Origin of the sequence: Algibacter amylolyticus (genome assembly GCF_014202225.1) — a bacterium.
GTDB classification, from domain to species: domain Bacteria; phylum Bacteroidota; class Bacteroidia; order Flavobacteriales; family Flavobacteriaceae; genus Algibacter_B; species Algibacter_B amylolyticus.
Genome location: NZ_JACHGE010000009.1, coordinates 1 through 57671, shown reverse-complemented (window position 1 = coordinate 57671; position 57671 = coordinate 1). Strand labels below are relative to the sequence as shown.

At 33.6% G+C, this 57671-nt stretch carries 53 protein-coding genes and 2 tRNA genes (1 of these 55 running past the window's edge); 23 read left to right on the top strand and 32 right to left on the bottom strand.

The window, feature by feature from the left end:
- The 6 genes from HNQ90_RS14830 to HNQ90_RS14805 form a co-directional block, all read right to left on the bottom strand.
- Nucleotides 1–1625, bottom strand: the 5' portion of a protein-coding gene (locus tag HNQ90_RS14830) for a T9SS type A sorting domain-containing protein (RefSeq protein WP_144116550.1). The gene continues 523 nt to the left of window position 1, outside the view; 1625 of the gene's 2148 nt are visible here — the first part of the coding sequence; the start codon lies at nt 1623–1625; its stop codon lies off the left edge, out of view.
- A 131-nt stretch (nt 1626–1756) separates the two neighbouring features.
- Nucleotides 1757–2506: a triose-phosphate isomerase gene (gene tpiA, locus HNQ90_RS14825; RefSeq protein WP_144116551.1), complete on the bottom strand. Its 750-nt coding sequence runs from the start codon at nt 2504–2506 to the stop codon at nt 1757–1759.
- Between the two features lie 69 nt (nt 2507–2575).
- Entirely contained in the window at nt 2576–3067 is a 492-nt protein-coding gene (locus HNQ90_RS14820) for a TlpA family protein disulfide reductase (protein ID WP_144116552.1), read from the bottom strand.
- Between the two features lie 37 nt (nt 3068–3104).
- Entirely contained in the window at nt 3105–4181 is a 1077-nt protein-coding gene (locus tag HNQ90_RS14815; protein WP_144116553.1) for an ABC transporter permease, read from the bottom strand.
- Nucleotides 4182–4212: 31 nt separating this feature from the next.
- A complete protein-coding gene (locus tag HNQ90_RS14810) occupies nt 4213–5520 on the bottom strand; it encodes a BT_3928 family protein (RefSeq protein ID WP_144116554.1) in 1308 nt (435 codons plus the stop codon).
- Nucleotides 5521–5697: 177 nt separating this feature from the next.
- Nucleotides 5698–6237, bottom strand: coding sequence for a DUF1599 domain-containing protein (locus HNQ90_RS14805; protein WP_144116603.1), 540 nt, complete (start codon nt 6235–6237; stop codon nt 5698–5700).
- 146 nt (nt 6238–6383) lie between these two features.
- Between HNQ90_RS14805 and folP the strand changes: the two genes are divergently transcribed.
- Genes folP through HNQ90_RS14785 form a run of 4 tightly spaced genes read left to right on the top strand, consistent with a single transcriptional unit; the run spans nt 6384 to nt 9485 of the window.
- Nucleotides 6384–7208, top strand: a complete 825-nt coding sequence (gene folP / locus HNQ90_RS14800) for a dihydropteroate synthase (RefSeq protein WP_144116555.1) — start codon at nt 6384–6386, stop codon at nt 7206–7208.
- Between the two features lie 3 nt (nt 7209–7211).
- Nucleotides 7212–7874: a hypothetical protein gene (locus tag HNQ90_RS14795; protein WP_144116556.1), complete on the top strand. Its 663-nt coding sequence runs from the start codon at nt 7212–7214 to the stop codon at nt 7872–7874.
- Between the two features lie 35 nt (nt 7875–7909).
- Nucleotides 7910–8695, top strand: coding sequence for a diadenylate cyclase (locus HNQ90_RS14790; protein ID WP_144116557.1), 786 nt, complete (start codon nt 7910–7912; stop codon nt 8693–8695).
- 1 nt (nt 8696) lies between these two features.
- Nucleotides 8697–9485: a DUF3667 domain-containing protein gene (locus tag HNQ90_RS14785; protein WP_260847851.1), complete on the top strand. Its 789-nt coding sequence runs from the start codon at nt 8697–8699 to the stop codon at nt 9483–9485.
- Between the two features lie 42 nt (nt 9486–9527).
- On the opposite strand, the gene HNQ90_RS14780 is transcribed toward HNQ90_RS14785, so the two are convergent.
- From HNQ90_RS14780 to HNQ90_RS14755, 6 genes are all read right to left on the bottom strand, one after another.
- Entirely contained in the window at nt 9528–11297 is a 1770-nt protein-coding gene (locus HNQ90_RS14780; protein WP_144116559.1) for an ABC transporter ATP-binding protein, read from the bottom strand.
- A complete protein-coding gene (truA, locus tag HNQ90_RS14775) occupies nt 11298–12041 on the bottom strand; it encodes a tRNA pseudouridine(38-40) synthase TruA (RefSeq protein WP_144116604.1) in 744 nt (247 codons plus the stop codon).
- A 312-nt stretch (nt 12042–12353) separates the two neighbouring features.
- The gene (locus HNQ90_RS14770) at nt 12354–14849 is read right to left on the bottom strand and encodes a leucine-rich repeat domain-containing protein (protein ID WP_144116560.1); all 2496 of its coding nucleotides are present in this window, start codon (nt 14847–14849) and stop codon (nt 12354–12356) included.
- Between the two features lie 349 nt (nt 14850–15198).
- Nucleotides 15199–15678, bottom strand: coding sequence for a nuclear transport factor 2 family protein (locus tag HNQ90_RS14765; protein ID WP_144116561.1), 480 nt, complete (start codon nt 15676–15678; stop codon nt 15199–15201).
- 175 nt (nt 15679–15853) lie between these two features.
- A complete protein-coding gene (locus HNQ90_RS14760) occupies nt 15854–17725 on the bottom strand; it encodes a hybrid sensor histidine kinase/response regulator transcription factor (RefSeq protein ID WP_144116562.1) in 1872 nt (623 codons plus the stop codon).
- Between the two features lie 152 nt (nt 17726–17877).
- Nucleotides 17878–18630: a tetratricopeptide repeat protein gene (locus HNQ90_RS14755; protein WP_172625876.1), complete on the bottom strand. Its 753-nt coding sequence runs from the start codon at nt 18628–18630 to the stop codon at nt 17878–17880.
- Between the two features lie 135 nt (nt 18631–18765).
- On the opposite strand from HNQ90_RS14755, the gene HNQ90_RS14750 reads away from it, so the two are divergent.
- Nucleotides 18766–19275: a metallophosphoesterase family protein gene (locus tag HNQ90_RS14750; protein WP_144116564.1), complete on the top strand. Its 510-nt coding sequence runs from the start codon at nt 18766–18768 to the stop codon at nt 19273–19275.
- A 5-nt stretch (nt 19276–19280) separates the two neighbouring features.
- Here HNQ90_RS14750 and HNQ90_RS14745 read toward each other — a convergent pair whose 3' ends face one another.
- Nucleotides 19281–20858, bottom strand: a complete 1578-nt coding sequence (locus HNQ90_RS14745) for an FAD-binding protein (protein WP_144116565.1) — start codon at nt 20856–20858, stop codon at nt 19281–19283.
- A gap of 18 nt (nt 20859–20876) precedes the next feature.
- Nucleotides 20877–21227, bottom strand: a complete 351-nt coding sequence (locus tag HNQ90_RS14740) for a hypothetical protein (protein WP_144116566.1) — start codon at nt 21225–21227, stop codon at nt 20877–20879.
- 443 nt (nt 21228–21670) lie between these two features.
- Here HNQ90_RS14740 and HNQ90_RS14735 point away from each other — a divergent pair, with 443 nt between their 5' ends.
- On the top strand, nt 21671–22099 hold the full coding sequence (locus HNQ90_RS14735; protein ID WP_144116567.1) for an FKBP-type peptidyl-prolyl cis-trans isomerase: 429 nt from the start codon (nt 21671–21673) through the stop codon (nt 22097–22099).
- A 223-nt stretch (nt 22100–22322) separates the two neighbouring features.
- Here HNQ90_RS14735 and HNQ90_RS14730 read toward each other — a convergent pair whose 3' ends face one another.
- Nucleotides 22323–22733: a DUF4293 domain-containing protein gene (locus HNQ90_RS14730; RefSeq protein WP_144116568.1), complete on the bottom strand. Its 411-nt coding sequence runs from the start codon at nt 22731–22733 to the stop codon at nt 22323–22325.
- A gap of 184 nt (nt 22734–22917) precedes the next feature.
- On the opposite strand from HNQ90_RS14730, the gene rho reads away from it, so the two are divergent.
- Nucleotides 22918–24561, top strand: a complete 1644-nt coding sequence (gene rho / locus HNQ90_RS14725; RefSeq protein WP_144116569.1) for a transcription termination factor Rho — start codon at nt 22918–22920, stop codon at nt 24559–24561.
- A 528-nt stretch (nt 24562–25089) separates the two neighbouring features.
- On the opposite strand, the gene HNQ90_RS14720 is transcribed toward rho, so the two are convergent.
- From HNQ90_RS14720 to proS, 5 genes are all read right to left on the bottom strand, one after another.
- The gene (locus tag HNQ90_RS14720) at nt 25090–25452 is read right to left on the bottom strand and encodes a hypothetical protein (protein WP_144116570.1); all 363 of its coding nucleotides are present in this window, start codon (nt 25450–25452) and stop codon (nt 25090–25092) included.
- Between the two features lie 89 nt (nt 25453–25541).
- Complete coding sequence (locus tag HNQ90_RS14715; protein WP_144116571.1) at nt 25542–27839, bottom strand: DUF7133 domain-containing protein; 2298 nt, start codon at nt 27837–27839, stop codon at nt 25542–25544.
- Nucleotides 27840–27969: 130 nt separating this feature from the next.
- Nucleotides 27970–28221, bottom strand: coding sequence for a 30S ribosomal protein S20 (rpsT, locus tag HNQ90_RS14710; RefSeq protein WP_144116572.1), 252 nt, complete (start codon nt 28219–28221; stop codon nt 27970–27972).
- 27 nt (nt 28222–28248) lie between these two features.
- A tRNA-Glu gene (locus HNQ90_RS14705) sits at nt 28249–28320 on the bottom strand.
- 173 nt (nt 28321–28493) lie between these two features.
- The gene (gene proS, locus HNQ90_RS14700) at nt 28494–29972 is read right to left on the bottom strand and encodes a proline--tRNA ligase (protein ID WP_144116573.1); all 1479 of its coding nucleotides are present in this window, start codon (nt 29970–29972) and stop codon (nt 28494–28496) included.
- A gap of 99 nt (nt 29973–30071) precedes the next feature.
- On the opposite strand from proS, the gene HNQ90_RS14695 reads away from it, so the two are divergent.
- The 6 genes from HNQ90_RS14695 to HNQ90_RS14670 all read left to right on the top strand — a co-directional run bounded on the left by HNQ90_RS14695 (nt 30072) and on the right by HNQ90_RS14670 (nt 36230).
- A complete protein-coding gene (locus HNQ90_RS14695) occupies nt 30072–31235 on the top strand; it encodes a hypothetical protein (RefSeq protein WP_144116574.1) in 1164 nt (387 codons plus the stop codon).
- Between the two features lie 30 nt (nt 31236–31265).
- Complete coding sequence (locus HNQ90_RS14690) at nt 31266–32801, top strand: OmpP1/FadL family transporter (RefSeq protein ID WP_172625877.1); 1536 nt, start codon at nt 31266–31268, stop codon at nt 32799–32801.
- 168 nt (nt 32802–32969) lie between these two features.
- Nucleotides 32970–33647: a GTP cyclohydrolase I FolE gene (gene folE / locus HNQ90_RS14685; RefSeq protein ID WP_144116575.1), complete on the top strand. Its 678-nt coding sequence runs from the start codon at nt 32970–32972 to the stop codon at nt 33645–33647.
- 119 nt (nt 33648–33766) lie between these two features.
- Complete coding sequence (cysS, locus tag HNQ90_RS14680; RefSeq protein ID WP_144116576.1) at nt 33767–35248, top strand: cysteine--tRNA ligase; 1482 nt, start codon at nt 33767–33769, stop codon at nt 35246–35248.
- An 84-nt stretch (nt 35249–35332) separates the two neighbouring features.
- Nucleotides 35333–35572: a membrane protein insertion efficiency factor YidD gene (yidD, locus tag HNQ90_RS14675; protein ID WP_144116577.1), complete on the top strand. Its 240-nt coding sequence runs from the start codon at nt 35333–35335 to the stop codon at nt 35570–35572.
- 7 nt (nt 35573–35579) lie between these two features.
- Nucleotides 35580–36230, top strand: a complete 651-nt coding sequence (locus HNQ90_RS14670; protein WP_144116578.1) for a peroxiredoxin-like family protein — start codon at nt 35580–35582, stop codon at nt 36228–36230.
- 104 nt (nt 36231–36334) lie between these two features.
- Here HNQ90_RS14670 and HNQ90_RS14665 read toward each other — a convergent pair whose 3' ends face one another.
- The 3 genes from HNQ90_RS14665 to HNQ90_RS14655 all read right to left on the bottom strand — a co-directional run bounded on the left by HNQ90_RS14665 (nt 36335) and on the right by HNQ90_RS14655 (nt 39234).
- Nucleotides 36335–37150 carry an SHOCT domain-containing protein gene (locus HNQ90_RS14665; RefSeq protein ID WP_144116579.1) on the bottom strand — a complete coding sequence of 272 codons (816 nt, stop codon included), beginning with the start codon at nt 37148–37150 and terminating at the stop codon, nt 36335–36337.
- 140 nt (nt 37151–37290) lie between these two features.
- Nucleotides 37291–38751, bottom strand: coding sequence for an aminoacyl-histidine dipeptidase (locus HNQ90_RS14660; protein ID WP_144116580.1), 1461 nt, complete (start codon nt 38749–38751; stop codon nt 37291–37293).
- A gap of 24 nt (nt 38752–38775) precedes the next feature.
- A complete protein-coding gene (locus HNQ90_RS14655; RefSeq protein ID WP_144116581.1) occupies nt 38776–39234 on the bottom strand; it encodes a hypothetical protein in 459 nt (152 codons plus the stop codon).
- Nucleotides 39235–39542: 308 nt separating this feature from the next.
- Here HNQ90_RS14655 and HNQ90_RS14650 point away from each other — a divergent pair, with 308 nt between their 5' ends.
- Both HNQ90_RS14650 and HNQ90_RS14645 read left to right on the top strand, forming a co-directional pair.
- Complete coding sequence (locus tag HNQ90_RS14650; protein WP_144116582.1) at nt 39543–40610, top strand: DUF3810 domain-containing protein; 1068 nt, start codon at nt 39543–39545, stop codon at nt 40608–40610.
- Nucleotides 40611–40735: 125 nt separating this feature from the next.
- Nucleotides 40736–41089, top strand: a complete 354-nt coding sequence (locus tag HNQ90_RS14645; RefSeq protein ID WP_144116583.1) for a hypothetical protein — start codon at nt 40736–40738, stop codon at nt 41087–41089.
- Here the strand turns inward: HNQ90_RS14645 and HNQ90_RS14640 are convergent.
- Nucleotides 41086–41877 (bottom strand): DUF6503 family protein, encoded by a 792-nt coding sequence (locus tag HNQ90_RS14640; RefSeq protein ID WP_144116584.1) that lies wholly within the window; start codon nt 41875–41877, stop codon nt 41086–41088. The two genes, HNQ90_RS14645 and HNQ90_RS14640, sit on opposite strands and share 4 nt — an antisense overlap.
- A gap of 79 nt (nt 41878–41956) precedes the next feature.
- Between HNQ90_RS14640 and HNQ90_RS14635 the strand changes: the two genes are divergently transcribed.
- The 6 genes from HNQ90_RS14635 to HNQ90_RS14610 all read left to right on the top strand — a co-directional run bounded on the left by HNQ90_RS14635 (nt 41957) and on the right by HNQ90_RS14610 (nt 47317).
- Nucleotides 41957–42751: a TrmH family RNA methyltransferase gene (locus tag HNQ90_RS14635; RefSeq protein ID WP_144116585.1), complete on the top strand. Its 795-nt coding sequence runs from the start codon at nt 41957–41959 to the stop codon at nt 42749–42751.
- A 144-nt stretch (nt 42752–42895) separates the two neighbouring features.
- A complete protein-coding gene (locus tag HNQ90_RS14630; RefSeq protein WP_144116586.1) occupies nt 42896–43681 on the top strand; it encodes a T9SS type A sorting domain-containing protein in 786 nt (261 codons plus the stop codon).
- 30 nt (nt 43682–43711) lie between these two features.
- A complete protein-coding gene (locus tag HNQ90_RS14625) occupies nt 43712–44944 on the top strand; it encodes a M48 family metallopeptidase (protein ID WP_144116587.1) in 1233 nt (410 codons plus the stop codon).
- Between the two features lie 180 nt (nt 44945–45124).
- Nucleotides 45125–45397: a hypothetical protein gene (locus tag HNQ90_RS14620; RefSeq protein ID WP_244962225.1), complete on the top strand. Its 273-nt coding sequence runs from the start codon at nt 45125–45127 to the stop codon at nt 45395–45397.
- Complete coding sequence (locus HNQ90_RS14615; RefSeq protein ID WP_144116589.1) at nt 45398–46033, top strand: MOSC domain-containing protein; 636 nt, start codon at nt 45398–45400, stop codon at nt 46031–46033.
- A gap of 42 nt (nt 46034–46075) precedes the next feature.
- Entirely contained in the window at nt 46076–47317 is a 1242-nt protein-coding gene (locus HNQ90_RS14610) for a DEAD/DEAH box helicase (RefSeq protein ID WP_144116590.1), read from the top strand.
- Between the two features lie 18 nt (nt 47318–47335).
- Here HNQ90_RS14610 and HNQ90_RS14605 read toward each other — a convergent pair whose 3' ends face one another.
- Entirely contained in the window at nt 47336–48001 is a 666-nt protein-coding gene (locus tag HNQ90_RS14605) for a M15 family metallopeptidase (protein WP_144116591.1), read from the bottom strand.
- Between the two features lie 39 nt (nt 48002–48040).
- On the opposite strand from HNQ90_RS14605, the gene HNQ90_RS14600 reads away from it, so the two are divergent.
- Nucleotides 48041–48634, top strand: coding sequence for an alpha-ketoglutarate-dependent dioxygenase AlkB family protein (locus HNQ90_RS14600; RefSeq protein ID WP_144116592.1), 594 nt, complete (start codon nt 48041–48043; stop codon nt 48632–48634).
- Between the two features lie 560 nt (nt 48635–49194).
- Nucleotides 49195–49899 carry a DUF4369 domain-containing protein gene (locus HNQ90_RS14595; protein WP_144116593.1) on the top strand — a complete coding sequence of 235 codons (705 nt, stop codon included), beginning with the start codon at nt 49195–49197 and terminating at the stop codon, nt 49897–49899.
- A gap of 61 nt (nt 49900–49960) precedes the next feature.
- Here HNQ90_RS14595 and HNQ90_RS14590 read toward each other — a convergent pair.
- From HNQ90_RS14590 to HNQ90_RS14560, 7 genes are all read right to left on the bottom strand, one after another.
- A tRNA-Thr gene (locus HNQ90_RS14590) sits at nt 49961–50034 on the bottom strand.
- Between the two features lie 60 nt (nt 50035–50094).
- The gene (locus HNQ90_RS14585; RefSeq protein WP_092852774.1) at nt 50095–50364 is read right to left on the bottom strand and encodes a hypothetical protein; all 270 of its coding nucleotides are present in this window, start codon (nt 50362–50364) and stop codon (nt 50095–50097) included.
- Nucleotides 50365–50432: 68 nt separating this feature from the next.
- A complete protein-coding gene (locus HNQ90_RS14580) occupies nt 50433–50843 on the bottom strand; it encodes a 6-pyruvoyl trahydropterin synthase family protein (protein ID WP_144116594.1) in 411 nt (136 codons plus the stop codon).
- The gene (gene idi / locus HNQ90_RS14575) at nt 50844–51368 is read right to left on the bottom strand and encodes an isopentenyl-diphosphate Delta-isomerase (protein ID WP_144116606.1); all 525 of its coding nucleotides are present in this window, start codon (nt 51366–51368) and stop codon (nt 50844–50846) included.
- 103 nt (nt 51369–51471) lie between these two features.
- A complete protein-coding gene (locus HNQ90_RS14570; RefSeq protein WP_144116595.1) occupies nt 51472–53385 on the bottom strand; it encodes an OmpA family protein in 1914 nt (637 codons plus the stop codon).
- A 14-nt stretch (nt 53386–53399) separates the two neighbouring features.
- Entirely contained in the window at nt 53400–54329 is a 930-nt protein-coding gene (locus HNQ90_RS14565) for a PorP/SprF family type IX secretion system membrane protein (RefSeq protein ID WP_144116596.1), read from the bottom strand.
- A gap of 30 nt (nt 54330–54359) precedes the next feature.
- A partial coding sequence (locus HNQ90_RS14560; protein WP_183822370.1) for an Ig-like domain-containing protein occupies nt 54360–57671 on the bottom strand: 3312 nt, incomplete at its 5' end.

Here is a 57671-nt window from a genome sequence, read left to right as displayed (position 1 = left end):
GGTTCGCAAGCCGTAATTATACTATTGGTGGCTGCCCCATTATTGGTTGTAGTTGTTATGTAACCCTCTGTAGGAACTACTATGTTTTGAGGTGAAGAGCATTCGTCATTAAAAATATTTTCAAGGGCTTGTAGTCTAAAATTTCGCGAATTGGAATCGTTCAATTTTTGTGAAACCCGTAACTTATAAGTTGTATTTAATATTAAATTTGAAAAGGTTCCGTTACCTTGAAAGCACCCTATTTCATTACCAGAACAAGCATCGTATAATGTCGACTTTAAATGAAATGTAGTGCCAGAAACTTGTAAATTGCCGGTTACTGGCATTACAAAATCGAACCACAAATCTAAATTAATGTCTGAATCTGTATCGCATGAGCTATTAAGACTTTCGGTCGCTGTTCTAGCATCTACCGTGTATTGCGTAAAATCGTTTGTAGTTATAGAAAGCGTTTCACTAGCACCACATTCATCATTTTCTGCCTTGGCAAACGCCTGAAATCTAGGTTGTATGTTTTTTGGAGAAATGGAAGCAATCCTTACTACATAATTAGTGTTTTCAACTAACCCAGAGATAATTTGCAAACCCGACTGACAAGAAATTTCGGTGCCACCACAACTATCATAAAGTGTTACAGTATCAAGTCCAGACAATTGTTCTATTTTTAAATTTCCTATTACAGGCATTGTAAAATTATACCACAAATCGAAATTAGTATCACTTGTTATTTCACAGGTGGAGTCTAAACTTTCATTGGCTGCTCTTAAATCTGTTTGGTAGGTATTAGAATTAAGTGTCTCAACATTAATAGTTTCAGCGTTTTCACAATCATTATTTAATGCAAATGCATAGGCTTGCAACCTAAAATTCATAGTACCCACTTCAGTCGACCGCTCTGCAACCCTTAAAATATACGTTGAATTTTGACTTAAATTTTCAAATAATCCAATACCAGAAAAACATTGCAACTCATTGCCTGTACAACCATCATAAAGAGTAAAGGTTTGTTTATTATTGGAAAATGTTACTTCAACATTACCATTAACAGGCATAATAAATTCGTACCACACATCTAAATATAGATTATTAGCAGTATCGCAACTAGCCTCGATACTTTTAGACGCATAACTAGAATCGGGATTAGGTTGTGTAAAACTTGATATACTAATGGAAATTGTCTCTCGATTTGTACATTCATCATTAGCTGCAGCAGTTAAAGCTTGAAGCGAAAAAGCTCCACCATTGTCAAATTGATAAGAAGCCCTTAAAAGATAAGTGTTTCCGTTTGTTAAACTATTAAAAGAAGAATCATCTTTACTACACTCAATTTCTGCGCCACCACAGGTATCATAAATAGTAAAATAATTAGTTACCGAAGTACTACTAATACGTAATATACCTTCAATAGGCATAGTGAATGTATACCATAAATCTTTATTATTTACAGACGCTGTGTTACATGAAGCATCAAGAGTTTCGGTTGCTTCGGTAAAGTTTGGTGAAATTACTAGTGCTGAAGCAGTGGGTATCGTAATAGGTTCTGCATTAGTACATTCGTTATTTGCAGGAACTTGGGCAAATAACGAAGAAGAACATATTAATAAAAGTAATTTTAAAGTTTTCATGAGGATTGGTTTTAATTAATAAATAGCTAACTGCAAGCTAACTATAACTAAAACCAAAAACTTAAGGGCATTCTCTAGTTTTTAAAAACTAGGGAATACCCTTAGATAATACTTTTATTATTTTAAATTTACTAGAATGCGTTTACAATAGCAAAAAAGTCGTCTGCATTAAGTGCAGCACCACCAATTAATCCACCATCTACATCTGGCTTAGAGAAAATCTCTTCGGCATTTGCTGGTTTTACGCTACCTCCATAAAGGATTGAAACCTCATCGGCAACATCGCTTCCGTATTTATCGGCTAATGTTTTTCTAATAAACGCATGCATATCTTGCGCTTGCTCTGGACTTGCAGTTTCGCCTGTTCCAATGGCCCAAACAGGCTCATAAGCTAAAACAATGTTTTGAAAATCTGCTGCTCCTAAATGGAATAATGCATTTTTAATTTGAAGTCCTACTACAGTTTCTTCGTTTCCTGCTTTTCTATCGGCTAATTCTTCTCCAAAACAGAAAATTACACGCATACCTTTTGCTAAAGCTGCATCTACTTTTTTGGCAAGAAGCTCGTCGGTTTCGTTAAAGTACTCACGACGCTCGCTGTGGCCTAATATAACCGTTTCAATACCGATACTTTTTAACATAGCTGCGCTAATTTCGCCAGTGTAAGCACCACTTTCTGCAAAGTGCATATTTTGTGCTATAACTTCTATATTAACACCTTTAAGTGAATTATATGCTTGCCATAAGTTAGTTGCTGTTGGTGCTACCATTACTTCGGCATCGGTTGTTTTTGTTTGCTTTTTTAATGCCGCTATTAACGCTTCGGTTTGCGCTAAATCATTATTCATTTTCCAGTTACCGGCTACAATTTGTTTTCTCATAATGTTTTAATATTCTAGATTTTATACTAAACAAGCTAAAATTAATATTTGCTAATAGAACAAAAATAACTATTTTTTTAATGCTTCTATCAACTTATCGTCGTTAGCTTCAATAACATTAAATACAACGATTTCGCTGGCTTTATTAATTAGCATATATCTAGGAATCCAGCTAATATTTACAAAATCTGCAAAATCGCAATCTTTAGCATTTGGTAAATAATAATGATCGCCAGTTACATTATATTTTTTTATGCCTCTTTTCCATGCATCTTGCCCTCTATCTAGTGATAAAAACACATAGGCTACATCTGGAAACTGTTCTTGTAATGCTTTTACTTTGGGCATCCCTTTTATACAATCGCTACACCACGATGCCCAAATATCTATCACAATATTTTTGCCTTTATGCGTTTCTAAAATGCTTTTGAAGGTTGTTTCATTACCGTCTAGGTTTATAAAAGAATCGTTTAAAGCCTTCTCTGAGAATTGCATTGGTTCTTGCGAGTTACAGCTTAATAGGCTTACTAATAAAGTAAGCGTGTATATTATTTTTTTCATGTTGTGCTTTTAAAGCGGTTTTAGCCTGAGTAGGAAATTATTCTAATTTCACTTTTGGATCTAACCACACGTAAATTATGTCGACAAAAATATTAATAATTACAAACATAACGGCTATAATTAACACCGAGCCCATAATTACCGGTAAGTCCAAAGTATTTAATGCATTTACTATCTCTTTACCCAAACCGTTCCAACCAAAAATATACTCTACAAATACGGCTCCTGCCAACATAGAAGCAAACCATCCTGAAATTGCTGTAACTACAGGATTTAAAGCATTTTTAACGGCGTGTCTTTTTATAATTTGAAATTCGCTTAACCCTTTTGCTCTAGCGGTTCTTATATAATCTTGATTAAAAACTTCTAACAACGAGTTTCGCATAAGTTGAATAACCACTGCTAACGGACGAATACCTAGTACAATTGCTGGTAATATTAAATTTTTCCATTTTATATGCATGGCTTCGCCAAAATCGTCTAGTTCGTAAAGGCTACCTGTCATTTCTAAATTAGTATAATCGTGGAGTAAATAGCCAAAGAACCACGCAAATAAAATCGCGCTGAAAAACGACGGAATACTCATTCCAAACGTGCTGAATATTTGAATGGTTTTATCGAGCCAACCGTCCTTATACAATGCAGAAACAATTCCTAATAAAACACCTAAAATAATGGCGATTATAATGGCTGATACTGCTAACACAAAGGTATTTGGTAGTGTTTCTGATAACACCTGACTAACGCGCTTTCCTTGTTTTGCAAAGGATTCTCTTAAATATGGTGCCTTTAAAACCGTTGTAGTGTTTCCTAATGTGAATAATTGGGTTGCGCTATATTTCCCATCGCTTAAGAATGTGTAATCTTCGGAATTATTAGAATGAAACGATATAGGTGACAAATCGTTTAAATAATAAAAATACTGGGTGCTTATTGGCTTATCGAAACCATACTTTTTCTTGACTATAGCTAATTGCTCGCTATCATCATTTTGTCCCATCATCATTTGAGCAGGATCTCCCGGAAGCACACTAAATAAAAAGAAAATAACAGTAACCACCCCAAGTAATGTGAGGAGCGCGTAAAAGATTTTATTTAGTAAGTAGTTTATCAATAAAGTTTATTTGATTAGCAATTAATAATTTTTAAGGTTTTAGCTTAACATCCACTATACCATTAAATGTTGTATTATTTTCGGTATTATATTCTGTTAATGCTATATCATTTTTTATAACATTTATGCTTTCAATTTTTTCTGAATCTATAGCCTCTACTTCTTCTTTTGTTGAAGGTATATCATTTATAAAATAAGCAATTACATCTTCTTGTTGTTTTGGCTCCACTGGCTTTTTAACTTTAGGCAACTTTAAATCTTCAATATCATTCCAGTGTACTTTTTGCTTAACTAGACCTTTGTTTAACTCTAAAACTCCAGGGTTTGAACGCACTACTGTTTTTAAAGCTTTTTCATCGCATAAATACCAAGTAAAATCTATGTTGTAGGCTTCGTTTATACGTTGCTTAGCATCTTCCCCAGAAGCTGTTAAACCAATAATTTGATAATTATTTCGTCTTGCTTCATCTTGCAATGCTTTTAATTTTAAAGCGCCTCCTTGCTCGATACTTTCTAAACTGTAAGACACAACAATTACCAAGTGCTCTTGTTCTAAAAAGTGCGTTGTTAAATCGTCGGTATCTGTTTCAATAGAAAAATCGACCACAGGTGGCGTGTAACCCTCTTGTATCACTTTGGCTTCAACACCTATAAAATCGCCTTCTACAGATGGATAAGAGCCATTGGTTTTAATAACTTTTTCTTCGCCGTTAACTTTAAATTTCCAACTGTATTCTTGAATGGGTTTTGGTGCATCTTCGGGTACAAGCATACCTTCTTGAATATTTTTACCTATAGCATAGGCTCTAAAATCTATTGCTGGTAAATGCATTAATACATGGTAACCAAACCACAAACTTAAAATAAACCCTAACAATGCTATTACAGTGGTTACAAGGTTTCCAAAAATTGGTTTAATGTGCTTAACACCTATAAAAAGGATTACAATTAGCACTAAAAGAGCAACATCCTTCCAGAAGGTTTCCCAAGGTTTTAATTTTATGAAGTCGCCAAAACAGCCGCAATCCTTTACTTTTTCGAAATAAGCCGCGTAAAATGTTAAGAAGGTGAAAAACACAATCATTAATAACAAACTCCAAACGGTAAATTTTGGTTTGTAACCAATAAGAAGAAATACACCTAATACTACCTCAAAAACCACAACAAACACGGAAATTATAAGCGCATAAGGTTCCAAAAACGGAATATTTAAAACATCTGGACTAAAATATTCTTGTAATTTATATGAGAATCCAAGAGGGTCGTTAAGTTTTATAAATCCTGAAAAAATGAATAATACACCTACTAGGATTCTTGATATGTTTACTAATGTTTTCATAAATTTTGTCATTCCTGCGAAGGCAGGAATCTTTTTAATTTAAGTTATATATTTCTTGGTGTTTTCCTATTTGAATAGAAACTACAACAATTTTTAATTCAAGTGAAGATGATAATTGAACACCTCCCTTAATCCCTCCTTTTTAGGAGGGAAACTGTTGTCCAAAACACCTATTAATTATTTTTCATTTAAATGAATCATTGCAAAAATTGAGTAATTAATCATATCCTGATAATTAGCATCAATACCTTCACTCACTAAAGTTTTTCCTTTATTATCTTCAATTTGTTTAACACGCAATAATTTTTGTAAAATTAAATCGGTTAAACTACTAACACGCATTTCTCGCCAAGCCTCGCCATAATCATGGTTTTTATTTTCCATAAGCTGTTTTGTAATGGCTGCTTTTTCGGTGTAAAGTGCTGTAGCTTCTTCGGTAGACATATCCGGCTGCTCAACAACACCTTTATCCAATTGAATTAAAGCCATAATACAATAATTGATTATGCCAATAAACTCACTTTCTTGTCCTTCATCAACTTTCTGAACTTCATTTTGCTGTAGGCCTCTAATACGTTGTGCCTTAATAAAAATTTGATCTGTTAACGATGGCAACCTTAATATTCTCCAGGCGCTTCCGTAATCACTCATTTTTTTAATAAATAAACTTTTACAGGTATCTATTACGGCATCATATTGTTTTGAAGTATCTTGCATATATGGTGAACTAATTTCAATTTTGCGTAAATTTCGCTTAAATTGTTTAAAGTTCAAAAGTTTAAGGTTTAAAGTTTTGAAGACTACCTTTGATGTTTCAAATTTAAAGTTTTAGGTTTGGAATTTGATACTGGAATTTTAAGATTATGACAATTAATTGCAAAGGCAAACTTATTGATTTATCGTCACCAAAAGTGATGGGCATTTTAAATGTTACACCAGATTCGTTTTACGATGGTGGTGGGCATAAAAACGAAGCTGAAATTTTAAAACACGTTGAGCAAATGCTTAACGAAGGCGCTACCTTTATTGATGTTGGCGCGTATAGTTCGCGCCCCAATGCCGACCATGTTAGTGAGACCGATGAGTTAAAGCGTATTATCCCAATTATAAACCTAATTTTAAAAGCGTTTCCAGAAACCTTACTATCCATAGATACTTTTAGAAGTCAAGTAGCAAAAGCTTGTATTGATGCTGGCGCTTGCATGATAAATGATATTTCGGCTGGAAAGTTAGACGACCATATGCTGCAAACTATTGCGAAACTGCGTGTACCGTATATTATGATGCACATGCGAGGCACTCCGCAAACCATGCAACAACAGACCAATTATACTAATTTGGTTAAAGATGTGCTATTTTATTTTTCTGAAAGAATAGCTAAAGCAAAAGATTTAGGTATTGCAGATGTTATTATAGACCCTGGTTTTGGTTTTGCTAAAACTTTAGAGCAAAATTTTGAATTGCTAAATCAATTAGAGCTTTTTAAAATAATTGAAAAGCCTTTACTTGTAGGTATTTCTAGAAAATCTATGATTTATAAAACCCTTGAAACCTCAGCCAAAGAAGCCTTAAACGGCACCTCTGTTTTAAATACAGTTTCGTTGCAAAAAGGCGCTTCTATTTTGAGAGTGCATGATGTTAAGGAAGCTATGGAATGTATAAAATTAACCAGATTATTAGATTGTTAGATTATGAAGAACCTAATATACGTATTGCTTTTAACTGTTTTCTTTTCCTGCGAAAATGATAAAGTTGTGCTACTGACAGAGATTAATCATTCTGAAATTACAGAAATCTTAGATGTTTCTCCTGGTTACTTATTTTATGATGAAACTAAAACCGATAGTGTAGAACTAAACCGAAAAAATCTAATAAGCACTACAAATTGGTTGATTAATATTGACAAACGCTTAACGCTTAAACAAGTTATTCCGCATATAAAATACCTTCAAGATAAAAAGGCCAATTCTAGCCATAAAAAGGAAGGCGTTAAAAACTATTTTACTTGTAATGACACGAGTAAAAAGAATTTAGGATTTATTGATTTTACGGATGTGGCCTATGTTACAGACGAAAAAGGATATATTAAAGACTTAAAAACGGCCCACGCTAATATTGTTATCCTTAACCAAAAGGACATAAAAATAATAACCTCCAACAACAATATTGTACAAACAACAAAAGAAACATTAGCAAAGACTATTAAGGACCTTTTTCAATTAGAAAAAACTCTTTTGTATTTAGAATTTTATGACAGTCTTAGTTTTCAAGATTATATAACAATAAAGGCTTTAATGTCTAAATTAAATCTAGAAAATATTGAAATATCAAATCACGAAATTATTTTTAATTAACCCTTTTTTACTAAATTTACCAAAACCCCTTTCCATTGGATATTTTTAAAGACCTTTTAAAATTTACCCTTGTCGATATTATAGATGTTATTCTAGTAGCACTGCTACTTTACTATGTTTACCGACTTATTAAAGGCACCGTTGCCATTAATATTTTTATTGGAATTATTATAATTTACGGCGCTTGGATGCTAACCGATTTTCTAAACATGGAGCTTCTTACCGGCATATTTGGTGGCTTTATGAAAGTAGGCATTATTGCCTTAATTGTGGTTTTTCAGCCAGAAATACGGAAGTTTTTGCTTATGGTAGGATCTACAAATTTAGGAACTCGTGGTAAATTTTTTCAGCAAATAAACTTTTTAAAAACTGAAACCACTAACGAAACCGATATTGATGCTGTAGTTTCGGCATGTAACAAAATGTCCATGTCTAAAACAGGAGCATTAATTGTTTTTGAGCGTAATAACAACTTAGATTTCTTATCGCAATCTGGAGACGAAATGAATATAAAAGTTACTCAGCCCATAATTGAAAGTATCTTTTTTAAAAACAGCCCTTTACACGATGGTGCTATTGTGGTTAGCAATAATATTGTAAAAGCTACGCGTGTTATTCTTCCAGTAAATAACGAAAAAAACATTCCGCAGCGTTTTGGTTTACGCCATAGAGCCGCTATTGGAGTTACCGAAAAAACCGACGCCTTAGCCTTAGTTGTTAGTGAAGAAACAGGACATATTTCTTATTTTAAAGATGGTGAATTTGTTGTTTTTGAAGACACTACAGAGTTAACCACTATGATTAAAACCGATTTAGCATAATTTGAATTGTAAAAACTGTAATACTAACCTAGACCAATTAAGTATCTATTGCCATAATTGTGGTGGTAAAGTCATTAAAAATCGGTTAACTTTAAAAAATATAGCTCAACATCTGGGTGAAACTTTTTTCAATTACGACAATACTTTAATTATGACCATTATCTGCTTAATTAAAGCACCAGAACAGGTTATTGATAGTTATGTTAAAGGTGTTAGAAAGCGGTATATCAATCCTATCAGTTTTTTCGGAATTTCTTTAACACTTACCGGATTTACTATTTTTATTATTAGAAAATTCTATAAAAATGCTTTAGATGTTTCTAACCTATTTGATAGCACAGCCATGTATTCAGATAAAGCTTCGCAGGATCTTATAGCGTCTTCATCAGATTTTTCGTTGGATTATTCATCGCTTATTTACGCTTCACTGATTCCTTTATTTGCCATTATTTCTTGGATATTATTTAATAAGAAAAAATACAATTTTACCGAGCATTTGGTAATTTACATGTATAGCATGTCTCTATATTCTATTTTTTCAGCAATTCTAGGGCTTTTAATTTTAGTAATAAACGCTAATTACTATCTAGCGTTTAGCACTTATTTTTATATAGCAACCCTACTTTATCATTGCTATCTTCTTAAAAGACTCTTCAACTTAACTTTTAAAGAAATAGTACTAAAAACCCTTCTATTTATAATTCTATTTACAATTGCATTTGTAGTACTAACTATGGGTATAGGCATAATTATGGCGATAGTGATGCAACTAAATGGTGAATTAAAATAAAGGCCTTTAAATCAAGCTTCACTCGCCATAAAAAAGCACATATTAAGCCACTTCCTCTTTTAAAAATTGAACCTCGTATAAATTCCTGTAATAGCCGTTATCTTTTTTTAGTAGCTCGTTATGGGTACCTTGTTCTACAATCTCACCAGCATCCATTACTATAATTTTATCTGCTTTTTTAATAGTTGCTAAACGGTGCGCAATTACAATAGATGTTCTGCCTTTTGTAATTTTATCGGTAGCATTTTGAATAAGTTGTTCCGAATACGAATCTACAGACGATGTAGCCTCATCCAACACCAAAATACTTGGGTTGGTAACATAGGCACGTAAAAACGAAATTAATTGACGCTGCCCCGAAGATAACATAACACCACGTTCCTTAACGTTGTAATTATAACCATTTGGTAAGCTCATAATAAAATCATGAATCCCAATATCTTTTGCAGCTTGGTACACTTGTGCTTCGGTAATTTCTGGATGGTCTAAAGTAATATTATTCATAATGGTATCTGCAAACAAAAACACATCTTGCAAAACCACAGCAATTTGATTTCTTAAAGCGGCTAAAGTCACACTTTTAATATCAATACCATCAACACTAATAACTCCATCGCCAATTTCATAAAAACGATTTAGTAAATTAATAATAGTGGATTTCCCTGCTCCTGTAGCACCAACTATGGCAACCGTTTGGCCTGCCTTCACATCAAAAGAAATACCTTTAAGCACCTCTTCATCTTCAACATAGCTAAAATGCACGCCTTCAAATTTTATATTCCCTTTAAACGATTCTGGAACTTGTGTACCATGATCATCAATTTGCGATGTTGTATCAATTACTTTAAACACACGAGTAGCAGCTACCATGCCCATTTGTAGCGTATTAAACTTGTCTGCAATCTGGCGCAACGGTCTAAACAGTAAAGGCATAAACATAACAAAAGCAACCAAGTCTCCTTGGGTAATGGTGCTATCTGCTAAAACAATCTTTAAACCACCGTACCAAGCTACTAAACCAATTGTTATTGATGCACATAAATCTGGTAAAGGAAAAAATATAGAGTTATACCACACCGTTTTAATCCAACCTTTTTTATGGCGTTCATTAATTTCCTTAAAGTTTTTATACTCGACATCTTCACGCGTAAACAATTGTAAAATTTTCATTCCTGTTAAGCGCTCTTGTACAAAACTATTTAGGTTAGAAACTTCAGTTCTCACTTCCTCGAAGGCCTTTTTCATATACTTCTGAAAAATTCTTGTGGCATAAACCAACAATGGCATCATTATAAAAACAATTAAGCTAAGCTTAAAGTTTATATAAATCATAACTCCAAAAACCACGACCATAGTCAATAAATCTTTAAAAATCATGAATAGACCCTGTCCAAAAATATCGGCAATACGTTCCATATCGGTTACCGCACGAGTAATAAGTAGGCCAACCGAAGAGTTGTCATAATATTTCATTTTAAAACGCAGTAAATGGTCAAAGAGTTTAACACGCACATCCTTTACCAAATTTTGCCCCAACCAAGCCGCATAATAAATAAATAGCAACTGAAAAACAGTTTGCACAATCAAAACCACAAGCATTAAAATAATATAAAACAAAAAGTCTTTTTCCACTCTGTTCCCAATACTATCATCTATGGCGTATTTAGTAATATATGGCGTTGCTGCACTAAAAATAGCCAACAAAACCACCAATATATTAAGCCCTAAAAACACGGCTTTATAAGGTTTTATATACTCAAAAAGGCGCTTAAAAAGCTTAAAATCAAATATATTTTCTTTCGTTTTACTCATTTATAATTTTATATCTTTTGGGTACTCAATATCTGTTAAATACAAACCATGTGCAGGCACCGAAAACCCAGCTTCACTCCTATTTTTAGAGGCTATAATGGTATGTAAACTTTCAACCTCAACTTTACCAAGTCCAATATTAATCATGGTTCCTACAATGGCCCGTACCATGTTTCTTAAAAATCTATTAGCTTTAATTACAAAATGCAATTCGCCATTTTTAACCAACCATTCAGCTTGCATAATGTCGCAATTATACGTTTTAACATCGGTATGTGTCTTAGAAAAACATTGAAAATCTTTATACTCAAATAAAATTTTCGCAGCGGCATTCATTTTATCCACATCCAAAGCATGTTTTACATAAAAACAATGGTCCACATTAAACACATTCTTCTCAATTGCTACGCGGTACACATACGCTCTACTCAAGGCATGAAATCGAGCATGAACATCGGCTTTTACCTTAAAAATATCGCGAATGGCAATATCGGTAGGTAAAAAAGAATTTAACTTATAAATTAACTTAGGCGTATTAAAAACAATATCGGTATCAAAATGTGCAAATAGCTGTGTTGCATGCACACCAGCATCCGTTCGTCCTGCACCCATAATGGAAATAGGCACGCCCAACAAGGTGCTTAAAGCCTTCTCAACAACCTCTTGTACTGTTATTGCATTAGGTTGAATTTGCCAACCATGGTACGCCTTACCATTATAAGAAAGTTCTACAAAATACCGCAACACTTTTGTTTTTATCAAGACACAAAGATAACTAGATTTACGCTTCCTATAAAGCGTGGCTTCTTAATTAAATATTAAAAGATTACTAGTGTTACTTCCTGTAATAGAACAAAGTTGTTTTGTATAGAGAAGTTGGGCGTTACCCGAAAAGGGTCGGGCTTTTTGTTGCTAGTCCTCGCACCTCCTACGTCGGGCTGTGGGCTATTCACGTCAATCGCTAACGCGGGAGGGTTTGCTAGGGTTGGTGTTAAATTTACAGATATTCTATGTGTAGTAGGTTTACTTTAAAGTCTTTTCAATATTGCTCTTTTATTATTCACTGCAATCAACATCTCCATCTCCTTTTATCAATGTATCAGATGTATGAATTGATATTTTATTAGCTTCTCTCTCATGTAAATCCCATATAGCTTGGGGGAGACATTTTAAATTTGGATTATAGCCAAAATAAAAAGCTTGAATATTGTCAATATTAGCTAAAGAAGCCGGAACACTTAATATGTTATTATAGAAAACATTAATTTCTGTTAATTTATTGAGATTCCCCATAGTATCAGGTAAACTGGTCAGTTCATTTTCCATTAAACTAATTCTTAATAATTCCGATAGATTTCCTATGGTTGATGGAATAGAGGTTAGCTTGTTAGCGCCTAAACCTAAATCTGTCAATTGAGATAAGTTTCCTATTGATGCTGGAATGGAAGTAAGGTTATTATTTACTAAACCAAGAGCTCTTAACTCCGTAATGTCACATATAGAAGTTGGAATTGAAGTCAAATTATTATTATCAAGTTTAAGTTTAGAAATTTGAGTTAATTTTCCAAATTCATCAGGGAGGCTCGATAAATTATTATTATTCATATTAACAATACCACTTAAGTTGGTATTTACTATTAATTCTGGCAGTGAAGTTAATTTATTGTTATTTAGAATAAGAGTTCTCAGAACAGTTAAGTCTCCAATTGAGTTTGGCAGACTAGTTAGATTATTATATTCTAAGTCAAGAGTAATTAGTTTTGTTAAGTTACCTAAAGATTCTGGCAAACTTGTTAAACTATTATGTGAAAGCGATATATATGTCACTTCTGTAAGATTCCCTAATTCTTCTGGTATGTTTGTTATATCTTTATTAGACAAATCAAAACTGCTAATTCTAAACCCATTTTCTTTATAATCTACACCAAAATTATGCGCTGTTAATAAATCTAAAATAAGGCCCTCTTCTTTAGACTCCCAATTAGCATTACTAGTATCAATTCCGTTGGCCTCTAAAATAACTTTTGCAACTTGTGCATCAGAGAAAATATTAAATTCGCCCGAAATAGCGGTAAACGATTTTGGGGTATCTTTAAGCTTAGTACCATTTGCTTTTTTTACACTAACCTCAACAGTATGAGAATCAGTATTATTTCCTAATGTCCATATTGCTTCAGCAAATCCATCATCATCTGTACTTACAGTTTCATTATCTAACTTTCCATTACCTTCTGTTATTTCAAAATAAACTGGCAGATTTTTTAAAGAATTGCCTTTCAAATCAGTTAACTTAACTTTTAACGGTTCGCTTAAATTTAAGCCCTTAACTCCTTCCTGATTATTACCTGAAACTATTTCTAAATTTTCGGGAGCACTCCATAAAACTTCTTCGAAACTATCTAAACGTTTAAAATCTGCTACCTTATTACTAAATATAGTTATATCAATTCCTGTGGTTATTTTTAATCCAGCTTTTAAGTTTGCATCCCAATCTAATGCAGGTGATGAAATATTAAAATTAAAATCTTCCGTTACTTTAGGCTCGCAATATGGACCTATTACACCATAAAATTTAAGGCTAACTTTTGGAGTAATGGTTAAGTTTTGAGCAATATTAACTTCGCCTTTTATATCAACTGGTTTTGAAGTTAAAGTAGGCGATAAATCAAAGTTCCCAGACCAATTACCATTTTCGTATTTTGCGCTAGTTGAGAGATTGTAATCATTTATAAAACCTGTTGTAAAGTCAAAACTAGAATCTATATTAGCTTCTAATTCTGCCACAAGCACGGTATTAATTATTATTACCACTGGAACACCACCCAAAATTAAATTAATTTTTTTATCAACATCCGCTAAGGTTGTGGAAAATTTAGGAAGATTAATTCCTTTACTTGCAGACAAAAATAAATTAGTATCTATTTCAAGTTTAGAGTTTTTTACACTAAAATCTATAAATTTTAAACCTTCAAAAAAATCATAATCCCCTCTAAAGAAAAAATTAGGTTTAAAAACAGCACTCCCGTCTTTAATTTCAAATTTTAAATCACCTGCTTCATAAAGAATTGTATTTGAAAAATCAAACTCAAAACCTTCATTAGTTAAGCCAACTCCTTTTGCTAAGTAATTAACTTTACGACTAGAGAATTTAGTATTACTTGATTTTGAAGAATTATTGGATAAATCTGTTGTAAATTCAATTTTAGCAGTTCTAAAAACATCTTCTAAATTTGCTTGAGTAGTCTCTAAAGTAATTTTATTATTTTCTGTTGTTACGCTAATTACTTTACGTAAAAAGCCTTCTCCTTCACTTCCAATAATAATATTGTTTTCAAATATTTCCGGTAGGTCTCCAGAAAATTCAATAATATATACTCCATTTGACAAATCTTCTTCAGTACTTACTATATTAGAATTTTCGTCATTTATAACTACGGTATTTTCTTTAATTTCTGTTTGTTGCTCTACTTCTGGTTTATCTTTATTTGATTCATCTTTACTACAACTATTTAATAAAAATGATAATATTAAAACTAAAATTAGCTTCCTCATAATAAATATATTTTTTACCTAAACGCACTTAAACGACTAAAACAACGTTTCAACGAAATTAATTTTTTAATTTCATAAAATCAACTGATTCGCATTTATTTCGATTATCTACATTAAAAACACTTAATATATTCCTTATTTTAGAGCTCAAATCAAATAGCCTCTAATTTTTAGAAACATTTTCTAAATTTATATAGTATTTATAATTTACTAAGCAGCCTTTTATATATTGAAATTATTGCTGCTTTGTAACAAGCTATAAAAGGTATGCTTCTAAAACTAAACAACCTGTTGCATAAAACAAACTAATTATTTTACACAACAGGCAAATCTTAAAAATAAATTTTCACTATTTATTTAATGGTGAGTGATGCTCATGAACCATTTTCCAGCCCGCTTTAGTTTTCACAAAAAGCAATGTAATTTGGTCGTTTACTACTACTAAGTCTTCTCCAAACTTTAATTGAAAATCGGAATGAAACGTAAGATTTGCAACATCACCATAAACCGCAATCTGTAAATCTTTTGCATCGAATTTTATCACTTCGGTAACTGCTCCAAAAACATTACGCTCATGCGCTTCATTGTCAACATCACCGTTTCGTGGTTCTCCATTTTTAAACTCGGTAAATTTAGGTCCATAGGCATGATACGATATAAGTTTGTCTAAATGGCCATCCTTAATACTTTGTGCAATGGCTCCAAAGGTTTCCATAACTTCTTGTTTTGCTTCAGGGAATTCATCGTTGATAAGATCTGCTTGTGCCTTACAACTACATACAGATAATGCTAAAAACAAAACACTTACTAATGCTAATCTTGATTTCATAATATTTAATTTAATTGTTAAAAAACAGCTTTTAATTACAGTACAATTTTAGGAGATATTCTAAATTATGGCGTGTACTATTTCTTCAAAAACTAGGACAGTTTATTAAAAAATCAAGAATTTAAAGTTATGTTTTTGGCTACCAAAGCCATTGTAAATAAGGCTTTACACTAAACTATTTTGAAATGGCACTTGGAGCGCTACCAAACTCCTTTTTAAAAGCCCTACTAAAATAAGAAGGATCATTAAACCCAACATCATATGCTACTTCTGATATTGATTTTTTTGTAGTTTCAAGTAATTCTTTTCCTTTTTGCAATTTAATAGACCTTACAAAAAGTGCCGTAGATTTTCCGCTTGTCGCTTTTAACTTTCTATATAATTGCGATTCACTTAAACCCAACCTAGCGGCTAGCTCTAAAGGTCCGAATTCACCTTGAGATATATTATCATGAATAACCGTAATAATTTTATTAAGGAATTTTGTTTCAGAGTTTTTTACGTTTTTATCAAGCAGTCTGTCTAACCCTGTTTTTTCAAACTTTCTCAATATTTTTTTACGCAACAGAATTAATTGATCTATGCGCGTTAACAATTCTTCTCTCTTAAATGGTTTTGTTAAATAAGCATCGGCTCCATGTGAGAGACCTATTAATCGGTCCTCAAAAGTAGCTTTGGCGGTAAGCATAATGATAGGAATATGATTGGTAAGTTCGTCTGTTTTTAAGGTTTTGCAAACTTCAAAACCATCTTTTTTAGGCATCATCACGTCGCTAACAATAATATCGGGTATTTTTTTAAGTGCCATCTCTATACCTACACTTCCGTTTGGTGCATACATAATTTGATAGTTGTCTTGTAAACAGGTTTTAATGTAATGTGTTACATCCACATTATCTTCAATGATAAGTACTAAAGGTACATTTTTAGAAATGGCATTAGGTGTTAAACTATCATCTAATATTGCTGGATCACTTTTAACTTTGGTATGATGTGATTTTGAAATGACCTCAGGATTTTCTGATGGGCTGGCGTGATTTGTAATAGGTATTTCAAAACCAAACTCACTACCTTTCCCAAGCTTACTTTTTACGTAAATGGATCCATGCATTAATTCAACAAACTCCTTTGCTAGCGCTAATCCAATCCCAGATCCTTTTTCTAATTTTGAAGTTGAGTTATCTACTTGATAAAATTTATCAAATATATATTGTTGCTCCTCTTTTGAAATTCCCAAACCATTATCATTTACTTTAAAAAGGAAATAGGATATATTTTTCCTTTCAACTTTTTCTATTCTAAGGCTAACTTTACCTTCTTGATCTGTAAATTTAATAGCATTAGAAATTAAATTGGTAATTATGGCTGTAAATTTATTAATATCTAAATCCATCTGAAGACGCTCCAATTTACAATCAACCAAAAAATTAATATGCTTTTCTTCTGCAAGAGAATGAAAACTTTCAATTAAATATTTGGTAAAAGGAATACAATCCACTTGAACCAAATTTAACTTTACATGTCCGCATTCAATCTTAGCTAAATCTAACATTTCGTTTATTAGATTTAACAAACCATCACTACTTCTATCAATAATATCGACGTCGTTTTCAAGTTTGGTGTATTGCTTATTGTTTTTTAAATCGGACTTAATATTACTAGTCATACCTCTTATTACGGTAAGTGGCGTTCTAAATTCATGTGTAATATTTGTGAATAAAGCATTTTTTAGCTGGTTAATGTCTTTCAATCTATTACTTTCATTGGCTGCAATTTTCCTTGAAATTAAAAAATAAGCACCAGCAATTAACAACACAAATAACCCAATAATTAAAAACAGATTCTTTTCTTGATTCTTTTTACGCAAATCTTCTTGATACGCTAAATTTAATAGCACTTTCTCTTGTGCTTGAGCAATACTATCGGCAGCTAATTGGTTATTAAAAATTATATTTTGAATTTCTGTTCTAGCCTTATCTTCTTTTTTATCGTTTATTAAAACTTGATATTTTTCGTAATAATCTAAAGCTAATGCAGGCCTATTCAATTTTTTATTAATCTCGTAAAGACTTTTTAAAAGATCGGACTCAGGATTCCAATTATTAGCATTGTAAATTTTTAAACAAGCTTCACACTCCCTTAAAGCCCTATTATATTTTTTAAATCCATAATCTATTTGACATTGCCATAAAAGAATATTCAGGTTAAAATCTCTTGCATATTTAGGAGTTGCAAATTGTTTTGTAACCGTTTATATTCATTTAAATATTTAATGGCTTCGGGGTATTGCTGCTCCTTTATATATAAAGAAAGCAGATAACCAGTGCCAACAGTTGCATATTCTTCAAGACCTATTTCTTTTGATATTTTAATGGCCTCTTTCCAATGTTTTATAGATTTTGGAATATCGCCCATCTTACTATAAACGTTAGCTAAGTTTCCATTAGCCCCAGAAATACTTCTTTTAATTCCATATTTCTCACTTAATCGCAAGTGCTCTAAATGTTGCTTTTCAGCTTCTTTATAATCGCCTAAAGTTTGAAATATGAAACCTTGGTAAGTTGCACTCCAGCCTTCATTTAATTTATCCCCTAAATCTCTATAGTGTTTTTGAGATTTTTGCAAAGCCTTAAAAGCATTAATATAATCGTCGTATTCTAAATATAAATTGCCGGAACGATAAGCTTTACCCATTAAAATATTAGCATCAATTTGAAATTGATTACTATTTTTCTGTTTGGCTAAATCTAACATTTGCCGTCCTAAAACGAGTGCACTGTCGGTTTTTGTAAATAGGTAATAATCTTCAATTAAATTGGTCACGGCATCAAACCTAATAGAATCATGAAGCGCCTGGTTATGCCAAATTTTGAACAGAGTATCCTTTTCTTTTTGAGCAAAAACAGTGCTCAAAAAAAAGAATAAAAATATTAAAGTGAAAACAAGTTTCATTAATGATGCAATATAAACGAATTTATCTTTTTTTTCTGATAAATTCAAAAAAAAAAAAAAAACCATGAGTATCAGCCTGTTATAGTTTAAGCCAATAATCCATAACTTTACCAATTGATAATACATTTATAATTAATGACCAAAATACTCCTCCTATCGGACACACATAGTTATATTGATAAAGATATTTTAAAGTATGCTAAGCAGGCTGATGAAGTTTGGCATGCCGGAGATATTGGCGACTTAAAAGTTACGGATGCCATAAAGGCTTTAAAACCATTACGCGGTGTTTATGGTAATATTGATGATGCTGAAGTACGCGTAGAATTCCCTGAACATAACCGTTTTATGTGCGAGGGTGTCGATGTTTGGATTACGCACATTGGTGGCTATCCACCTAAGTACAACCTTAGAGTTAGTGACGCTATAAAACAAAACCCACCAAGACTTTTTATTTGCGGACATTCGCATATTTTAAAAGTAATGCCCGATAAAAAGCTAAACCTAATCCATATGAATCCTGGTGCCGTAGGTAAACATGGTTTTCATAAAGTTAGAACGATGCTACGTTTTACAATTGATGGCAAAAAAATTGACAACCTAGAGGTTATTGAATTTCCTGTGAGACACCCAAAAGAGGTTTAATACTTTTAGGTGATGCTTTGATGAATTTTATTTAAGCCACAGTTTTGCATAAACTTGTTACTAAAAACTTGCATTGATGGTATGGACATGAGTTGGTTTCTGGCATTAATCCAAGAATCGACTGCTGTGTTGCCGTACATGTTTCTAATAAGGTTTTCGTTTAAATTAAAGTTGATTTTCCCCCAGTGCAACGTGTACGGAATATTTTGTTGCTCCATTTTGTTCCAAACGGCTGTATAAAAATTTCTGGCTACTTGTCCGTCTATACCATCCATTTCTAAAACACAGGTATTATCAAATTTTGTAAATCCTAAGGTGGCCTTAGTCCCTTTTACATAACGCAGAGACAAACCACCAGGAAAAGGCGTATGTTTATTAACCTCCATAATTAGCTCCACTACTTTGGCCGAATCTTTAATATCTATTCCCATGGCAGCACTAGCCACTTTACCTAAAAACTTGGTATAATTAAAAATTTCCTTAATGGTACCGGTTACCACATCTTGTGGTGCAAATGCTCTTTTGTACATAACATTTACCAAAGGCGGAACTGCTAAATCTGAGACGGGCGATAAATCGTCCAACAGCTTTGAAATAATGCCTAGTAAATCTTCGCCAAAGGAAAACTCGTTTGGTCGTTTTAAAAATTGATGCCCATCGTGATAAGGCCGTTTAAACATATATTTTAAAAAGGCACCTTTTTCGGTATTGTTAGGTGCAAATTTGTGTAAATTAAATAACACCTCAAAATGATAAAGGTCTGTACTACCATCGGTAGCAGCAATGTTAAGATCGGTTACATCTAATAATTCCATAGCTTTTTTTAATGGATTGCTGTAAGCGATATTACCTATTCTGTGTTCTTCTAACAAAAACTGCGGTTCGGTTTCTATCATGACTCCATGTATAAAACCAAAGCTTCCAAAACTTACTAATGCGGCGTTAAATTGGTCGTCGTTTGAAATAAACTCTGCCCCTAACCAATCGACCATATCCTGCGAAGCTACTGGATACGATTTGCGCTCCAACCAAATATGTTTGTCTTCGCTAGTTATAATATGCAGCCCTACAACGGCATCTTGAATGGCTCCAACATGAATTCCTGCGCCATGGGTTCCAGTGGACAAAGCTCCCGCAATGGTTTGCCCGTTACTGGCACCCGATGCTTTTATGGAGCGTTGCGGTCGCTTTTGCGACAGCCTATTGTTTAACTCGTAAATAGCAACACCGCATTGCACAAAATATAGATCGTCTGGCGTTTGTGCGTACTGCGGACTGACTTGCTTTTGTTTGGGCTGAAATGAAAAGTTTAAAGAAACCGTATCGACCAAACCGCCTTTTGTAACCCCAACTTTAGAAAACGACCAACCTTTACCCAAAGCCCGAAGTTTAAGGTTATTGTTTATGGCATGATTAATTAGCCATTGAAAATTTTTAGTAGTTGCCGAGTAACGTGCTCTAGCCGAAGCTCCTGGTGGGTTATAAAGTGAAAAGGACGCATTATCTTCTAGCTGATGCGTAAAGTTTTCATGTTTGTTAGTCCACGAGCCAATAGGCAATCTGTCTATTCCTTCTGGTATCATTTTTTGAGGTTTTAAAGGTTAAAAGTCCTGTTCTCCATCACTTGGTTTTGCACAACCATATTTTACTTTACGGTGATTAACAATACCAAGAGTAACAAGGCTTAATGCAAAATCGGTTAATGAGGTTTTAACTTCTACCCATGCTATGGCTTTGGAGCGACAAGGACATTCTACACCTTCGGTATCTGGGTGTAAATCGACACGTTTAACGCTGCCTAAACCCCACAAATAACTCCAATTGGATTTTTCGTGACATTCTAGATTTACAACATTGGCATCATGTGGAGTGGCTTCAACCCGGGTGCTTACACAGGATTGAGCGCTAAACCAGATGCTTAATACTAAAATAATAAGTTGTTTTGATTTCATAATAACACTATTTTAATGGTATTGAATCTATTTTACTATGCGGTAAAATGTTTCGTAATCATTAGTTTATCGCCTTAAGAACTAAAATTCTGAAAGCGATATAAATACTGCTATGTAATTAAATAAGGAAGAAACAGATTCGTCTTGAATCTGTTCTATAAAGTAACGACTAATTTTCTTAAAATCAAAACCTTAAGACACTAAAACTAGGATTTTATGACCTAAACATTTGCAAATATAGATTAAATTAGGCTAAAAACTTGCTTTGGCAGTTGTTTGCGCTAGGGATTGAAAAGGAAAGCCCACAGCCCGACGATGGAGGTGCGAGGACTTGTATTGGAAAGCCCGACCCTTGGGTAGCGCCCAAATTTTAAAAAAAGCATGCGTATTCGCTTGATTAGTTGTAATTTTGCGCTTTTAAAAAACAGAAAAGATTATTATTTATGAGTCAAGTAAAAGAAAATGATACGGTAAAAGTACATTACACAGGGAAATTAGGTAACGGACAGGTTTTTGATAGCTCGTTGGAGCGCGAACCACTAGAGGTAACTTTAGGTCAGGGTATGTTAATTCCTGGTTTTGAAAAAGGTATTATTTCGATGGAATTAAACGAAAAGAAAACTATTAATATTCCTGTTGCTGAGGCTTATGGAGAGGTGCGTAAAGAGTTATTTTACGATGTAAAAAAGGAACAATTACCACAGGATATGGCTCCTGAAGTTGGAATGGGATTAGCATCGAAAGATGAAAATGGTAGAGAAGTACAGTTTCGTATTGCTGAAGTAAAAGAAGATCATATTATTGTTGATGCTAACCACCCGTTGGCTGGACATGATTTAGTATTTGACTTGGAGCTTATTGAGATAAAGTAACATCTATATTAGATACTTATTTAAAAGCCTGGAGATAACTCTAGGCTTTTTTTTGTGCTCAAAAAGAACCTAAGTAAACCATAGAATGGAGTGTTTTATCTCTTCAAGAGATTTAGGTTCTCACTAAAAACACCCTTAAAGTCCCTTCAAGAGGACATAACAAACAAAAAAACCCAAAGCTTTCGCTTCGGGTTTTCGCACTAATACTACTAAGATGTTAGGTTTATCGTAACCTATCAACAGATTTTACAAGTTCTTCATCCTTCTTGATGGCCTTATTGGCTAATGCCAATAACACGATAGAAACAATAGGGAGAAGCATCCCAATACCTTTCTCAGAAACCGCCGTCTCTCCAGATACATTTAGTGATTGATACACGAAAAATCCTAGTAAAATAAAGTTTAATATGATGTTAAGTCGCCCCAATACAAATTGAGACTTCCTATTTTTAAACATAAAAATGGTTACCAACGATAGTACTGCCGAAGCTAAAAATAGCCCTAAATACAGTAATTCGTCTTTTGCAAACACACTTACACCACTATCTGTAATCCATAAATGGAAAACAAAAATAAGACCTCCAGATACTGCTGAAGCCAATAATAGGTATATAGTTTGAATACGTTGTAGCATACTTTTTTTAATAACTAGACCGCAAAAATAATAGAATTAATGATAAAAAATAAAATAAAGTTGTATTATTGCAGTAATAATTCACAACAACCGCACTTACAAGCGGTTAATTCTTCAAGATTTTAAAAATCATATTTCAGAATTACTCACGTTAGTATTCAATAAAATATCCAATTAAACATAAATGTTTGAAATTTCACAATTAAAAGAGAAAAAACTCACTGATTTACAGGAGATTGCAAAAAAATTGAACGTTCCGAAATACCGTTCATTAAAAAAATTAGATTTAGTTTACCAAATTCTCGATCAACAAGCTGCCGATCCTAAAGCTGTTAAAGCTGTAGTTCCAGAAATAACACCAGAAACTAAAGCTGAACCAGTTGCAGAAAAGGCTGCAAGAAAACCTAGACAGCGCGTACAAAAACCTGTTAAAGCTGCCGAAAAAGCACCAACAACAGATAACGCTGCAGATAGTAAACCTGAAGCTGTTGCTGCTCCTAAAGCCGAAGTTAAAAAGGCAGAAGTACCACAAGCTAAAGAAGAAAAAAAGCCAGTACATAAGCCTAACCCAAGGCCAAAAAACGATACTAAAAAACCTAATCCTAGGCCACAAAATAACCAAAACAAAAACCAACATAAAAACCAAAAAAACGGTAATATTGATAAAGGGAATAAAGATAGCAGAAACCGCTACCGTGAGCCAGATTACGAGTTTGATGCCATTATAGAAAGTGAAGGTGTTTTAGACATCATGCAAGATGGATACGGGTTTTTACGCTCGTCTGATTATAACTATTTATCATCTCCAGATGATATTTATGTATCTCAATCGCAAATCCGTTTATTTGGTTTAAAAGTTGGAGATACTGTTTTTGGAAATGTAAGACCTCCTAAAGAAGGTGAAAAGTATTTTCCATTAATTAAAGTAAGTAAAATTAACGGTCAAAACCCAAATGTAGTGAGAGACCGTGTTGCTTTCGAGCATTTAACACCGTTATTTCCTCAAGAAAAATTTAATTTAGCAGAACGTCAAAGTACGATTTCTACGCGTATTATGGATTTATTTGCTCCTATTGGAAAAGGGCAACGTGGTATGATTGTATCGCAACCAAAAACGGGTAAAACCATGTTACTTAAGGATGTTGCTAACGCCATTGCAGCAAACCACCCAGAGGTTTATCAAATGATTTTGTTAATTGATGAGCGTCCAGAAGAGGTTACAGATATGCAACGTAATGTTCGTGGTGAAGTTATTGCTTCTACTTTCGATAAGGAAGCACACGAGCACGTAAAAATTGCCAACATTGTACTTGAAAAAGCAAAACGTTTGGTAGAATGTGGACACGACGTAGTTATCCTACTAGATTCCATTACACGTTTGGCGAGAGCTTATAACTCGGTGCAACCAGCATCTGGTAAAATATTAAGTGGTGGTGTAGATGCCAATGCATTACACAAACCAAAACGTTTCTTTGGTGCTGCTCGTAATATAGAAAACGGAGGTTCTCTAACAATTATAGCAACAGCACTTACCGAAACAGGTTCTAAAATGGACGAAGTAATTTTCGAAGAATTTAAAGGAACCGGTAACATGGAGCTTCAATTAGATAGAAAAATATCTAACCGTCGTATTTTCCCTGCTATCGATCTTACCTCGTCAAGTACACGTCGTGATGATATTTTATTAGACGATGTTACCGTACAACGTATGTGGGTAATGCGCAAATACCTTGCCGATATGAATCCTGTAGAGGCTATGGAATTTATTAACGAGCGTTTCAAACAAACTAAAAATAACGAAGAGTTTTTAATTTCTATGAACGGATAAAAAACCTCTTATTTTCAAAATAACTAAAAGCCTTGATATTTATATTAAGGCTTTTTTTTGGGTTAATTCGAGTGTATAAATAATTGTATTGATATTTGGGCGTTACCACGCTTATACCTACAAGGTTTTCAAAACCTTGTAGGATCACTTAGGTCAGGCTTTCCACTATACCTGCCTGCCGGCAGGCAGGTCTTTTTTTGCCATTTATGGCAGCAAAAAAAGGATGCCGTTTCAATCCCTAACGCGGGCAAATCTGCTAAATACGGTTTTAAATAACTAATATCAGGCTTGTTTTTAAATGGTAACGTCTAGATTTTTTTGATTCTCTTGGTTACACCTCCCTTAATCCCTCCTTTTTAGGAGGGAAACTGTTTCGTGTTAGTTTGCGCTCTTAAAAATCGAGTTACGGATTAAAACGTAATATTTAAGATTATTGAAAGTATTAAAAGTCTACCCTTTGGGCTAATGCAAAAAAAAAATCCCGCCAATGGGCAGGATTCATTTTTATGCATATAGTTTACTAATTATCTAGTAACTATTTAAAAGATCTCTATATTCTTTTAAATCGGCAATATTCCCTTTATTGTTAAGGTTTTTCATAAGTGCAATTACATACTTAAGGCTTTCAACAGGTGCAAGCTCATCGTTAGCTACAACCTCAGCATCTTCCTCAATAGGCTCATCATCTGGCATAGGTATCATAAAAGACTCAGTAGCTTCAATATGCTCGTAAGTTAACCTAAGCACTTTAACTACTAATGGAATTTGTGCCTCTAAAGCATACGTTCTCAATTCCTTAATATCGTCAATTAGTGTATCCGTATTAATTCCTGTCTTATCTAAATTTTTAAGAATCTTGTCGATTAATTTTATTGCTTTTTTATTTTCCAAAAGAGGGTGTGTTTTTTAAACTTATTATAATTGCAAATTTAAATTTTTATTGAATCATAAGTTGTTAATTGCAGATATTTTTTTTCATTTTATTTTACTTTTAACAGCTCCTCTTCTGTAAAACCTAAACCATCAATAGGTTTTTGTTCTCTTAAAGACTTTATTTTATCAATAGATATGTTTTTTGACTTGCCAGGAAATGCATTGCGCAGATACTGAATTATACTATGTATATCTTTATCGGTAAACTCAGGGTTATTTGCTAAACCTGGCATAGCAATATTTAGTTCATACAAATCGCCATTTACATGTATTGGACCAGATAAACCGTGTAATATTACCAGCGCTAAACGTTCAGACGATTCTGTAACGTATTCCGAATTCTGTAATGGTGGCGCCAAACTTTCAATCCCCTCACCTTCTACGCCATGGCAAGTAGCGCATAAATTTCTAAATATATTATAGCCAGCAATTCTATTATCTACTTGCGCCTTCTTCGTGGTAAAAATTTTATTTTGTTTATTTTTAGCCTTATTACTAATGGTGGTATTTAATATTTTGGCAATTACATTGTGTTCCGTAGCTTTTAATGTTTCACCTAAAAAGGCTTTATAGCTTTCTTCATGGCCTCGTAAACTCGTTATAAAAGCTTCTTGATAGCTTATCTGGTCTTTATACCTTAAAGATAACTGTTGCACTAAAGGAAATAATAGATCCTTTGAAAACGCCATCCAATCTCCCAAAGCACTTAAAACATACAAATCTATAGTAGGATTATTTTTTAAAGCTAAATGTTTTACAATTTTAGCTATCGACATAGTTCGATCTTGACTCGAAAACTGCTCCATTAAAAGAATGGCATGACTTATAACATTGGCACTTTGCTCTGAATATAGAACCTTTTCTAAAACCTCATAACTAAGCGTATTAATACCATCTAATATGTATAAAGCATGTAATTTGCTCACAGCGCTACTAGTCTCATCGTGTAGTATCTTTTTTAATAAGGGTATTGACTTTGGCTCATTTTTTTGTATTAACACTTGCTGTGCTCTATCGCGTATCCAACCATTTTTATGTTTTAATAGGTCTACCAATTTAGATACACTTTGTTCCTCTACATTAATAAATGCATCTTGTTTACTGCTGGTATGAGTTACCTTTAAAATTCGCCCCATACCAATAATGGTATCCAACTGTTTTTTGGCATACAACTTTTGTAAATACGGGGTTAAAAACGCTTTATCTTGTATAATACCACGATGCATATCTACAACATACATATTACCGTCTGGTCCATTAAACAAATTAACGGGTCTGAATCCTTCATCGGTTGAAGAAATAAACTCTTTATTAGGAATAGCCTGTTCTGCCGTTACCTTGTCTGCCTCAACATTTAAAACATTACGCTTAACTACATTAGCCTCTGGCGCACATATAAAGGCATTTTCTAAATAGTCCTCAGGAAATTTATCACCACGATATATTAAAGGCCCGCATGCCGAAGTAACATTTATTAATAAACTATCGGCATCTAAAACTCCCTTTTGATACCCTCTATTTACAGCTGTTGGATGTAATGGATATACCCTTTGATTTTCGGTGAGTATTTTATTTAAAAGACTTTTAGGCTTATAAAATTCGTTTTTAACAACGGTATTTGGCAATACATAATCGCCTAATAACTGTCTAGAATTGGTGTTATAATACAGTCTCCCAAAATTATCTTTAGTAATGCCCCATTGCCCTCTAAACGTCGTTGGGGCTTTAATCCATTGATTATTTTTAAGTTGATACCGGAAATTAGATTTTGCATTATAAATCCAATTATCCAAATGCATCATAAGTCCGTTTGGTTGATGCTCCACATTACCGCCATCAGAATACAACGAATCTACCAGCACTTTATTAACGGGTTTATCATTTTGAATATCTACGAACCAAAGATTTGGTGGTTCGGCATATAAAAGTCCCCCATAAACATGTGCAATAGCTCTAGGCAGCACCAAACTATCCATAAATATTTTAGAGTGATCTGCTACACCATCTTGATCTAAATCCTCTAAAATGGTTATCGTTCCATTTGGTATATGGTCGCCAGTACCAGCAAGATTTTGCATATACCCTTTCATTTCAACAACCCACATACGACCTTTATTATCAAAATCCATGGTAACAGGAGCTTCAATAAAAGGTTCGGATGCCGCTACATGCAATGCAAACCCTTTTTCAATATAGTATTGATCAAGAGCTATTTTAGGTTCTTCGTAATTTTTGGAAGTACACGCCGTAATAGAAAATAACAAAGTGAATAAAAGAAAATATTCTAAATTAAAGGCTTTACTTGTTTTATTAAAATATGTTGAAAAGTTGGAGTTGTTTTCCATGAACTAATACCCGTCTTATTTTGTAAAGTTTATACTTGCGTTTTCACAAAGATTGCATTATAAAATTCAATGCACAAAAAAAGCCTCTCATTTCTGAGAAGCTTTAAGTATTTTCTAACTTTAAATGTAATTAAAGTGCAGCAACGTGTTTTGCTAAACCAGACTTAAGGTTAGCCGCTTTGTTAGCATGAATAACGTTTTTCTTAGCTAATCTATCTAACATAGAAACAACTGAAGGAAACATAGTTTCTGCTTCTTTCTTATCAGTTAACTCACGTAATTTCTTAATAGCATTACGAGTTGTTTTATGCTGATACTTGTTAGTTAAACGTTTAGATTCGTTACTTCTAATTCTTTTTAATGCTGACTTGTGATTTGCCATTTTGTTTTTTTCTTAATTTTTTAGTTGTAGCCCGTAGGGGAATCGAACCCCTCTTACATGGATGAAAACCATGCGTCCTAGCCGATAGACGAACGGGCCATTTTATTTTGAGTGCGCAAATATAAAACTATATTTTAAACTTGCAAAAAATATTTTCAAATAACTTGCAACGTTTCCATTGCGGATGCAAAAATACAACTATTTTTAAATGTTGCAAGAACTAAATAAAATATTTTCAAAAAATTTTATTTAGTTCCCTTTTTCAACATCAATTAATACGCTTTTGCGAACAATACTCTACGTTTCGAAGGATTACCAGAAAACACACAAATTCCTGCTTCTTCCTTCCCTTCTAAAGGAATACAACGAATTGTTGCTTTGGTAAGCTCTTTTATTTTGTCTTCTGTTTCAATAGTACCATCCCAATGCGCAGAAATAAACCCTGTTTTTGTTTCTAATACTGTTTTAAATTCTTCAAAAGTTTCTACTTCGGTAATATGATCGTTTCTAAAATCTAACGCTTTCTTATATAAATCGTTTTGAATGTCTTTTAAAAGTCCTTCAATTTTATCATTTAAACTATCTAGCGTTACAACTTCTTTTGTTAGCGTATCTCTACGCGCGATTTCAACCGTTCCATTTGCTAAATCTCTTGCACCTATAGCAAGTCTTAATGGCACACCTTGTAACTCGTGTTGTGCAAATTTAGCACCTGGTCTATGTGTTGTTCTATTATCGAATTTAACAGAAATGTTTTTTCCGCGTAAATCACTAATTATACTATTAGCTACTTCTGTTATAGCTTCTAAATCTTCATCACTCTTATAAATAGGAATAATAACCACTTGGTTTGGTGCCAAACTAGGAGGCAAAACTAAACCATGATCATCACTATGCGTCATAATTAACGCTCCCATTAATCGTGTAGACACACCCCAAGAAGTTGCCCAAACGTAATCTTGTTTACCTTCTTTATTAGCGTATTTAACATCGAATGCTTTCGCGAAATTTTGACCCAAAAAGTGTGAGGTTCCTGCTTGTAAAGCTTTACCATCTTGCATTAAGGCTTCAATACAATAGGTTTCATCTGCTCCTGCAAAACGTTCACTTTCTGTTTTTAACCCTTGAATAACAGGAATAGCCATAAAATTCTCTACAAACGTGGCGTATACGTTATTCATTAATTCAGCTTCAGCTACAGCTTGCTGTTTTGTTTCATGAGCCGTATGCCCTTCTTGCCATAAAAACTCAGCAGTTCTTAAAAACAAACGTGTACGCATTTCCCAACGAACCACATTGGCCCATTGGTTTATTAATAATGGTAAATCTCTATAGGATTGTACCCAGCCTCTAAATGTATTCCAAATAATAGCCTCACTAGTTGGTCTTACAATTAGCTCTTCTTCCAACTTCGCTTCTGGATCTACTCTTAATTTCCCTGGTTTATCAGGATCGTTTTGTAATCTATAATGTGTTACAATGGCACACTCTTTAGCGAAACCTTCTGCGTTTTTTTCTTCGGCTTCAAACAAACTTTTAGGCACAAAAAGAGGAAAATAGGCGTTTTGGTGTCCTGTTTCTTTAAACATTTTATCTAATTCTGCCTGCATTTTTTCCCAAATTGCATAACCATACGGCTTGATTACCATACATCCTCTAACCGCAGAATTCTCCGCTAGGTCTGCTTTGACAACCAATTCGTTATACCATTTTGAATAATCTTCCGATCTACTAGTAAGTTTTTTGCTCATATCTTTGTTTTGGCACAAATATTGTGACTATGTTAAAAAGAGAAATAGTTCAGCAAAACTAACTATTTTTGTGATGTTCAACAATAAAATTAAAGAGATATGCAATTTAACAACTACATAAAAGGAAAAGTGCCATTTTTAACCCTAATTGGGTTAGCGTTTGGGCTTGTTTCTTGCGGTTCTTATCAATACGTTGGTGTGGACAGTGACGGAATTTATGGCGGTGCTCCACAAACTCAACAAACAGAACAAGTTGTTGCAACGACAAATGAAAACACTGGTAATTACTACCAAAACTATTTTAGAACAAAATCTATTGAATCTGAAAATATTGGATACGAAGAAGAAATTTTTACAGACATTGATTCTTATGAAAGTGAAAATTACAACGAATCAGATCCTTTAGCTAATGATTATGTAGGTTATGCTGGTTGGGGTCAAAATCCAAGCGACGTAACTATAAACTATATAAACAACGGTTGGAACGATTGGGGTTGGAACGGTGGTTTTGGTTACGGATATAATGGCTGGAACCGTTGGGGCTATAGCGGCTTTTACGGTGGCGGCTGGAACAACTGGGGCTATGGTGGTATATACAATCCATTCTATTGCCCACCTTATTATGGCGGTGGTTTTTATGGCGGTTTTGCTTACAACTATGGTTGGGGCTATAATCGTGGTTTTTATAACAGAGGCTACAATAGAGGCTATAACAGAGGGTTCTACAGCAACAATAACTATAACAACCGTCGTACAACAGCTTACAGTAATAGCAGAAGAAACAGCTATTCTAGCACCAATAACAGTGGCTTAAGCAGACGTAGCTCGGTAAGTACACAAAATAGAGCAACATCTTCACGATATAACACATCGGCAAGAAATAGCGCTAATACTGGTGTAACAAGAAGCTCAACAGCATCAACAGTTAGAAGAACTTACAATCCTAATGGAACACGAGTTTCTACAGGAACAACAAGACGCTCTACCGCAACAAGAACGCCTTCTACAAACTCTACAGCAAGATCGTCTTCTGCAGTATCACGAAGAAGCTCAAGTACAGTTTACAGACAGCCAACAACAACTCGTAGTTCATCGTCTAGTACAGCGAGAAGGTCTAGTTCTTCACCATCAAGAACAAGTACGTATACTCCTAGTAGCAGCTCGTCTAGATCAAGTAGTAGTACTGCATCTAGATCATCTAGTAGTAGCAGAAGCTCCGGAAGTAGCTCATCAAGATCTTCTAGCAGTGGAAGAAGACGTTAATCTTATTTATTTAAAGATAAAAAATTACACATGAAAAAGTTAAATTTACTAGGCATAGCTTTACTTTCTATGTCAACAATTTACGCACAAGATATTAGCGACGCTGTAAGGTTTTCGCAAAATGAAATTCAAGGAACCGCTCGTTACAGAGCATTAAGTGGCGCTTTTGGAGCCTTAGGTGGCGACATGAGTGCGGTAAGTGCTAACCCCGCAGGTTCTGCTGTTTTTGCTAGAAGCCATGCGTCCTTTTCTGGGTCGAACGTCGATTTAGAAAACTCAACCAACTATTTTGGTAACACGGTAGATACAAACACATCTAATTTTGATATTAATCAAGGAGGAGCTGTCTTTGTATTTGAGAACCGTAACACAAGTTCTGCTTGGAAAAAGTTCACTTTCGGAATTGCTTATGAAAGAACAAACAATTTTGATGATAATTGGAATGCTAGAGGTTTAAATACTAATGACGACGGACAATTCAGCAACTCCATAGCAAGTTATTTTTATGATTATGCTGATGGTTTAAGGCTAGATGAAATATCAGCTTTTCCAGATGAATCTTTATCGATAGCTTATCAAGACATCGGATCTTTTTATGGCTTTGGCAACCAACAAGCCTTTTTAGGTTATGAATCTTTTATTCTAGAACCAGATAATCCTGACGACGATGCTAACACCCTATATTCCTCAAACATTTCAGCAGGAAATTTCAATCATAATTACTCTTATGTATCTACCGGTTATAACGGAAAAATATCTTTTAACCTTGCAACGCAATATGAAGATAATTTATATTTAGGTATTAACTTAAATTCTCATTTTATTGATTACCAACGATCAACTTTATTATTTGAAAACAATTCAAACCTAGGATCAATAGTAAACTCTGTTGAATTTGAAAATAATTTATCGACTACAGGTAATGGGTTTTCTTTTCAATTAGGAAGTATTATTAAGTTAACACCAGAACTTAGAGCCGGTGTAACTTACGACTCGCCTACTTGGTATACTATTGAAGAGGAAACAACGCAATATTTAGCAACGGTAAGAGATGATAACGGTTCTAATGCAACACAAGTTATTAATCCAGGAGTTGTAAATGTTTACCCGCGATACAAATTACAAACACCTGCAAAAATTACAGGAAGTTTAGCTTACGTTTTTGGAACTCAAGGTTTAATTAGTTTCGATTATTCAAATAAAAATTATGGTAAAACAAAATTCACTCCCGATGCCGATTACATGGACTTAAATGAAGGGATAAGTGATGTTTTAACCAACGCCTCAACCTATCGTTTTGGTGCAGAATATAAAGTAAAACAACTAAGCTTTAGAGGTGGTTACCGTTTTGAAGAAAGTCCTTATGAAGATGGTATTACAGTTGGCGATTTAACCGGATTTTCATTAGGTTTAGGATACAACTTCGGAAACACAAAACTGGATTTAACCTATGATAAATGGGATCGTGAAGACGAAACACCACTTTACAATTTAGGTTTAATTGAAACCGCAAATGTTAATAGAGGAAACTCTAATATTACATTAACATTAGGTTTCAATATATAACAACCTTTTAATATATTTTAAAAAGCTTGAACTAAGGTTCAGGCTTTTTTTATGAGAATTTTATAAGAAAAATAAGGAACAATAACAGTATCTTAAATATTTGCAAACATAAAGGATAACAAAAAGTGAAATGCTTATCTTTGCAAATTAAATTTTGACTTATAAATCATGGCTTTTGATAGTAATATAGAAGATTTTGACGCATTAGGAAACGATCACATTGGTACTTCTGAAAACACACCAATGCGCAGCGATGCTTTTAAATTAAACAACGAAGAAAAGATAGACATCATTAAGGATGATGTGCGTCATATCCTAGAAACCCTAGGTTTAGATTTAACAGACGATAGTTTAAAAGGCACGCCTAACCGCGTAGCAAAAATGTTTGTTAATGAAATTTTTGGAGGATTAAATCCAGATAAAAAACCAAGCGCTTCTACTTTCGATAATAAATATAAATATGGCGAAATGCTTGTTGAAAAAAACATTACGGTGTATTCAACTTGCGAACATCACTTACTACCTATTGTAGGTCGTGCTCATATTGCTTACATATCCAATGGCACTGTAGTTGGCTTATCTAAAATGAATCGTATTGTAGATTATTTTGCAAAACGCCCACAAGTACAAGAGCGTTTAACAATTCAAGTAGTTCGAGAACTTCAAAACGTTTTAGGCACTAAAGATGTGGCTTGTGTTATTGATGCAAAACACCTTTGTGTAAATTCTAGAGGAATTCGCGATATTGAAAGTAGTACGGTAACTTCAGAATTTGGAGGAAAATTTCAAGATATGGAGACACGTCGCGAATTTCTAGATTATATTAAATTAGACACGAAGTTTTAATTTGTTTGATATTTTGTCGTGAAGACGTTAAGTTGATAAGAAATAATCAGCTTCATTACTAAACGACAAACGACTAAACTGAATCGACTAAACAGCTAACGACTTAACAAATAACAGTGATGCCGCTTTACAAAGAACAACAGATTAAATTATACAACTCACTTACTGGTAAAAAAGAAATATTTAAACCCATTAACGAAGGTCATGTTGGCATGTATGTTTGCGGTCCTACCGTTTATAGTAACGTACATTTAGGAAATGTAAGAACCTTTATGTCTTTTGATATGGTTTTTAGATACCTAAAACACCTAGATTATAAAGTAAGATACGTTAGAAATATTACTGATGCTGGCCATTTAGAAAATGATGCTGATGCAGGTGAAGACAAAATCACTAAAAAAGCGCGTTTAGAACAAATTGAACCTATGGAAGTAGTACAGCGTTATACTGTAGATTTTCATAATGTTTTAAGAACTTTTAATTTTCTACCGCCAAGTATAGAGCCAACAGCAACCGGACATATTATTGAGCAAATTGAGTTAATAAGTAAAATTATTGATAACGGATTTGCTTATGAAGTTAATGGTTCTGTATATTTTGATGTGCATAAGTTTAATGAAACTAACGATTATGGAAAATTAAGCAAACGTAAGCTAGACGATTTAATTCACAATACAAGAACACTAGACGGACAAAGCGATAAAAAGAATCCGCAGGATTTTGCCCTTTGGAAAAAAGCCGAACCTCAGCACATCATGCGTTGGCCTTCGCCTTGGAGTGATGGTTTTCCTGGTTGGCACTTAGAGTGTACTGCTATGAGCACTAAATATCTAGGCGATCAATTTGATATTCATGGTGGTGGAATGGATTTAAAATTCCCGCATCACGAGTGTGAAATTGCACAAAACGAAGCAGCCATTGGTGTTAGCCCTGTTAACTATTGGATGCATGCCAATATGTTAGAGTTAAACGGACAACGCATGTCTAAATCTACAGGAAACACCGTTAATCCAGATGAATTATTATCTGGAAACAACGCATTTTTTAGTAAAGCATATAGCCCTAGTGTTATTCGCTTTTTTGTTGCACAGTCCTCTTACCGTAGTGTTTTAGATTTAACCGACGATGGTTTATTAGCCAGCGAAAAAGGCTTTTATAGATTAATGGATGCCGTAAACCTTATAGATGGTTTAAAAGCATCTGCAACATCTTCAATAGATATTCGGGCATGGAAACAGAAATGTTATGATGCTATGAACGATGATTTTAACTCACCAATTTTAATCGCGCATTTATTTGAAGCTGCTAAATACATAAACCAAATAAAAGAAGGTCAAGCTACAATATCTGCCGAAGATTTAAACCTATTAAAAGAAACGATTAATAGTTTTGTTTTTGATGTTCTAGGTCTTGAAAATGCTACAAAAAGCGATTCTGGAACCGATAAACTTTCAGGTGCTGTTGACGTTTTAATACGATTAAGACAAGATGCTAGAGCTAATAAAGATTTTGCAATGTCTGATAAAATTCGTGATGAATTAGCAGAAGTTGGTATTCAGCTTAAAGACGGAAAAGATGGCACAACGTTTAGCGTAAACTAAATAGTATTGTTATTCCTGCAGGAATAAACGAACATTCCATAACGTTTAAAAAGATGCTCTCCTTAAAGAGAATTACAAAAACATATTTTGAAAAAACTACTAATAGCACCGTTTTTGTTTATTATAAAAGTATACCAAACTTTTATATCGCCATTAACACCTGCTACGTGTAGATACAATCCAACATGTTCGCATTACACTAAAGAAGCCTTGCAAAAGCATGGTTTATTTAAAGGAGGCTGGTTAGCTATAAAGCGTATTTTTAGCTGTCATCCTTGGGGTGGCTCTGGATACGACCCTGTACCTGATAAGGATAGCAATTAAAAAGACAATGACAAAATTAAAAGCACAAACCGATGCTAAAATTGAAGCAGGAAGAAAAGCAAAACCTGAGTTCATGAAAGGCGTTGATGATATTATTAGTAAAGCAAAAGCTTTCCAACAAGGAAGTGATGCTATTAAATTTGGGCAAAAGGCTCCAAATTTTGAACTCCCTAATCAGGAAGGAAAACCTATTTTATTAAAAGATTTATTACAACAAGGCCCTGTTGTTGTTACGTTTTATCGTGGCGACTGGTGTCCATATTGCAACTTACAACTTAGAGCTTTACAAGCAAAACTAAGTGAAATCCACGCATTAGGCGCAACATTAGTTGCTATAAGTCCGCAAGTACCCGACGGATCGTTGACAAAAAGTGAAATTAGTGAAATGGAATTTATTGTATTGTCCGATCAAGATGCCAAAGTAGCGCAACAATACGGAGTTGCTTGGGAGGTACCAGAGTTTTTAATGGAACATATGCGATCAGACAGAAACCTGGATTTAGACCAAATAAATAATGGTAACGGCAGTATATTACCTATTCCAGCTACATTTGTATTAAATTCTGAAGGTGTTGTTACCTGGGATTATGTTAATGTTGATTACAGAACACGCTCTGAACCAGATGAGATTATTGAAGCATTAAAAAATATATCTTAAAAATTGCTAACAACTCTTTTTATTTAGATTTAAGAATAAAAAAAGCTCAATAAACTAGATTATAACTTAGTTTATTGAGCTTTATTACTATTGTTAGATTCGTTTTATAAACGACTTAGCAATTCTGCTTTTTTATTTTCAAATTCTTCAACCGATAAAATAGATTTATCCTTTAAGGCTGCTAGCTTTTCTATCTTAACAAAAATATCTTCTTCAAAAGCTGTATTATTTACTTCCGTTTGAGCAGGTGCCACAGTTTGCTCTACAAATGCAGGTTGTTGTTGATTATTTATAGCGTTATCAACGTGCTGTTGTTCTTGCACAGGTTTAGATACCTCCTGCCCTCCCGTAACAATTGGTAAGGTATTTAAATCTACGTTACCATACTGACTTGTAAACGATACAGAATAATTTCCACCTTGCTGCTGGCCTACACCTCCTATTTGGTTATCTAACGTATCAAAAACTGTTACTTTTCCATTTTGCTGTATAGCAAGGCGTCTTATATTATTAAAAATAGCGTAGCTTGTATTGTTTTGACTTCCGGTAGAATTAGGAAAGCCTAAATCGCCCCACCAATTGCCACTTACACCATTTTGAAACCCATTTTGATTATGGCTTTTAGGTTTTGGTAATGGTTTGTATTGAATAGCACCTTGATGAATTAAATTTGATAATTCGATACAAAGCCCATCTACAGTAGCTTTTAGTTGATAATTAAACATATCGCCTACCATAGTCATACCACCCTGCATCCATTGACCACCTCCGCCTAATTCCGGAATATTAAATTGTGCCATGGAGCCATTGCTAGCCATAAGGTTATAGGTTAAATCTGTAACCGAATTAACACTTATACCATATCTATTTGCTACATCCGTCATGTTTTGAAAACTAACATCTGTGAATATTGCATTCATAATTTTATCTTTTATTAAATTGAAAAAATAGTTATCTACTAATTTTGCGCAAAGATAGTCTTTAACAAAACTAAAACACTTAATTTAAGTCGTTGATTTTGTGAAATTTAATAAAAGATATTAACCAAAAAACGGCGTCCTTATTTTTTAGGAATTTGTTTTAAAATTTCTAAAACAAACTTCCAATATTTTTGAACGGATGATATTTGAGCACGTTCGTCTGGTGAGTGTGCGCCTTTAATGTTTGGACCAAAACTAATCATATCCATTTCTGGATAATTTTGCCCTAGAATACCGCACTCTAAACCTGCATGACATGCAGCAACATGAGGTTTCTCGCCAATTAAATCTTCGTAGATTTTTTCCATGACCTTTAAAATTGGCGAATCCATATTTGGTGCCCATCCTGGATAATCGCCAGAACATACCACTTCGCAACCCGTAAGCTCGAAAGTAGAACGCAAAGTATTAGCTAAATCGACTTTAGAACTCTCTACTGAAGAACGCGTTAAACAGCCAATTTTAATGTGTCCATCTTTTACAATTACACGTGCTACGTTGTTTGAGGTTTCTACCAAATCTGGAATATCGGCACTCATTCTATACACGCCATTATGGGCCGCATACAAGGCTCTTGTTAACCCTTCTTGCACACCTAAATCCATGATTTTAGCCGGCGTATCTGTTTTAGAAATAGTAATTTCTAAATCGGGTTCCATGGTTTTTAACTCCTTTTTTATGGTTGTAGATAGTAAGGCTATTTCTAATAAAAAAGCATCTTCGTGTATGGCATCAATAGCAACTATAGCATTACTTTCTCTAGGAATAGCGTTACGTAAACTACCGCCATCAATTTCTGAAATTCGTAATCCGAAGTTTTCAAAACCATCAAAAAGCACGCGGTTCATTATTTTATTGGCGTTTCCTAAGCCTTCGTGAATTTGCATTCCCGAATGTCCGCCCTGTAATCCTTTTACAGAAACTTTATAACCTATTTTAAATTCTGGTGTTTCCTCTTCTTCGTAAGTTCTTGTTGCAGTTACATCGGTTCCTCCTGCGCATCCTACTCCTATTTCATCATCTTCTTCGGTATCTAGGTTTAATAAAATACCACCAGTTAGTAAACCGCCTTTTAATCCCATGGCACCCGTCATTCCGGTTTCTTCATCTATAGTAAATAACGCTTCAATTGCTGGATGCGGAATATCTGTACTTTCTAAAATTGCCATAATTGTTGCAACCCCTAAACCATTGTCGGCGCCAAGTGTGGTGCCTTTGGCTTTTACCCAATCGCCCTCAACAAACATCTCGATACCTTGGGTATCAAAATCGAAAACAGTATCGCCATTTTTTTGGTGCACCATATCTAAATGCGATTGCATAACCACGGTAACTCGATCTTCCATTCCTGAGGTTGCTGGCTTTTTTATAATAACGTTTCCTACCTCATCTTCAATAGTTTCTAGACCTAGGTTTTTACCAAAATCTTTCATGAAAGCAATAACGCGTTCTTCTTTTTTTGAAGGTCGCGGTACCGCATTTAAATCGGCAAATTTATTCCAAATGGCTTGTGGTTGTAGTTCTCTTATTTCTTGGCTCATTTTTCTTTATGTTTTAATTCTTTATTATTCTAACACTCCCATTTCAGCTTTTTCCAAAATCATATTACATACTTTTAAATACGCATGCAACTGCCTTTCTTCTGTTTTACTAGTAGGTTTCCAGGCATTTAATGAAATTGAGCTCATCATATCTCCATAAGTAAGTTGGCATTTATAGCCATGCATTCCTATGCTATTATTAAGTTTTATAAAAGTATTAAAATCCATAGATAATATTTGCTCCTCTATGTTTTTACATTCACTTTTAGAAATTTTAATTGTATAATCTGGGGCAATGCGTACCCAATGTTTAAAATCATCATCGGCATCCAAAGTTCTAACAAATATTTCGGATGATTTAGGTTTAGGGCGGTTATATATTGTAATATGAACTTTTTTGTCTATAATTCTACGGTCATGTTCTATTAAAAGTTCAATTTTTTTGAAGATTTCGTTTATTTCTGAAGCATCTTGTGAAAACACAATGTTTGTGCATAAGAAGATCGAAGTAATAATTATAATTTTGTTTATTTTTTCCAATATAATTCCATTTTTTTATCAGTTATAAAGGTAGTAAAAATGCACAGACTTTGGCAGCTACTCCTGATTGAAGTGGCATCCTTTCTGCGACATTGTTTTAAAACACCATACCTTAGCAAATATGACACATACTTGAAGAGATCCCGAAACATATTAGTGACTGCTTCGCAGAAAGATATAACGTAAAGCAGGAAGAAACCTTAATAGACAAACCACTGCGCTAGGGTACAAATTTTTATTATTTTTGGAAGATGCTGAAACAGAAAAAAACACTAATTGCATTGTCGTTGATTCCGCAAATTTTGTTGGTAAAACTCGCGGCTAATTATCCTGATGTTGTGGAGCGGTATTATAGCACTGGTTTGTATCCTGTAATTTCTAAAATATTTAGGTTTACTTTGGGTTGGATGCCGTTTTCGTTTGGCGATTTGCTATATACTTTTGCTGGCATTTATATGCTGCGATGGTTTTATAAAAACCGAAAGCGTTTACGACAGGACACCAAAAATTATTTGATTGATATTTTTGCTGCCGTAGCCTTTGTGTATATGGCGTTCCATTTATTTTGGGGTTTAAATTACTACCGATTGCCCTTGCATAAAAGTTTGAATTTAGAGCATGATTACACCACCGAACAATTAGCAAAGGTTACAAAATCGCTTATTGAAAAGGCGAATGCTTTGCATTTTGAAATTACTAAAAACGACACCTTAAAAGCTGAAATAAAACTAAGTAAATCTGCTATTTTTGAGATGGTGCCTGCCGGTTATGATAATTTAAAAAAGCAGTTTCCAGATTTAAATTACAGCCCTACAAGTTTAAAAAAATCGATTTATAGCTACCCGTTAACGTATATGGGTTTTAGCGGCTATTTAAATCCGTTAACCAACGAGGCGCAAGTAGATGGCTTGATTCCGGTGTTTAAATTTTCGACTACTTCGGCGCATGAAGTTGCACATCAATTAGGTTTTGCTGCCGAAAACGAGGCTAATTTTATTGCTTTTATGGCTACCACAAACCATGACAATATTTATTTTAAATATTCGGGCTACACCTTTGCGCTACGCTTTTGCCTAAACGAAATTTACAGACGTGATGAGGCACTTTATGAAGACATTATTTGTAGTGTAAATACAGGGATTTTAAAAAATTATAAGGAAGTTAGAGATTTTTGGGAAGCCCATAAAAACCCTGTAGAACCTTACTTTAAAAGTTTTTATGGCAATTTTTTGAAGGCTAACAGACAAAGCAAGGGCATGCAAAGTTATAATTATGTGGTGGCCCTTATTGTTAACTACCTTGAAAACACGCCAGAATAGGCTATTTTTAATGATTTTAGCTGTATTATTTTATAGTTAGCGTTTTCACTTACAAATACTTAGCCTGTTTTATGGTTTTCATTTTAAAAAAGTGTATTTTTAGTTACCCTTAAAGATTTTAAGTTATGAAAACAGTATTAATAGTTTTTGCTCTTTTTTTGTGTAACCAAACATTTGCACAGCAAATAAATAAAGATGAAACTGCCCTTCCGCCATTAATTTTGCTGAAATACCCTAATATTAAAAAAGCCTTTACCCAAAACACAAGTTTGAATAAAGACTCCTTTTCTTTATTTGACATAAATAATGCGCTAACCACCAACTTTACTAAAGACGATGGGCGACATATAAACAGAAATTTTGCGTTTTCGACCTCAGAAAAACTTTATTTAAGTAAAGAGTTACTGAAAATTGCACATAAATTTCCTGGTGATGGCAATAATTTAGCCATTGGACCAAAAGGTTTATTGGTCCCTTAATCTACTATTTGTGCGCCAGCAGGTGCTTCAAAGTCGGCATCGTCAAGAGGCTCTGCGTCTACTTTAACATTTATAAACTTAGTTTCTCCTTTTGCTGTTGTTGGCTTATTGTTTTCGTAATTATAACCTACTATGCTTTCTGGCAATAATAATCCATTTACCTCTTGCCACTTGTTGTAACGTCTAAAATGAAGTTCGCTTCCTTTTTCTTTTGAAAAGTATGTTACGGTATAGCCTAACCATTCCATTTTATAAGTTTCTGGGTTGTAATACAGCACGTATTCATCGTCTGAAGATTCGCCAACACCGTTTTCGTAAGAAATTTTAATTCCTGGGTAAACAACATCATCAAACACTAATGGTTCTGCATCTTCATAATTTATACCATCATCGGCCAAAATAAACGGCATCGCATAAAAATAAAACATTAGGTTATAGTAAAATCTTGGTTTGCCCTTATATGGTTTATCGCTTTTATTTAGCAACCACACATCTTCGCCATTGTAACCAATAACATGATCTGGGGTATCAATTAAAGCCTTTCTGTTTTTTAAATTCGTGGTGGTTACTTCCAAACCATTTGGTTTTTCCATGGTAAACGCTAAAGTTGTCATGGCGTTCCATTTATCTAAACCTCCATGAGCTTCAAAAACTTTTGTAATATTTTCTGGGTATATACTTGTGGTAACATCAAGAGTTTCTTCGGTATAATCTACAACAGGTGTTGCCGTTTTGTTTTTACAAGCGAATATTGAAATTGTAAGTGCTAAGAGTATGATTTTTTTCATAATATTTTTTAGATTTTAAGCTTTGACGAAGTTAAGGGAATATCATTACAATAAAAACGATTACTTTTGTCTTACTATTATGAAAGAAATAACAAGCGCACAAAACTCACTAATTCGACAACTTGTTCAACTAAAAGACAAGTCGCGCGAACGTAAAAAAACAGGCACGTTTTTAATAGAAGGTATTCGTGAAGTTACATTAGCATTAAAAGGTGGTTATGAAGTAGAAACCGTTTTGTTTTATCCTGATTTATTTCCTGCTGAATCACTTGAGGGTCTTATTCCCGAAACAGTAAACCCCATTGCTGTATCGAAGGACGTTTATGAAAAATTAGCTTATAGATCGACTACCGAAGGTTTGCTAGCTGTTGCAAAAGCCAAAGAAAACGAACTATCTAACTTAAGGTTTAAAAACGATAATCCTTTAATATTAGTTGCCGAAGCACCCGAAAAACCGGGTAATATTGGCGCTATTTTAAGAACGGCAGATGCAGCGCATGTAGATGCTGTAATTATTGCCAACCCAAAAACAGATTTATACAACCCAAACATTATACGTTCTAGCGTTGGCTGCGTATTTACTAACCAAATAGCCACTGGAACAACCACCGAGATTATTACCTTTTTAAAAGCGAATAACATTAATATTTATAGTGCTATTTTACAAGAATCGGTGGCCTACCATACCCAAGATTACACGAAACCCACCGCAATAGTTGTGGGTACCGAGGCTACGGGTTTAAGTGACGAGTGGCGCAATCATGCTACTAAAAACATTATAATACCAATGCAAGGTGAGATAGATTCTATGAATGTTTCGGTTGCTGCAGGAATTTTAATTTTTGAAGCTAAAAGACAAAGAAAGTTTTCATAATTCTTATATAACAAAGCTTATAACAAAAAGAACCGCAACCAAAAAGCTACAATTTCTCATAAGTAATAATAAATTTCTCTCATTCTTTTAAAACAAGATTTTTAATTATTTTTACAGGTAATTAATCCCTTAAAACTATTACATATGAAAGGAAAATTACTCGTTATTTTTTTAACTTTTACGTTTTTTAGCTACGCCCAAAACCCTAATTTAGTTACCAATGGAGGTTTTGAAGATTACCCAAACCCTAATAGTACGCCAAACAGATGGTCTTCTTCTAGTGACTTTGGTACTTTTAACCAAAACACCACAGATTTCGTTGAAGGGGCAAGCAGTGTGGAGTTTACTGCTGGATTTAGTGATTTAATGCTATTTACATTAGCCGATATTCCTCTTGAAGCTGGTAAAACTTACACCGTATCGTATAGCTACAAATATTTAGGAACCGAATTTGATGCCAATGATAATATAGAATTTAGTTTCTATTCGTCAACAAATCCTTTTCTTCATGGTACAAATATTCAAGATAACAATTGGAACTCCGTTACAACACAATATACACCAACCGAAACGAAAACTGATTTTGAAGCCACTATACGCGTTATACCGTCAGGAATTGGCTCTGAGTATAAAGTGTTAATTGACGATGTTCAAGTTTATGAAGGTCTGCCTTTATCAACACAAGCAATTAACCTAGAAAATACAATAAGCGTTTATACTTCCAAAAACAAACAGCTTAACATAAATAAACCAGCAGACCTTGTAATTACAAATGTTTCGGTCTATTCTATTTTAGGTCAACAGCAAAAACTAACTCCTAATACTAAGGATTTAAGTTCATATAACTTAAATACGTTTTCTACCGGAGTTTATATTTTAAAAATAACTACTAATAAAGGAGGAATCACAAAAAAGATCCTACTTAAATAATTAAAAATTTTAAAACTTAGAATAATATTTATGGATGCCCAAAGCCTATTTTACATCATTTTAATAATTATTATTCTAAGTTTTATTATCGATAAAATTCTAAACGCCTTAAATGCAAAACATTATAACGATTCACTTCCTGATGAGTTACAAGATGTTTATGATGACGTAGAATATAAAAAATCGCAAAATTATAAAACAACCAACTATAAATTTGGCTTATTAACATCTACCTTCTCCTTAATTTTAACGCTAGGCTTTTTATGGTTTGATGGTTTCGAGGTTGTCGACAATATTGCAAGAACCTACAGTAAAAACTCCATTATAGTTGCGCTTATTTTCTTTGGTATTATTATGATTGGCAGCGATATTTTAACTACACCCTTTTCGTATTACAGCACTTTTGTAATTGAAGAAAAATTTGGATTTAATAAAACAACTGTAAAAACCTTTTTTCTAGATAAAATAAAAGGTTGGCTCATGATGGCCATTGTAGGAGGCGGTATTTTAGCATTAATAATTTGGTTTTATGAGGCTACTGGACAGCATTTTTGGTTGTACGCTTGGGCATTAGTAGCTGTATTTACGTTGTTTATGAATATGTTTTACTCCAAACTTATTGTGCCCCTTTTTAATAAACAAACCCCTTTAGAAGATGGGACATTGCGCGATAAAATTTCGGCGTATGCTAAAACAGTTGGTTTTAAGCTAGATAAAATCTTTGTAATTGATGGCTCTAAACGAAGTACAAAAGCCAATGCCTATTTTTCTGGTTTTGGAAGTGAAAAACGCGTAACCCTTTACGACACATTAATACATGATTTGGATGACGAAGAAATTGTAGCTGTATTGGCTCACGAAGTTGGACACTATAAAAAGAAACATATTATTTTTAACCTATTTGCATTCATTCTATTAACAGGATTTACACTTTTTATATTATCCTTATTTATTTCAAATCCTATATTATCGCAAGCTTTAGGTGTTACAACGCCTAGTTTTCATATTGGTTTAATTGCTTTTGGGTTACTATACGCGCCTATTTCTGAAATTACAGGATTAATAATGAATCTGTTTTCTAGAAAATTTGAATACCAAGCCGATGATTATGCAAAAAACACCTATAAAGGCGATCCATTAATTACCGCGCTTAAAAAACTATCTAAAAATAGTTTGAGTAATTTAACACCACATCCGGCTTATGTATTTATGCATTATTCGCATCCTACGCTGTTGGAACGGATTGTGAATTTAAGGAAGTAAACTGTCGTATTAAAAATAGTAACAATCACTTAACTAATCAATAAGAAAACCGCTTAAATGGAAGCTGCAAAAAACAACTTAAATACCTTCAGGATTTTATACCTTGTAAAGGGCATTCTAACATTATGTTTTTCAATTGTATTTATTATTTACGGTTGTTTGGGGTTCCTAATTGGCGCGATGGCTGAAAATAGCGATACTAACACAGAACTTCCTTTTAATTTTGGCTGGATTTTCGCTATAATTGGCGGTATCGGTTTATTATTTTGTATAACCATTGGTGTATTAACTTTATTGGCTTCAAAATATATTAAAAACCTAAAAAACTATAATTTTGTATTTGTAATAGCCGTAGTAAATTGTCTTACTGGCATTCTAGGTATCGTTTTAGGTATTTTTACTCTAATAGAATTATCGAAACCTGAAATTAAAACCCTTTTCAATAAAGCCTAAATGAAAATAATCGCTACCAATATAGCAAAACCAACAACCATTATCTGGAATGGGAAAGAAGTAGTTACTGGCATCTATAAAACACCTACCAATCAACCTATTTTTCTTGGTACTACAGACGTTAAAGGCGACGAGGTAACAGATAGAAAACATCATGGTGGCGAGTTTAAGGCCTGCTATTTATTTTCTGAAGATCATTATGAGTATTGGAAAAACTTATATCCTAATTTAGATTGGAGTTATGGTATGCTAGGTGAAAACCTAACCGTTTCTGGTTTAAATGAAAAGGAAATCCATATTGGAGATATTTATAAATTAGGTGGAGCGCTTATTCAAATTACACAACCTAGAGAACCTTGTTTTAAATTGGGTGTTAAATTTGGCAATCAAAACATCCTGAAACAATTTATTAATCATGGTTTTCCGGGTACATATATTCGTGTTTTAGAAGCAGGTTCTGTTAAAGCAGGCGACACTTTTGAGTTAATTGATAAAGCTAAAAACAGTTTAACTACACATCAGTTCTTTAATTTACTATACAGTAAAGAAAAAAACAAGGCGCATATTGAATGCATACTAACCAATGATGCTATACCCAAACGAAAAAGAGACAAACTGAAACAGTTTTTAAAGTAGCTTTGGTTTGGTTTGTTATATCTTTGCAACAAACTATTACAGATGTCTTTTAAAGATTTAAAAATTAGCAAACCTATTTTACGTGCCGTTGCAGAAGCTGGTTACGATAACCCTACTTTAGTGCAAGAAAAAACTATCCCTCTTGTTTTGGAGCATAAGGATGTTATTGTTTCTGCCCAAACCGGAACGGGAAAAACGGCTGCTTTTGCACTGCCTATTTTACAATCTCTATTAGACCAGCAAGATGCTCCTAAAAAAGGTAAAACCATTAAAGCTTTAATTGTTAGTCCTACGCGAGAATTAGCCATTCAAATTGAAGATAACTTTAAAACCTACAGTTCTTATACCAACTTAAGAACCACTGTAGTTTATGGTGGCGCATCAATAGAACCACAAAAAGAAGTTTTAAAAAAAGGTGTAGATGTTTTAATTGCTACTCCAGGTCGTTTACTCGATTTACATAAACAAGACAGTATTAATTTAGATTACGTTGAAACTTTAGTTTTGGATGAAGCTGATTTGATGCTAGACATGGGCTTTATTGACGATGTTAGAAAAATAGAGCGTTTATGTACTCGAGAAAAACAAATCCTATTGTTTTCGGCAACTATTCCGCATAAAGTAGAACAATTAGCGAATTCTATTTTAAACAATCCGGAGCGCGTAGAGGTTGCCCAAAATTCTTCAACATCAAAAAATGTGGCTCAGTTATTATACTTTGTCCCAAAACCTAAAAAAATAGAATTGTGTTTACATTTATTACGAAACACAATTAAAGGAAATATCATCATTTTTAGACGCACAAAATATGGTGTAGATAAACTTGAAAAAACGCTTATAAAAAACAATTATAAAGCCGATAGTATTCATGGTGATAAAAGTCAAACTGCAAGACAAGATGCCTTAACACGATTTAAAAAAGGCGAGGTTAACATATTAATTGCAACCGATGTGGCTGCACGTGGTATTGATATAAACGAATTAGATGCGGTTATAAATTTCGATTTGCCAAATGTTCCCGAAACCTATGTACACCGTATTGGTAGAACCGCTAGAGCAGGAAACACAGGTATAGCACATTCGTTTTGTTCGGCAGATGAGAAAAACTACATAAAAGCCATACAACAACTTATTAGCCTACAATTAGATGTTGTTGAAGACCATCCGTATCCACTAGATCCTAAAGCAAAACCAATTATACATACCTCTAATAAAACAGGCAGTAAACACAGAAAAGGACGTAAAAGTGAAGCCTCTAAAAAGAAAAAGAAACGCTGGTATTAATAGGATTATACACTAATACTATTCCACCGGAAAATCAAAATACGTTTTAGGAAATGGCTCCCATCGTAAAGTAAAGTGCCACCATTCTTTAGAGTAATTCCTAAAATTATATTTCAACATAACGGTTTGTAATAATTGTCGGTTAGCTTTTTGAGTGTCTGTAAGCTTTGGATAGGCCACCCAAGATTCTTCTCCAAAAAAATCATATGGACTTCCCATATCTAAAGGTATTCCCGTATTTCCATCAATTATTGTTAAATCAACCGTACTTCCCCTACTATGCCCAGATCTAGAAGATATATATCCAGATTTAAATAAATTACGTTTTTTAACCTCTGGATAAAATTGAGGTTTCATTATGGTATCATTTAAGTCTCTAGCCCAACTTATAAAATGATTAACGGCCTCTTGAGGTCTGTAGCCATCATAAACCTTTAAACATAAATTTTGTTCTTGCAATGCTTCTTGGACCTTTTTTAAAGCCTGTGCAGTTTGTTCCGTTAGTATAAGCTTATTAGATTGGTAACTATTAATTGGTTTTCCTACAAAATTATTAGAGGTAAAATAACGTAACTCGACACCTAAATCCGGAATAATATCTTTAACATACACAAAACCTTCAGGTAGTTGCGAAAACATATTTTGAAAAATAAGGCAGAATAAAAAAACTAAGGTATACTTCATTTTAATTTTGAATTATGCTAATTTAGAAAATAAAAGAATATGCTTTTTAAAAGTGATATAAATTTAAATCTGAAAGACGCCGAAATAACCTATTACCCGGAGTTTTTCAATGCCAGTGAAGCCACTAATTTTTTTAAAAACCTTCTAAATTATGTTAAGTGGCAACAAGATTCAATAACCATTTACGGAAAAACACATTTACAACCTCGTTTAACCTGTTTTTACGCCAATAACACAAATACATACAAATACAGCAATATAACCATGCAGCCATATCCTTTTAATGATGATTTATTACTCATTAAGAGTAAAATTGAATCGCATTTAAAAGTAAAATTTACAAGTTGTTTAGCCAATTTATACAGAGATGGCAATGATAGTAACGGTTGGCATGCCGATAATGAAAAAGAATTAGGTAAAAACCCTATAATAGCTTCGGTTTCTTTTGGTGCCGAACGTGTTTTTAATTTAAAACACAAGGGAGATAAATCGCTTAAAGCAAAACTAAATTTACAACATGGTAGCCTGCTATTAATGCAAGGCGAAACTCAAGACAATTGGCTACACCAGATACCAAAAACTAAAAAAATTATTGGAAAACGAATTAATTTAACATTTCGAATTATTGCATAAAAAAACCGAGTTCCCTCAAACTCGGTTTTCTTTCAATTTGCTTTTTTATATTATGAATCTAGATTTGGGGTTTCCTAATTTATCAACATAATGCAAATATTAATTAATTAATCCATTGAACTAAAAAGTGTGTTATTTAGTACACTCCAAATATATAATTAATAAACTTATCAAATCGATTAAAAACACTATAAATCGCTGAAATACATTAAATTTTAACATTTAAAGTTGAAATAATCAATTTTATCGATGAAATACACTTTTAAAAACATTTTAATTCTCTAAATAATGAGTTTAAATCATAAAAAAAGCATCCTAAATAGAATGCTTTTTTTCTAACTAACCAACCAAAATATGAATTACTAATCTTCTGTTTAAAGTAACCACTCAATAAACATTTTTAACGATTGTAATTACGATTAGTATATTACAATCCTCGTGCCAAATTTTAAATTAGAGTTCTTTTATGATTTATTTAACAAAACATTTTAATAAAAGGTAACTAGTAAAAGCCATTTAATTGTTTGATATTTGTCCTTATCAACTTATTTAAAATATCAATGAGAAAAATATCAATTATAGTATTAACGCTATTATTTATAGCTTGTGGAAAAGATCAGAGTGATTTAACAGTAATTGCTAACATAAAAGGATTAAAGAAAGGCACCGTATATTTAAAGAAAATGCAGGATACTTTATTAGTTACTGTAGACTCTATTTTGGTAAATGGTAATCCTAAAATTGAATTGCATAGTGATTTAGAAGAACCTGAAGTATACTTTTTATACTTAGATAAGCAAAGTAAAGATACAGATAGAATACCATTTTTTGCAGATAAAGGCATAACCGAAATTAATACAACCTTAAAAAACTTTGCTTTTGATGTTGATATTAAGGGTTCTGAACAACAAAAAGTCATGGAGGAATATAAAACACTTATTTCTAAAATGAATAATAGAAATTTAGAAGTGATAAAGGAGCAATTTGAGGCTCAACAAGCAAATGACACTGCTAGATTCAGTAAATTAAGAAATGAAGCTAAAAGCAGCGTTAAACGCAAATATTTATACACCGTAAATTTTGCCTTAAATAATAAAGATAGCGAGGTTGCTCCCTATTTAGCGTTAACAGAAATATACAATGCTAGAATTGATTTATTAGATACCATTAATAAATCCTTATCATCAAAAGTTAAGTCTTCTAAATATGGTAAAGAATTGGATAACTTCATTTTAGACATTAAAGCTGCCGAAAAAAGCAACTAATTTTAAAAATCAAAATAGTTAGAATAAAAAAAGCTTTCCAAAATGGAAAGCTTTTTTTTTGAGCCGATGGAGGGACTCGAACCCACGACCTGCTGATTACAAATCAGCTGCTCTAGCCAGCTGAGCTACATCGGCGTTTTAACGGGTGCAAATATAAACGCAAATTTTAAATTTGCAAGCACTCAGTTAAAAATTTTATCCAAGTTTATTAATTTTTTCAATTAATTCTCGTCCCTTGCTTTCAAGTTCTGCATTTATCGCTTTAAAATGCGCTTTAGGGTTCTCTACATCTTTTTCATTTACCTTAACTATTAAGGCATCAAAAGTTGCTATAGCCTCATCTATGATAGCCTCGCTTGATTTTGTGTCTTTATCTGTATTTGAGTATTCCCAAACGTAAACCGCTTCAATGATATCTCCTAAAACGTAATTTATATCTTTTTTTAAATTTCTAACATTTGCCATTATAATCTCTTTTTAATATTTCAGCAAAAATAAGAATTCTCTTTTTGATGCTTGGTTAATAAATCATTTTAATTTCCAGAATACGAAACAAAATTTCTTGGCGTTTCGTAAAGTGTTATTTCTAAATCTAAATTATCACTTAATTCAGGCTTAATTTTATTATAAATTACGACAGCTATATTTTCGGCTGTAGGGTTTAAATCTTTAAATTCTGGTACTTCTAGATTTAAATTTTTATGATCGAAAGCATCTTCAACATTATTTTTAATGATATCTTTTAAAACTTTCATATCTATAACATACCCTGTTTCTTTATCTATTTGGCCAGTTACACTCACAATAAGTTCGTAATTATGACCATGAAAGTTGGGGTTATTGCACTTCCCGAATATATCGTCATTTTTTTCAAAACTCCAATCTTTTCTGTACAGCCTATGCGCTGCATTAAAATGTGCTTTTCTGCTAACTGTAACTTTCATTTAAGAGGTTATATTTATATGTTCGTAGAATTTATCGAAAATAACTTTAAACCATTCTGTATATGCTTCTGGATGTACCACTATATCCGCTTTAACAGCCTCTAACGGCATCCATTTCCAACTCGCTACTTCATCTGGGTTTAATATAGGTTCGCCATTGTAATGGCCTAATAACACATGATCGTATTCGTGTTCTGTTAATCCATTATCAAATGGAGCCTTATATATAAATGAAATAGATTCTTTTAAATTAACCACAAACCCCATTTCTTCTTGTAAACGTCTTTTACCTGCTTCAATATTACTTTCTCCATCCCTTTGATGGCTACAACAGGTATTGGTCCATAGTCCAGGAGAATGATACTTATTAAATGCTCTTTGTTGTAACATGAGCTCGTTTTTATCATTAAAAACAAAAACTGAAAATGCACGATGCAATACGGCCTTTTCATGTGCTTCCATTTTTGGCATTAGCCCTATTTGTTGGTCTTGTTCATTTACAAGTATTACTTTTTCTTCCTCCATAGACAACAAAAATACGAACAAAATAATTACTTGGTAAATCTTGTTAAAAGAAAAAAGCATCTAAATAAATTTAGATGCTTTTTATATTAGTTTGTAACTGTGTTTAATTTGAAACTACAATAAACTCACTACGTCTATTATCTTGATGTTCTTGTTTAGAACATTTAACGCTGTTGTTACAGTGGTTCACTAAACGTGTTTCGCCATATCCTTGACCAGTTAGTCTACTTGAAGATATGCCACCTTTTTCGATAATATAAGCTCTTGTCGATTTATTTCTTCTATTTGATAACGCCCAGTTGTAAGCATCTTTACCCCTAGAATCGGTATGTGAACGTACATCAATTTTTACATTAGGGTACTCCTTCATGTACTTAATAACTTTAGCTAATTCTATTTCGGCATCTGGACGAATGTATGATTTGTCGTAATCGAAATAAATAGGATTTAACCCTAACAGTAACGCTAAATCTGTTCCAATTGTAGCCGCTTCCGGATCTAGTTTTAATTCTAACTCTAACTCAGCCTTTTGTCCTGGTTTAACAGTAAAGTCTATAAAATCTTCCTTATACTTATCTTTTTTGGCTTCTATTAAATACGTTCTTTCCTTACAGTCTAAGTTAAAACTAAAGTTACCCGATGCATCACTTTTAAAGGTTTGAAGCAAGTTTCTATTAGAATCGTAAACAAACACATCGGCATCAGGAATAATCATTTGCGTTCTTTTGTTAACTACGGTTCCAGCAACATCCCTTAAACAAGATGGTCTTTCAAAACTGTAAATATCATCATCTCCCTTACCGCCTTCTCTATTTGATGAAATATAACCTTTGTTAGTTTCATCATTTATAATAAATCCGAAATCGTCTTTAGGACTATTAATTGGTTCTCCCATATTCTGAATCATCGAAGAATCATCATTAATGTTATTGGCAGCAATTTTAAAAACATCTAAACCTCCTAAACCAAGATGTCCATCAGAAGAAAAATAAAGCGTTCCGTTTTCGCTAACAAAAGGAAAATTCTCTCTTCCTTCCGTATTAATTTTAGGACCTAAGTTTCTAGGCACTCCGTAACTACCATCTTCATTAATATCGACAACAAAAATATCTGAAGCACCTTGAGTTCCAAACATATCTGACGCAAAATATAATTGCTTCTCGTCTGGACTAAGCGCAGGATGCGCCACGTTATATTGATCATCATTAAAAGGCATAGACACAATGTTTGTCCATACACTATCAACCAAAGTTGCCTTATAAATTTTTAGGCCATGAATATCGTTATCATTCTTTTTAAACTTTCCTTTGTGGAAGTTATTTCGCGTAAAGTAAGCTGTTTTACCATCTTTTGTGAATGAAGTAGAAGATTCGTGGTACTTTGTATTTACATCGCCATTTACTTCTGAAACACTACCGTTATCATTTAATTCGAATAAATCTAAAAACGGCTGATTATTCCATTTATAAATATTCTCATCTTGATCTCTTGAAGAAGCAAAAACTAAGTGTCCATTATAAGTTGACGTTCCAAAATCTGAATATGCTGTATTTATGTCTAAATTAACTAATTCGTAATCATCTGAAATTTCATTGATCGCTTTTACATATTCGGGCTTTTTCAAAAACTCTAAAACTCTTGAATCTTCAGATCGAATGGCTGCAAAACTTTTTAATACTCTATCTGAATCGTCATACCTTTCAACAGCCCTAAGTGCTTGGGCGTATCTATAATAATTTTCAGGTTCCGTGGGCAAATTAAACGCCATTAATTTATCATACCAAACTACAGCATCTTTCATTTCATTATTAAAATAAAATGAATTAGCTAGTTTTTCAATAACATCTGGCGAAACATCATCCTGATTAGCTAATTTTAAAAGTTGATTTCGAGAATCTACATAAGCTAGATTCTCATATTTTTTTATAGCCTTTCTTGAAGATTTTACTTTTTGTGCAAAAGCACAATTAAAAACCAAAGCACCTAATATAGAAAGTATGTATATCTGTTTTTTCATGTCTGTAGTTTTTTTTAGAAGAATCTTGGTGATAAAATTTTAGCTATTTCTTGTAATTCAAATCTTAGCATAATTTCGTGCGACCCACTATTATAATTATTTAATCCGGTAGTTGTTGCATCGTAAGAATATCCTAAAAATATTTCTGGGCTAACTTGAAAACCTATTAAACCACTAACGGCATCATCCCATCTATAAGCTAATCCTAAAGTAAATTTTTCGTTAAATAAGGCATTTACTGATAGATCTGCAATAATTGGTGCTCCTGAAACACCCTTAACTAAAAAGGCTGGTTTTAACTTAGTATTATCACTAACATCAAATACATATCCACCAATTAAAAAATAGTGTAAACGTTCTGTTGCTACAGACTCTTCGAAATCATCGTAATGTTCTGTACTTATAATATTTGGAACCGATAACCCTAAATACCCTTTTTCTGAATGCAAATATAATCCTGCTCCTATTGTTGGAGATATAAGGTTAACATTTTCCTGAAATAAAGGATCTGTATCTTGATAACGACCTTTGCTCCAATCGGTATCAAGGATATGAATACCACCTTTTACACCGAATGAAAACTTTAAATCCTTATCATTTACGGGAAACGAATACGATAAATTAGCATCTATACTAGTTTCCTCTGCAGGTCCAATTTGGTCGCTAACTATGTTTAAACCTATTCCTAATTTTTCGTTTCTTAATGGAGAATGAATTCCAAAAGTTACGGTTTTTGGAGCTCCATCTAGACCTACCCATTGCGTTCTGTATAAAGCTGTAGCACTTAATACTCTTCTTTGTCCTGCATAAGCAGGGTTTACGCTCATGGTGTTATACATATAATGCGTGAACTGAGGGTCTTGCTGTGCTTGTATATCTAAACTTAATAGTGCAGTAAACACTACTAAAATTAAACCTTTTATTAATGATGATTTTTGTATCATTTTTAATCTTTTTTTAGTCGTTTACTTAAATTATCTGTTTATATATAACCATCCTGCTAAAGGTTTACTTCCGTCTCCCTTATCTAATACATAGTAATATGTTCCTACTGGTAATTGTTCAGAAGAATTAACTGTAGCTCTTCCTCCAGATGTTCCATCCCATGCATCGCTACTACTATAGCCTTTCTTCTCATACACTATATTACCCCAACGGTTATATACTTCTAATTTATTATCTGGATAATTATCAATACACTTAATAACTAAAGTATCTCCTTCTCCATCACCATTAGGTGAAAACTCATTAAATACAGTTAAACAATCTAATTCTGTATCTGTTGAATCATCTTCTGAGTTTCCATCTGAATCATTACCATCATCACTATCATCAGTTACAATACCCGACGATTTTGTTGAAGCAGAAACAAATACACTGTTTTTAACTCCTCCAGAATCTATCGCATCTTGATCGATAGTAAAACTAGCTGTATAGGTAGCTGACTCACCGGAACGTAATGTACCTTCATCACTTCCTTGATCTGCACTATCAAATCTTGGCTCTTCAGTTAAAGAAATTGTTTCCCCTCTAAAATTAAGGAAGGTATCTACTAACGTTATATCAGTTAATAATATATCCCCTGTATTTTGAACTACAATAGTATATATAATCTCTCCTCCTAATGAACTATTTAAAACGTTAGCCGTTTTTGTTACTTCAACTAAAGCTAAACAACCCGTTGTAATTGGATCGCAAGTGTCATTTGGATCACTCGTTTTCCCTTCAGGATTTAGTGGTGTACTTGGATCATCGATTCCCGTAGTTTCCTCACAGTCTGTTAAACCATCGCCATCACTATCCGTTCCATTTGGACATAATGAATAGCCTATTGTTACGGTTGCTTCATTAGAAACGTTACCATCGTTATCCTCAATAGTATAACTTATTGGTGTAGGATTACCTGTAAAGCCTGCTTCTGGAACAAACGTTAAGTTTCCTCCTTCGTCTAATGTCCATGTTCCTTCATTAGCTACTACTAAGGTATCATTATCACCATCGCTTGTTGTATCTGTAGCTCCTGGTGTTGTAATAGTTACCGTAGTTACACTTACTGAACCATCTTCATCTGAATCTGCTCCATTGCCATTATCTTCAGTTACATTGATAATAACTGTAGACCCTGGTGTGTTTGCTAAATCCTCATCATCCTCTGCTATTGGTGCAATGTCACTAACCATTATGTAAGTAACAGTTACTGTTGCTTCATTTGACTCATTCCCTTCGTTATCCTCTACAGTATAAGTAATAGCCGTAGGGTTTCCTGTAAAGCCTGACTCTGGTGTAAACGTTAAGTTTCCTGCCTCATCAAGGATCCAAGTTCCTTCTCCTGATACTACTAAGGTATCATTATCGCCATCACTATCGCTATCTGTAGCTCCTGGTGTGGTTATCGTAACTGTTGATGGATCTATTATTCCATCTGAGTCACTGTCTTCTCCTTTTCCATTATCTGCTATTACATTTAGTGTAACTGCAGTCCCTGAGGCATTGTCTTCTTTAACATCATCTTGAGCAATTGGATTATCCTGAACTGTTACAGTTACTGTAGCTTCATTTGTTGGGTTACCATCTTCATCATTTACTGTGTAAGTGATTGTTGATGAGCCTGTAAAGCCTGCTTCTGGATCAAAGGTTATTGTACCATCGCCATTATCTGTATAAATCCCTTCTCCTGGCACAGTAATCGTAGATTGTTGTCCTGGTGTTGCAGGATCTAAATCTACTGTTGTGTCATCGATAGTTCCGTTTGGATCTGAATCATTATCTGTCAGATCAATTATAACATCAGTATCTGTACTTGCAATCGCTTCATCATCTATTGCTATTGGTGTACAACCTCCTGCATCAGTAAATGGCGTACAAGCATCGTTTGGATTACTTATTGTTCCTCCTGGATCTAATGGTGTATTAGGATTATCTAATCCTGTTGTTTCCTCACAATCTGTTAGACCATCGCCATCTGTATCCGTTAATGGACTAGTTGCAATTGGATCACATGCATCAGTTGGATTACTTGTTGTTCCTGCTGGATCAAGTGGTGTACTTGGGTCATCAATTCCTGTTGTTTCCTCACAATCTGTTAAACCATCGCCATCACTATCCGTTCCATTTGGACATTCTGTTACAGTTACTGTAATAGAAGCTACTGTTGAAATGTTACCATCGTTATCCTCTACCGTATAGTCTACTGGTGTTGCTACACCTGTAAATGTTGGTTCTGGATCGAAGGTTACGGTTCCATCTGGATTTACTGTATAAGTTCCTTCTCCTGGCACGGTAAACGTAGTTTGTTGTCCTGGTGTTGCAGGGTCTAAATCTATTGTCGTTACATCAATCGTACCATTCGGATCGCTATCATTATTTGTTACATTAATAACCGCATCTGTATCTGGTTCTGTTGATACCGTATCATCATTTGCAATTGGCGTACAACCTCCTGCATTTGTAAATGGTGCACAAGCATCATTTGGATCACTTATCGTTCCTGCTGGATCTAGAGGTGTGTTAGGGTTATCTAATCCCGTTGTTTCCTCACAATCTGTTAAACCATCGCTATCTGTATCCGTTAACGAACTACTTGCGATTGGATCACATGTGTTGTTTGGATCGCTAATTGTTCCTGCTGGATCTAATGGTGTGTTTGGATTATCTAATCCTGTTGTTTCCTCACAATCTGTAAGGCCATCACCATCCGTATCCGTTAATGGGCTACTTGCGATTGGATCACATACATTATTTGGATCACTTGTTATTCCTGCTGGATCAAGTGGTGTACTTGGATCATCGATTCCTGTTGTTTCCTCACAATCGGTTAAGCCATCATTATCTGTATCCGTTGAATTTGGACACGCTGTTACCGTTACTGTAATAGTAGCTACAGTTGAAATGTTTCCATCGTTATCCTCCACTGTATACTCTACTGGCGTACCTGTACCTGCAAATGTTGGTTCTGGATCGAAAGTTACCGTTCCATCAGGATTTGCTGTATAAGTCCCCTCTCCTGGCACTGTAAACGTTGTTTGTTTACCTGGAGTTGAAGGATCTAAATCGATTGTTGTAACATCGATTGTACCATTTGGATCTGTATCATTGTTTGTTACATTAATTATTGTATCCACATCTGCTTCAATTGTAACAGAATCATCATTTGCAATTGGCGTACAACCTCCTGCTTCTGTAAATGGCGTGCAAGCATCGTTTGGATCACTTGTTACTCCCGCTGGATCTAATGGTGTGTTTGGATTATCTAATCCTGTTGTTTCTTCACAATCTGTAAGTCCATC

Excerpts from the sequence above, each read along its gene's own strand:
- tpiA (WP_144116551.1), bottom strand. The coding sequence starts at position 2,506 with ATGAGAAAACAAATTGTAGCCGGTAACTGGAAAATGAATAATGATTTA.
- HNQ90_RS14820 (WP_144116552.1), bottom strand. The coding sequence starts at position 3,067 with ATGAAAAAAATAATATACACGCTTACTTTATTAGTAAGCCTATTAAGC.
- HNQ90_RS14810 (WP_144116554.1), bottom strand. The coding sequence starts at position 5,520 with ATGAAAACATTAGTAAACATATCAAGAATCCTAGTAGGTGTATTATTC.
- HNQ90_RS14805 (WP_144116603.1), bottom strand. The coding sequence starts at position 6,237 with ATGCAAGATACTTCAAAACAATATGATGCCGTAATAGATACCTGTAAA.
- folP (WP_144116555.1), top strand. The coding sequence starts at position 6,384 with ATGACAATTAATTGCAAAGGCAAACTTATTGATTTATCGTCACCAAAA.
- HNQ90_RS14795 (WP_144116556.1), top strand. The coding sequence starts at position 7,212 with ATGAAGAACCTAATATACGTATTGCTTTTAACTGTTTTCTTTTCCTGC.
- HNQ90_RS14780 (WP_144116559.1), bottom strand. The coding sequence starts at position 11,297 with ATGAGTAAAACGAAAGAAAATATATTTGATTTTAAGCTTTTTAAGCGC.
- HNQ90_RS14770 (WP_144116560.1), bottom strand. The coding sequence starts at position 14,849 with ATGAGGAAGCTAATTTTAGTTTTAATATTATCATTTTTATTAAATAGT.
- HNQ90_RS14765 (WP_144116561.1), bottom strand. The coding sequence starts at position 15,678 with ATGAAATCAAGATTAGCATTAGTAAGTGTTTTGTTTTTAGCATTATCT.
- HNQ90_RS14755 (WP_172625876.1), bottom strand. The coding sequence starts at position 18,630 with ATGAAACTTGTTTTCACTTTAATATTTTTATTCTTTTTTTTGAGCACT.
- HNQ90_RS14750 (WP_144116564.1), top strand. The coding sequence starts at position 18,766 with ATGACCAAAATACTCCTCCTATCGGACACACATAGTTATATTGATAAA.
- HNQ90_RS14745 (WP_144116565.1), bottom strand. The coding sequence starts at position 20,858 with ATGATACCAGAAGGAATAGACAGATTGCCTATTGGCTCGTGGACTAAC.
- HNQ90_RS14740 (WP_144116566.1), bottom strand. The coding sequence starts at position 21,227 with ATGAAATCAAAACAACTTATTATTTTAGTATTAAGCATCTGGTTTAGC.
- HNQ90_RS14735 (WP_144116567.1), top strand. The coding sequence starts at position 21,671 with ATGAGTCAAGTAAAAGAAAATGATACGGTAAAAGTACATTACACAGGG.
- HNQ90_RS14730 (WP_144116568.1), bottom strand. The coding sequence starts at position 22,733 with ATGCTACAACGTATTCAAACTATATACCTATTATTGGCTTCAGCAGTA.
- rho (WP_144116569.1), top strand. The coding sequence starts at position 22,918 with ATGTTTGAAATTTCACAATTAAAAGAGAAAAAACTCACTGATTTACAG.
- HNQ90_RS14715 (WP_144116571.1), bottom strand. The coding sequence starts at position 27,839 with ATGGAAAACAACTCCAACTTTTCAACATATTTTAATAAAACAAGTAAA.
- rpsT (WP_144116572.1), bottom strand. The coding sequence starts at position 28,221 with ATGGCAAATCACAAGTCAGCATTAAAAAGAATTAGAAGTAACGAATCT.
- proS (WP_144116573.1), bottom strand. The coding sequence starts at position 29,972 with ATGAGCAAAAAACTTACTAGTAGATCGGAAGATTATTCAAAATGGTAT.
- HNQ90_RS14695 (WP_144116574.1), top strand. The coding sequence starts at position 30,072 with ATGCAATTTAACAACTACATAAAAGGAAAAGTGCCATTTTTAACCCTA.
- HNQ90_RS14690 (WP_172625877.1), top strand. The coding sequence starts at position 31,266 with ATGAAAAAGTTAAATTTACTAGGCATAGCTTTACTTTCTATGTCAACA.
- folE (WP_144116575.1), top strand. The coding sequence starts at position 32,970 with ATGGCTTTTGATAGTAATATAGAAGATTTTGACGCATTAGGAAACGAT.
- cysS (WP_144116576.1), top strand. The coding sequence starts at position 33,767 with ATGCCGCTTTACAAAGAACAACAGATTAAATTATACAACTCACTTACT.
- HNQ90_RS14670 (WP_144116578.1), top strand. The coding sequence starts at position 35,580 with ATGACAAAATTAAAAGCACAAACCGATGCTAAAATTGAAGCAGGAAGA.
- HNQ90_RS14665 (WP_144116579.1), bottom strand. The coding sequence starts at position 37,150 with ATGAATGCAATATTCACAGATGTTAGTTTTCAAAACATGACGGATGTA.
- HNQ90_RS14660 (WP_144116580.1), bottom strand. The coding sequence starts at position 38,751 with ATGAGCCAAGAAATAAGAGAACTACAACCACAAGCCATTTGGAATAAA.
- HNQ90_RS14650 (WP_144116582.1), top strand. The coding sequence starts at position 39,543 with ATGCTGAAACAGAAAAAAACACTAATTGCATTGTCGTTGATTCCGCAA.
- HNQ90_RS14645 (WP_144116583.1), top strand. The coding sequence starts at position 40,736 with ATGAAAACAGTATTAATAGTTTTTGCTCTTTTTTTGTGTAACCAAACA.
- HNQ90_RS14640 (WP_144116584.1), bottom strand. The coding sequence starts at position 41,877 with ATGAAAAAAATCATACTCTTAGCACTTACAATTTCAATATTCGCTTGT.
- HNQ90_RS14635 (WP_144116585.1), top strand. The coding sequence starts at position 41,957 with ATGAAAGAAATAACAAGCGCACAAAACTCACTAATTCGACAACTTGTT.
- HNQ90_RS14630 (WP_144116586.1), top strand. The coding sequence starts at position 42,896 with ATGAAAGGAAAATTACTCGTTATTTTTTTAACTTTTACGTTTTTTAGC.
- HNQ90_RS14625 (WP_144116587.1), top strand. The coding sequence starts at position 43,712 with ATGGATGCCCAAAGCCTATTTTACATCATTTTAATAATTATTATTCTA.
- HNQ90_RS14620 (WP_244962225.1), top strand. The coding sequence starts at position 45,125 with ATGGCTGAAAATAGCGATACTAACACAGAACTTCCTTTTAATTTTGGC.
- HNQ90_RS14615 (WP_144116589.1), top strand. The coding sequence starts at position 45,398 with ATGAAAATAATCGCTACCAATATAGCAAAACCAACAACCATTATCTGG.
- HNQ90_RS14610 (WP_144116590.1), top strand. The coding sequence starts at position 46,076 with ATGTCTTTTAAAGATTTAAAAATTAGCAAACCTATTTTACGTGCCGTT.
- HNQ90_RS14605 (WP_144116591.1), bottom strand. The coding sequence starts at position 48,001 with ATGAAGTATACCTTAGTTTTTTTATTCTGCCTTATTTTTCAAAATATG.
- HNQ90_RS14600 (WP_144116592.1), top strand. The coding sequence starts at position 48,041 with ATGCTTTTTAAAAGTGATATAAATTTAAATCTGAAAGACGCCGAAATA.
- HNQ90_RS14595 (WP_144116593.1), top strand. The coding sequence starts at position 49,195 with ATGAGAAAAATATCAATTATAGTATTAACGCTATTATTTATAGCTTGT.
- HNQ90_RS14585 (WP_092852774.1), bottom strand. The coding sequence starts at position 50,364 with ATGGCAAATGTTAGAAATTTAAAAAAAGATATAAATTACGTTTTAGGA.
- HNQ90_RS14580 (WP_144116594.1), bottom strand. The coding sequence starts at position 50,843 with ATGAAAGTTACAGTTAGCAGAAAAGCACATTTTAATGCAGCGCATAGG.
- idi (WP_144116606.1), bottom strand. The coding sequence starts at position 51,368 with ATGGAGGAAGAAAAAGTAATACTTGTAAATGAACAAGACCAACAAATA.
- HNQ90_RS14570 (WP_144116595.1), bottom strand. The coding sequence starts at position 53,385 with ATGAAAAAACAGATATACATACTTTCTATATTAGGTGCTTTGGTTTTT.
- HNQ90_RS14565 (WP_144116596.1), bottom strand. The coding sequence starts at position 54,329 with ATGATACAAAAATCATCATTAATAAAAGGTTTAATTTTAGTAGTGTTT.